Here is a 57,671-nt window from a genome sequence, read left to right on the forward strand (position 1 = left end):
CGGCCACACCCCCCCCGCCCCCCCCCCCGCCGGCGGCCCGGGGGGGGGCCCCCCCCGCGGGGGGCCGCCCCCCCCCCCGCGGCCCGGTCCCTGGCCGTGTTGTTCACACGCCCAGTCGAGAGCGCCACGGATCAGCTCCAGTCCTTGAAGATGCCTCGGTACTGGTCGTCGACCTTCTTGAGCATGTCCTCGGGGGTCGCCGTGCCGCCGACCAGCGACTGGTAGCCCTCGAGGAGCGGCTGGAAGAGCTGGCCGCCCTCGGGGATCCACGGCCGCGCGGTCGCGGTCTCCATGATGGGCTTGAAGACGGAGACGTCCTTGTTGGCCTGCACGTCGGGGTTGTCGTACGCCGAGACGCGGGTCGGCAGGAGGCTGATCTCCTTGGCGACCTTGGCCTGCGCCTCGGGGGTGCTCATGAAGCGGACGAACTCGTAGGAGGCGTCCAGGTTCTTGGAGCCGGCGTAGATGGCCAGGTTCCAGCCGCCGGTGGGTGCCCCGGCCTTGACCGAGCCCGCGGGGACGGGCGCGATGCCCAGGTTCTCCTTGTCCTTGAACTCCTTGCCCTGGTAGATCTCCGACAGCGCCCACGGGCCGTTGTAGATCATCGCGGCCTTGCCGTCCTTGAGGGCGGTCATCGCGTTGGCGTAGCTGTCCTGGATCGCGGGCTTGGGCGCGGCACCGGAGGTGATCAGGTCGGAGACGGTCGCCATCGCCTTCGCGTTCTCCGGGGAGTTGACGGTGATCTTCTTGTTCTGCACGTCGAGGAGGTCACCGCCCTCGCCGTACATGAAGGGCAGCAGGAAGTAGGAGTCGACGTTGAGCGCGAGGCCGTTGGCGCCGGTCTTCTTCTTGACGTCGAGCGCGGTCTGCTTGAGCTCCTCGACCGTGGTGGGGGCCTCCTCGTGCCCCGCCTCCTTCAGCAGCCGCTTGTTGTAGATGAGCGCGAGGGTGTCGGTGACCTGCGGGACGGCGTACGTCTTGCCGTCGTACTTGGTGCTGCTCAGCGGTCCCGGCAGGAAGTCCGCCTCGTTCTCCACCGCGCGGGTGCCCTCCAGCGGCTGCAGGTAGCCGAGTGAGGCGAACTGGGAGGTCCAGGCGACCTCGGAGCGGATCACGTCCGGTGCCCCCGCGCCCGCCTGCGCCGCGGTCTGGAACTGGTTCTGCGCCTGGTCCGAGGGGACGTTGACATACTTGACCTTGATGCCAGGGTATTTCGCCTGGAAGTCCTGGATGAGCGCCTGGAACGTCGGGCCCTCGCTGTCGGGCCTGACGGTGTCCCACCAGGTGATCTCACCGGTGATCTTCGACGGGTCCGCCGCCGCGGACTGGGCGGGGGCCGCCGTGCCGGCGTCACCGCCACCGCAGGCGGAGACCGCCAGGGCGAGGGCCGCGACGATCGTCGCGGCCGAGAAGGCTCGCCGCATGTTCTTCTCCTCGTGTTCAAGGGGCGGCCGGGACCGAAGAGCCGTCCGGCCGGGGTCTGGAGTACGCCGGACGTTACGCCTACGTGAACCCCATTGGAAGAAGTTTCTGCAAGAGTCTGCAAAGTCGTTACAAAGCCACCCCAAACCCAAGGAGCCGGACCACCTTCCGACGGGATCCTAGATGGCGATATCAACCATTTAAGGGCTATAAATCCCTTTTTGTGTGTTTTGGTCGCTCGACCGGATCTCTTCGGGACGCTCACGAATTGCCGGGATTCAGAAATTTGCCGCAAGGGATTGCATAGACCATCACTAGTGAGTAACTTCCGGGCAATACCCCCGAAACAACATCCCGTGGAGGCCCCCGTGGTCTGGCCGCTCCCCCCACGGCGCGCGAGAACGACCCTCCTGACGGGCGCCGCGCTCGCGGCAGCCCTGATCGCCACCCCTCTCGCCGCCACCCCGCCCCCCGCCGCCGCGTCCACCTCCCCCGCGTCCGCGCCCCTCACCGCACCGGTCTCCGCAGCGCCGTCCACGGTGCCGTCCGGTGCGCCCGCGACGGCCGGCGATCCCGTGGTCTCCGCGCTCAGCCGCACCGCCGAGCCCTCCGACAGGGACCTCGCCCGCGACGCGCTCCGCACCGACCTGAGCCGCGAGCGCTTCTACTTCGCGATGACCGACCGGTTCGCCAACGGCGACACCCGCAACGACCGGGGCGGCCTGTCCGGCGACCGGCTCACCACCGGCTTCGACCCCACGCACAAGGGCTTCTACCAGGGCGGCGACCTCAAGGGCCTGCTCGGCAGGCTCGACTACGTCAAGAACCTGGGCAGCACCGCGATCTGGATCACCCCGGCGTTCGTGAACCGTCCCGTGCAGGGCACCGGCGCCAACGTCTCGGCCGGCTACCACGGCTACTGGATCACCGACTTCACCAGGATCGACCCGCACCTGGGGACCAACGCCCAGATGAAGGAGCTGGTGCGCGAGGCGCACCGGCGCGGGATGAAGGTCTTCTTCGACATCATCACCAACCACACGGCCGACGTGGTCGACTACGCGGAGAAGACCTACTCGTATCGCGGCAAGGGCGCCTACCCCTACGTCGACACCCGCGGCACGCCGTTCGACGACCGCGATCACGCGGGCAAGGACACCTTCCCCAAGGTGGACACCGGATCGTTCCCGTACACCCCGGTCGCGCCGAAGAACGTCAAGACGCCGGCCTGGCTGAACGACCCGACGATGTACCACAACCGGGGCGACTCCACCTTCAGCGGCGGCGAGAACGACGAATACGGCGACTTCTTCGGCCTCGACGACCTGTGGACCGAGCGCCCGGAGGTCGTCAAAGGCATGATCGACATCTACAAGACGTGGGTGCGCGACACCGGCCTCGACGGCTTCCGCATCGACACCGCCAAGCACGTGAACATGGAGTTCTGGGAGAGGTTCTCCCCCGCCCTGCGCGGCTACGCGGCCCAGCAGGGCAACAAGCGGTTCTTCATGTTCGGCGAGGTCTACTCGGGCGAACCCTCCTTCACCAGCCGATACTCCACCCGGGGCGGCATGAACGCCACCCTGGACTTCCCGTTCCAGGAGGCCGCCCGCTCCTTCAGCGGCGGCACGGCGGACGCGTCCAGGCTGGCACGGCTGTACGCCGAAGACGACTACCACACCGACGCCGACGGCAACGCCGCGTCGCTGCCGACCTTCCTCGGCAACCACGACATGGGCCGCATCGGCCGCTTCGTCTCCCAGGACAACCCCGGCGCCCCCGACTCCGAGCTGCTGCGCAGGTCGCTGCTCGCCCACGAGCTGATGTATCTCACCCGCGGCCAGCCGGTCGTGTACTACGGCGACGAACAGGGTTTCACCGGAAAGGGCGGCGACCAGGACGCCCGCGCGTCCATGTTCGCCTCCAGGACCGAGAGCTACCTGAGCGACGACCTGATCGGCACCGACTCCACCCACGCCAGGGACAACTTCGTCCCCTCCCACCCGCTCTACCGGGGGATCTCCGCCCTGGCCGCGCTGCGCGACGCCCACCCGGCCCTCGCCGACGGCGCCCAGATCGAGCGGCTCGCCTCCGGCGGCGTCTACGCCTTCTCCAGGATCGACGCCGCCCGGCAGGTCGAGTATCTGGTGGCGGTCAACAACGCCGAACAGCCCGCGACCGTGAGTCCGCCCACCTTCTCGGCGGGCGCGACCTTCACCAGGGTGTACGGCGAGGGCGCCGCCACGCTCACCACCGGCGCGGACACGAAGCCGGCGCTCACCGTTCCCGCCCTGTCGGCGGTGGTCTACAAGGCGCCCGCCAAGCTCGCGGCTCCGGCCTCGGCCCCCGCCGTCTCGGTCGCCCTGCCGGGAGCCGAGATCAGGGGCACCGCGCAGGACGGCCGGATCCCGGTCGTCGCGATCGTGCCCGGCACCGGCTTCGACCAGGTCACCTTCGCCGCCAAGGTGGGCGAGGGCCCCTGGCGGGCGATCGGCACCGACGACGCGCCGAACGCCACCCCCTCGGGCCGCGCGTTCCGGGTCTTCCACGACCTGCGCGGCATCGCGGCGGGCACACCGATCTCGTACAAGGCCGTGGTGAAGGACTCCGCGGGCCGGTTCGCCTCGGCGGTCGCGGCGGCGACCGTCGGCGCCGAGCCCGCCCCCGAGGAGCCGGGCGCGGTGAGACGCGACTGGCTCGTCGTGCACTACCAGCGGGAGAACGCCGGCGACTACGACGGCTGGGGCCTGCACGTCTGGGGTGACGTGGAGAACCCGACCGAGTGGGCGACCCCGCTCCCGCTGACCGGTGAGGACTCCTACGGCCGCTTCGCCTGGATCAGGCTCAAGCCGGGTGCCACCAGCGTCGGGATCATCGCCCACCGGGGTGACGAGAAGGACGGCGGCGACCGGATCGTGAACCCCGCCAGGAACGGCGAGGTGTGGCTGGCGAAGGGAAAGGCGGAGACGTACCCGTCCCGCGCGGCGGCCCAGGGGTACGCGACCGTCCACTACAACCGCCCCGACGGGAACTACGAGGGCTGGGGGCTGCACCTGTGGGGCGACGGGCTCGCCGACGGGGTGCCCACCGACTGGGCCGCGCCGCGCCCGCCCGACGGCACGGACTCCTACGGCGCGTTCTGGAAGGTGCCGCTGAAGGACGCCTCCGTCCCGGCGAACTTCATCGTGCACAGGGGCGACACCAAGGACCCCGGGCCCGACCAGTCGTTCACCCCCGCCCTGCGGCCCGACGCCTACGTCGCCTCGGGAGTGGCGAAGGTCCATTCGAGCCGGGCCGCGGCCGAGAACGTCGCGATCCTGCATTACCACCGGCCCGACGGGAACTACGACGGCTGGGGACTTCACCTGTGGGGTGACGTGGCGACTCCCACCGAGTGGGGCGCGCCGCTGCGGCCCGCGGGCGAGGACGGGTTCGGCGTTCACTTCCGCGTCCCCCTGACCGAGGGGGCCAAGACCGTGAACTACATCATCCACAAGGGCGACACCAAGGACCTGCCGGACAACCAGTCGCTGGACCTGACGGCGACCGGCCACGAGGTGTGGCGGGTCGCGGCCACCGAGGGCCACCTGCTGCCCCAGTCCTCGGCGCGCGGCGCCGACGCCGACCTGTCGAAGTCGTCGGCGCACTGGATCGACCGCGCCACCGTCGCCTGGAAGATCGACCCCTCCACCGCCGGCCGCTACTCCCTCGCCTTCTCCGCCAAGGGCGACATCGCCTATTCGGGTGGCGACCTCACCGGCGAGGTCAGGCTGATTCGCCTCGCGCCCGGCGCGCTGACCGACGCGCAGAAGGCGAAGTGGCCGCACCTGGCCGGGCACGCCGCGTTCACCGTCGACCCGCGCGACGCCGACCTGGTGAGGGAGGCCACCCGTGGCCAGGTCGTCGCCGTCGAGCGCGACGCCTCGGGCGCCCTGCTCGCCGCCACCGGCGTGCAACTGCCCGGTGTGCTCGACGACCTGTACGCCAAGGCGGCGACCGCCGGCCTCGGCCCCTCGTGGAGCGGCGGCAGGCCCGGCCTGTCGGTCTGGGCCCCCACCGCGGTCAAGGTCGAGCTCGCGCTCTACCGCGACTCCTCGGGCGGCAGACGCACCGTCCACCCCATGCGCCGCGACGACGGCACCGGCGTCTGGTCGGTGCGCGGGGAGCGGGACTGGAAGGACCGCTACTACACCTTCCTGGTGACGGTCTACGCGCCCGGCGAGGGCACGGCGGGCAAGGTCGTCGTGAACGAGGTGACCGACCCCTACAGCCTGTCGCTGTCGGCGGGCTCGGGCCGCAGCCAGCTCGCCGACCTGTCCGACGGTGCCCTGCGGCCCGACGGCTGGACCTCCCTGGCCAAGCCCAGGGCCGTCCCCCAGGAGAAGGCGTCGGTCTACGAGCTGCACGTGCGCGACTTCTCCGCCTCCGACACCACCGTCCCCGCGGCGAGGCGCGGCACGTACGCCGCGTTCACCGGCGACTCGGCGGGGATGAGGGAGCTGCGCGGGCTGGCCGAGGACGGGCTCACCCACGTGCACCTGCTGCCCGTCTTCGACATGGCGACCGTCCCCGAGCGGAGGGCCGACCGGACGGAACCGGCCTGCGACCTCGCCTCGATGCCCCCGGACTCCGAGGAGCAGCAGGCCTGCGTCGCCAGGACCGCGGCGAAGGACTCCTTCAACTGGGGGTACGACCCGCTGCACTACACCGTGCCCGAGGGCTCCTACGCCTCCGAGCCGGACGGGTCGTCGCGGATCAGGGAGTTCCGCGGCATGGTCGGCGGGCTGAACAGGGCCGGGCTGCGGGTGGTGATGGACGTGGTCTACAACCACACCCACGCCTCGGGCCAGGACGCCTCCTCGGTGCTCGACCGCATCGTGCCGGGCTACTACCACCGGCTGCTCGACGACGGCACGGTGGCCACCTCCACCTGCTGCGCCAACACCGCGCCCGAGCACGCCATGATGGGCAGGCTCGTCGTCGACTCCGTCGTCACCTGGGCCCGCGAGTACAAGGTGGACGGCTTCAGGTTCGACCTGATGGGCCACCACCCCAAGGCGAACCTGGTCGCGGTCCGCGCGGCCCTGGACAGGCTCACCGTCGCCCGCGACGGCGTCGACGGAAAGTCGATCATCCTGTACGGGGAGGGCTGGAACTTCGGCGAGGTCGCCGACGGCGCCCGCTTCGAACAGGCCACCCAGGCGAACATGGCCGGCACCGGCATCGGCACCTTCAACGACCGGTTGCGCGACGCGGTGCGCGGCGGCGGCCCGTTCGACGCCGACCCCCGCGTGCAGGGCTTCGGCTCGGGGCTGGCCGGGGCGCCCAACGACTCACCGGCCAACGGCGACGAGGCGCAGCGGCGGGCCCGGCTGCTGAACTACCACGACCTGATCAAGGTCGGGCTCGCCGGCAACCTCCGCGACTACACCTTCACCGCCACCGACGGCAGGCGGGTCAAGGGCTCGGAGGTGAACTACAACGGCTCTCCCGCCGGGTACACGGCCGCACCGGGCGAGGTCGTCACCTATGTCGACGCCCACGACAACGAGACGTTGTTCGACGCGCTGGCGTACAAGCTGCCACCGGCGACCGCGATGGCCGACCGGGTGCGCATGCAGTCGCTCTCCCTGGCCACGGCCGTCCTCGGGCAGGGCACCTCGTTCGTGCACGCGGGCAGCGAGCGGCTCCGTTCCAAGTCGCTCGACCGCAACTCCTACGACTCCGGTGACTGGTTCAACCGGCTGCTGTGGGACTGCTCGGCGGGCAACGGGTTCGGCGCCGGGCTTCCCCCGAAGCCCGACAACGAGGACAAGTGGCAGTACGCCAGGCCGCTGCTGGGCGATCCGGCGCTGAAGCCGGACTGCGCGGCGATCGACGCCGCCCGCGCCCGCTACGGCGAGCTGCTGAGGATCCGCTCATCGTCCCCGGTCTTCGGTCTCGCCACCCTGGCCGAGGTGCAGAAGCGCCTCACCTTCCCGACCGGCGGCACCTCGGAGACCCCGGGTGTCGTGACCATGCACCTGGACGCCACGGGGATCGACCCGCGCTGGAAGTCGGTCACCGTCGTCTTCAACGCGACCCCCGAGGCCCGGCCGCAGGCCGTCGCCGCGCTGAAGGGCGCCCGGGTGACGCTCCACCCCGTCCAGACGGCCGGCGACGACGCCGTCGTGAAGCAGTCGACGTTCGACCCGGCCACCGGCACGCTCACGGTCCCCGCTCGCACGGTCGCCGTCTTCGTCCAATCCTGACAAACAGCGCAGAACTCCCCGCGGGGAGTTCGCGCACAGCCCCGCAGAGCCCATGAAAGCCGCCGGGCCGGGTGTTGCAGCACCCGGCCCGGCCAGGGAACCCGTCCATCGATCCTGGAGGCCCCACCCGTGAAACCCTACAGAGTCGTCCTCGCCACGGCGTTGAGCGCCCTGGTGAGCGCCGCCGTGCTGGTGCCCGGCGCGCTCCCCGCCCAGGCCGCGCCACCCACCCCCGGCCCGATCGTCAAGCTGTGGAACTGGAACTGGAACTCCGTCGCCAGGGAGTGCACCGACGTCCTCGGCCCCGCCGGGTACGCCGCCGTGCAGGTCTCCCCGCCGAACGACTCGATGTCCAAGGGCGGGTCGGTCTGGTGGGACATCTACCAGCCCGCCCGCTACACCCTCACCAGCAAGTTCGGCGACGAGAACGCGTTCAAGAACATGATCAACGCCTGCCACGCGGCGGGCGTCAAGGTCCACACCGACGCCGTCATCAACCACATGACAGGCCAGGGCAGCACCAGCTACGGCGGCTACACCTTCGGCAAGTACAACTACCCCGGCCTCTACTCCGCCGCCGACTTCCACTCCCCCACCTGCACGATCAACGGCTCCGACTACGTCAGCGACGGCTGGCGGGTGCAGAACTGCGAACTGGTCGGCCTGGCCGACCTCAACACCGGCTCCGAGTACGTCCGCGACCAGATCGCCGGCTACCTCAACAGGCTCACCTCCCTGGGCGTGGACGGCTTCCGCGTCGACGCCGCCAAGCACATCAACCCCGGTGACCTGGCCGCGATCAAGGGCAGGCTGACCGGCTCGCCGTACATCCACCAGGAGGTCATCCAGGGCAACGGCGAGGCGATCAGCCCGAGCCAGTACACCGGGATCGGCGACGTGCACGAGTTCGTGTACGGGCGCAAGCTCAAGGAGCAGTTCGGCGGCGGCCAGATCAAGAACCTGCAGTCCTTCGGGCAGAGCTGGGGCCTGTCGGTGCCGAGCGACAAGGCCGTGGTCTTCATCGACAACCACGACACCGAACGCAACGGCTCGACCATGAACTACAAGTACGGCGACGCCTACAGGCTGGCCAACGTCTTCATGCTCGCCTGGCCGTACGGCACGCCGAGGGTCTACTCCGGGTTCACCTGGAGCGACGGCGAGGCCGGCCCGCCCTCGTCGGGCGGCGGCTTCGCCGCCGACGCCGACTGCGGCAACGGCCGGTGGACCTGCTTCCACCGCCAGATGAACGGCATGGTCGGCTTCAACCGTTCCGTCCAGGGCACCACGGTCGGCAACTGGTACGACAACGGCAACAACGTGATCGCCTTCAGCCGGGGCGCGAAGGGCTGGGTCGCGATCAACAACGAGGGCGGCAGCGTCACCCGCACCTTCTCCACCGGCCTGCCAGCCGGGACCTACGCCAACGTCGCCGGAGGCGGCTCGGTCACCGTCGGATCCAACGGCACGGCCTCGGTCACCGTGCCCGCGAGGGGCGCGGTCGCGATCCACACCGGCGCCTCGGGCCCCGGCCCCAGCCCGACGCCGACGGTCAACCCCGGCCAGGTCGCCACCTCGTTCAACGCGACCGTGACCACGAACTGGGGCCAGAACGTCTTCGTCGTCGGCAACGTCGCCGCGCTGGGCTCCTGGAACCCGGCGAACGCCGTCGCCCTGTCGTCGGCCGCGTACCCGGTCTGGAGGGCCACGGTGAACCTGCCGCCGGGCACGACGGTCCAGTACAAGTACATCAAGAAGAACCCCGACGGCTCGGTGACCTGGGAGAGCGACCCCGACCGCTCCTTCACCACCCCCTCCGGCGGCACCGCCACCCGCACCGACTCCTGGCGCTGACCTCCCCGGCCCCATCCCCTGATCGGCCCCGGACGGTACGGCCTCCCGGTCGCGCCGGTCAGGAGCCGGTCAGGGGATGAGCCGTTCGGGGCCGGTCAGCCCAGGCGCCAGACGCGGACGGTGTCGTCGCCGCCGCCGGTGACCGCGACGGGGCGCCCGTCGAGTTCGGTCACCGCGGCGGCGAACACGTTGTGGTCGTGGGCCTTGAACGGCCGTCCCGCCCGTTTCCCGGTGTCGAGGTCGTGGACCTGCGCGGTGGCGTCGTTGCTGCCGGAGACGACGACGGTGAGCGACCCCACCCGGCCGACCGCGAGGGAGTAGATCCAGCCGCTGTGGCTCCGGATGGGCGGGCGGGCCTCACCGGCACCGGCGGCGTCGTCGATGTGGATGTCCTGCGCGCCGCCGGCGGAGAGCACCACGAGCCTGCCGTCCAGTTCGGCCGTGGTGACGGCGGTGACCTGGGCGCGCTGGGTGAGGAGCGTCTCGCCGGCCCCCGAGCGGAGCGGCCAGCGACGTACCGTACCGTCGCCGCCGCCGGTGAACACGACGGGCTCACCGTCGAGGGTGGCCGTGGCGAGGCCGAACACGGCGCCCTCGGAGGCGCGACGGGCCTTGCCGATCGCGGCGCCCGTCCTCAGGTCCCACACGCGCAGGCTCCCGTCGCGGCCTCCGGTCACCACGACGGGCTCGCCGTCGAGGGTGGCGAGGGCGAGGGAGAAGACGGGCGCAGCGACGTCGAAGGGCTTGCCGACCGGCTTGCGGGTGGCGAGGTCCCAGCGGCGTACGGTGCCGTCGTCGCCGCCCGACACCGCGATCTTCCTGCCGTCCAGCTCGGTGACCGCGACGGAGCGCACCCAGTCGGTGTGCCCGGTGAGGGTGGCCAGCGGCTTGCGGGTGGCGAGGTCCCACAGGCGGACGGTGCGGTCGTTGGCACCGGAGACGATCACGGACCTGCCGCCGACCTGGGCGATCGCCACCGACTGCAGGTCGTCGCGATGGCCGCGCAGCGGGCCGCCGACCGGTGCGCTCTTCCAGTTCCCGGTGACCGAGGTGGGGGTGGCGGCGGGGGACGGCGCTCCACCGGTAGAGGGTGAGGTGCTGGGAGACGGTGAGGCGCTGGGCTGCGTGGACTCGCCGGGTGAGGGGGAGCCGCCGGAGATCGAAGGGGAGCCGGTCATCGCGACGGGAGTGGGGTCCGCGCCCTCCTCCCCGGTCCCCGCCAGCAGTGGCGGGAGCACGAAGACGCCCGCGGAGACCGCGGCGGCGCAGACGGCGACGACGGCCCCGATCCGCCACGGGCGCGATCGTCCTGACCCGCCCGGCGCGGTCGCGCCACCGGCCCCCTCCCATGGGTCACCAGGAGAGGTGGAGACCCCGTGGCCCTGCCGGTGCCACTGTCCGGGCTCGGTGCTCGGACCCGTCGGTGACCACCCGGCGTACGGCGGCAGCGAAGGTGCCGCGCCCGGCTCGAACGGCGGCGACGGCCGGGACGGCGGCCGCTGAGGGTCGGCCTCCCACCCGGGGGACGGCTGTCGTTGCGACGAGGGCGGCCGGTCGTGGAGCGGTGATTGCGAAGACTGTGGCTGAGAAGACTCGGGCTGCGAAGGCTGCGGGGACGGGGACGGCGGCTCGGTCCGCGACGGCCACTGGGACGACGAGGACCGGCCCCGGGCCGACTGACCGGTCTGCGGCGATTCCGCGGGCGGCATGGCGGTGCCGGCCGACGGCTGGCGGATCAGCCGGAACAGCAGGTCGGAGGCGACCGGCCGATCGGCGGGATCCTTGGCCAGGCAGGCGCGCAGCAACGGGCGCAACCCCTCGGGAACCCCCGACAGGTCGGGCTCGACGGTGAGGATGCGGTGCAGCACGGCCGGGATGGTGTCCCGGCCGAACGCGGGGCTGCCGGTGGCCGCGAACACCATCGTCACGGCCCAGCTGAACACGTCCGAGGGGGCGGCGGCGGGCTGGCCGTGGATCTGCTCGGGCGACATGTACGTCGGGGTCCCGACGGCGCCGCTGGTCTGGGCGAACCCGGCGTCGAGTGCCTTGGAGACGCCGAAGTCGATGACGCGCGGGCCGTCGAAGCCGAGGAGCACGTTGGCCGGTTTGAAGTCGCGGTGCGCGATGCCCGCCTGGTGGATGGCGACGAGCGCGGTGGCCGTGCTGATCGCGATGCGCTGCAGGGCGGCGCCGTCGCGCGGCCCCTCCCTCTCGACGGCCTGCTGCAGCGAAGGCCCGTCGATGAACTCGCTCACCACGTAGAGGTGGTCGCCGCTCTCCCCCGCGTCGAGCACCCGGGCGGTGCAGAACTCGGCGATCTGCCGGGCGACGGCGATCTCCCGCTCGAAGCGCGCCCTCGCGACCTGGTCGGCGGCGAACCTGGGATGCAGCACCTTGACCGCGACACGCTCACCGGCCGGATCACGACCGAGGTAGACCGTCCCCTGCCCGCCCTCGCCGAGCCTCGCCTCGATCACGTACGGCCCGAAGGCGGTGGGGTCGCCGGATCTGAGCTCCGTACCGGCCATCGTGCTCCTCCCCCGCCGCGAGCCCGCCCGAGTGGTCCGGCGGCCACGCCCTGCCGCACGCGCCGGGTTCCGGGCAGTCTGGTCCCGGAAAAGAGCATGCCAGTATCGGCAAATTTGACCAAATGCCCGCAGCTATCAGTCGAGAAGGTTGGCGTGCAGGGCGCGCAACACCGCGTTGGTCCGGTCCCGCGCCCCGAGTTTGAGCAGCATGGTCGAGACGTGGTTCTTCACCGTGCCCTCGGCCAGGAAGAGAGCCTGGGCGATCTCGCGGTTGCTGTAGCCCTCCGCGACGAGCCGCAGCACCTCCACCTCTCGTTCGGTGAGCCGCTGGATCGCGGGCAGGTCGTCGTCCGCCGGGCGGCGGCGCCGCACCGCGCGCAGCAGCCGGTCGGTGATCGACGGCGAGATCAGTGTCCCCCCGTCGGCCAGGACGCGGATGGCCCGGGTCAGCCGTTCGAGCGTCACGTCCTTCAGCAGGTAGCCGCACGCCCCCGCCCGCATCGCGTCCAGCACCAGGGTGTCGTTGTCGAACGTGGTCAGCACGAGCACCGGCGGCGAGTCGTCCGCGCGCTCCCGCAACGCCCTGAGCACCCAGATGCCGTCGTGGCGGGGCATGCGCAGGTCGAGCAGGACGACGTCGGGGGCGTGCTCCCCGATCGCCGCCAGCGCGGCCATGCCGTCGTCGGCCTCCCCCACCACCTCGATGTCGTCGGTCAGGTCGAGCAGGCTGCGGATGCCCTGCCGGACCAGGGTCTGGTCGTCGACCACGATCACCCGGATCATCGCGCGGGCACCGTGGCGGTGACCCGGAAACCGTCGCTGCCGTCGAGCCGTACGTCGCCGCCGATCGCCTCGATCCGCTCGCTCAGGCCGCGCAGCCCGTTGCCCGGCCGCAGTTCGGGGCTGCCGCGCCCGTCGTCGACGGAGGTGAACCTCACCTCCCGCTCCGGTGTGCTCTCGATCCGGATGCGCAACGAGGTCGCGTCCGCGTGCCGGATGGTGTTGGTGACGATCTCCTGGACGACACGGATGAGCGCCAGGGTCACCTCCTCGGTGGGGCACACGTCGTCGTCGATCCACACGCCGATGTCGAGTCCGGGAATGTCGCGTACCACGGCGGCGAGGGCCTCGCGCAGGTCGGGCGCGTCGGTGCGCAGCTGTCCGACGGTCGCGCGCACGTCGCGAAGCAGGTCCCGCGCCACCCGGTCGGCACGCTCGATGTGCACGCGCGCGCCCGCCCCTTCGCGGTGCCGGGCGACCTCCAGTTCCAGGGTGAGCGCGGTGAGCTGGTGCCCCATCAGGTCGTGCAGTTCCCTGGCGATGCGCAGGCGTTCGTGAGCGCGTGCGGTGTCGGCCAGGATCACACTCGCCGCCCGCAGTTCCAGATGAGCCTCGCTCAGCTCGCGGCGCATCCGCTGCTCCCTGATGGTCACCAGCACGCTCAGCAGCGTCGCGATCTGGATCAGCAGGTACAGCAGCGCACTGAGGCCGATCTCGGCGACGGTGGAACCGGTGAGACCCACGGTCACGGCGATCACGACGACGTTGAGCACGATCACCACCGGGCCCGCCCACGGCGGCGCGACGTACGCGCTCAGGGCGGCGGTGAAGACCAGCAGGATCGGCAGCCATCCGGCGCCGGGGGCCGTCAGGATCGTGAGCCATCCCAGCACGACGGCCGCGCCGTAGCAGACCCACGCCTGCCTCGGCCGGCATTCCTCCCAGAGCGCGGCGATCAGCGCGGTGACCAGCAGCGCCACGAAGAGCGCGCCCCACACCGGCCGGGGGACCTGTGTCTCGGCCACGCCGAGCAATATCGGGGTGCCCACCGCGAGGCACACCAGCAGTGCCGCCAGCCCCGCCCACACGTCCGGCTCGATTCGCCGCATGCCGTTCACCCTAACGTGCGCTCGTGCCCCCGCTGAGGTGCCGAAAGTCATGGGTGCCGATACTGACCATCGGCACAGGCGCCGGCGGCTCGCCCTTCCTAACGTCGACGGCATGCATGCGACAACGTCATCTCCCGCCGTCGAAGCGGACGGCCTGCACAAGCGCTACCGCTCCAAGGTCGCCGTCGAGGAGGTCGGCCTTTCCGTCGCCGCCGGTGAGATCTTCGGCATCCTGGGACGCAACGGAGCCGGTAAGACGACCACCGTCGAGCTGATCGCCGGGCTCAGGCGGCCCGACCGCGGCACCGTCCGCGTGCTCGGCCTGGACCCCCGGCGGGACCGGGCCCGGCTGCGCCAGGTCCTCGGGGTCCAGCTGCAGGAGGCCGTCCTGCACTCCGCGCTCACGGTCACCGAACTGGTCCACCTGTACGGGACCTTCTACCGCGACCCGCTGCCGTCCGACGACCTGATCGAGTCGGTCGGCCTGACCGCCTCCCGGCGCACCCGCTTCGAGAAGCTCTCCGGCGGCCAGCAGCAGCGACTGTCGATCGCGCTCGCGCTCGTCGGACGGCCCCGGGTGGTGATCCTCGACGAGCTCACCACCGGCCTAGACCCCGAGGCGCGCCGTCGGATGTGGTCGACCCTTGAGCGGTTGCGCGAGTCAGGCGTGACCATCCTGCTCGTCAGCCACACCATGGAGGAGGTCGAACGACTGTGCGACCGGGTCGCGCTGCTCGACGAGGGCCGGGTCGTCGCCCTCGACTCTCCCTCGGGGCTCGTGCGAAGGGCCGGGTTCGCCCAGCGGGTCACCTTCCGCGCGATCACCCCTGTGCCGGGCGGGCTGCTCGAAGGACTCGACGGGGTCGACCGGGTGCACGCCGACGGCGACCGCGTCGTCGTCGAGGGCCGCGGTGAGCTGCTCCAGGCCGTCAGCGTCGCGCTCGTGCGCGCGGGCGTCGCGGCGGCCGAGACGCGCAGCGAACAGGCCGGCCTCGACGACGCCTTCCTCGCGCTGACCGGGCATCGGCTCGACAACACCAAGCTCGACGCAGAGTTCGACACCGCGCCCGACACGAAGGGGGAGACGATCCGATGACGGACATCACCGTCCACCGCCCAGGCCCGCGGGCCTGGGCCGCACTGCTGATCTGCGAGCTCAAGATGGTCACCCGCGACACCGCCGGGCTGATCGTGCCGATCGGCCTGCCCATGCTCATCCTGGTGATGAACGCCTCGTCCGCCGGCCGGGAGACGATCGCGCACGGTCGCACGGCGTTCGACGTCTACGTGCTGCCGCTGGTGTTCACGATGGTCGTGGCCACGACCGGCATCGTCAACATGCCGAGCTTTCTGGCCTACTACCGTCGCAGCGGCATCCTGCGACGCCTGGGGGTGACCCCCGCCTCGCCCGCGCTGGTCCTCGTCGCCCAGGCGGCCGCCGGCGTGCTGCAGATGGCCCTCGGTATCGCGGCCGCCTGGATCCTCGCCCTGCTGGCGTTCGGCGCCCACCCCCCGGTGCGCGTCGGCGCGGCGCTCGGTGTGCTGGCGTTGACGGTGGCCGCCATGTACGCCCTGGGGCTGACCGTCGCCGCGCTCTCGCCCACCCCGAACTCCTCCGTCGCGATCGGCCTGGTCGTCTTCTTCGTGCTGGGCGCCACCGGCGGCATGTTCGGCGGGCGCGGCAACCTCCCGGAGGTGATCGCGACGATCGGGCAGTGGCTGCCGTTCGGTGCCGGGAGCCAGGCCCTGTCGGCCGCCTGGATCGGCGCGCCCATCGAGGCCTCCAACCTGATCGGTCTCGCCGCGGCCATCGTGCTCGGCGGCGTCGTCGCGGCCGTGTTCTTCCGCTGGGAGTAGCCCGCCGTACGTCCCCCGGGGCGGCCGGCGCTCGGGCGCGGCCCGATGGGACGGTCCGCGAGCCGGCCCCCGCCAGGCTCGCGGCTTTCCCGGCACCCGGTACGACACCCACGAGGAGCGGCGCCGACGCCATCGAAAACGACGGGTAACGACGGGTACGGATCCAGCCCTTGCACGCCCGCCCCGTGGATCGGCCGGGACGGGTCTTTCCGAACGCTAGGCGGGGGCACGGCGGAAAGCATGAGTATCCCCTACTCATGCCCTGCGGTTCTCGGCTAACAAATCACGCAGATGCTCATATATCCATGTCAGAGGTCATCGCTGGGGGCGCAGGATGCGCAGGAACGTTGCCCGCTGAGCGGGGGACCCGGGCAGGCCGGACGTCCACGAAGACCGCTCCGGCGCCTAGCCGAGCGGCAGCGTCTCACCCGATTCCAGCAGGGTCTTCAGGTTCGACAGGATCTCGGGCCAGCCCTCGCTGACGCCCTTGATCATCTCACTGCCCGCGACGAGGCCCTCATGGGTGACGATCAGCTTGACCGTGGCCCCACCGGCGGGTTCGATCTCGAAGGTGATCTTCGAGATCGGCTCCCTCCTGAGCTCGGCGAGCTTCTCGTCGCTCCAGCCGAACATGTCGGCCACCTCCTGCTCGTAGTTGTGCCAGGTGTACGACAGGCGCTTGCCGGGGTCGGCCTCGAGCACCCGCTGGCCCCAGTCGTGGTACTCGCCGTCCGCGGTGACCTTCCACTCGACCGGGGCACCCGGCGTCCAGTCGGATCGCGGGCCCCCGCCACCGAAGTAACGGGTGATGAAGGCCGTGCCGGTCAGGGCCTCCCACAGCCGCTCCGGCGTGGTTTTGATGTAGCTGACGTAGACGAAGCTGGTCTCGGACACGTCCGTACCCTCCAGGGCTCGTTTCAGGTCGGCGAGCGCGCGCGCCCGCTCGCGGTCGTAGCGGCCGATCCACCGGTCGGCGATCTCGTTGATGGGCGCGGCGTTGAGGTGGTGGAGCTTCTCCCTGCCGCGCCTCACCGTCTCCACCAGGCCGGCCGCCTCCAGGACGGACAGGTGCTTGGTCACGGCCTGCCGGGTCATGTCCAGCCCCGCGCACAGCTCGCGCAGGGTCTGGCCGTTGTGCCGGTTGAGACTGTCCAGCAGCCTCCGGCGACTGGCGTCGGCGAGTGCTTTGAATACCGCGTCCATGCTGTCTCACAGAGTTAGGCAACCGTTTGGATGCATGTCTGAATATAGGCAACCTTTTAGTTGCCCGTCAATACGGACCTTCGCGCCTTCACGATCTCCCGTCGGGCGACCAGCGCGGCGGGCGCGACCACAGCGGGACCCCCGAGGGCTTGCGACCGCGGTTCAGGAAGCCGCGCCGGGGTCCCGGCTCAACACGGCGAGCACTCCGTCGATCTCGGAGAGCGCCGTGGTCAGCTCCGTTATCGACCCGACGCCGTGCACGGTGAGCCAGAGCGACACGACGGCCGGGCTCTGGCCATCGCTGCGCCGGTCGACCGACAACTCGTCCACACCGAACCCTCGCTCCGTGCATTCGGCCAGTGCCGACCGCAGCACGCCCCGGCCGCCGAGGTAGGTCAACCGGAACCGCGAGGGTGCGTACTTGGACCCGGGAAGCCGCTCGGCCAGCGGCGTGAGGACGAACACCGTCACGAGGTACCCGGCGGTCACGATGACCGCCAGCAACCACAGCCCGGCCCCGGCCGCCATCCCCACCCCGGCGGTGAGCCAGACCGCCGCGGCGGTGGTGAGACCCCGGACCACGTCACCTCGGACGAATATCAGGCCCGCGCCGATGAAACCGATGCCGGACACGATCTGGGCGGCCACCCGGGACGGATCGACCGTGACGTGATCCCGCAGAACATCGGAGAAGCCGTACTTCGACACCAGCATGATCAACGCCGCGGCGAAGCCGACCAGGGTGTGGGTGCGCAGGCCCGCGCTCTTCTGGCGGGCCTCCCGCTCAAGGCCGATCAGGGCCGAGAGCACGAAGGCGAGGAGCAGCATCCCCACCTGCGCCCAGCCCTGTCCGGCGAGTTCACCGAGAGGCGCCATCGCCGTCACCCCCGTCCCGTGTCCCGGTGGGGGCATTCTCGTTTCCGGCTACGCCGCCTCCGCGGCCTCCCCCGCCTGCCGCAGCATCGGGAACCGCCGCTGTTCCGACAGGTAGTGGCCGAACCCGACGACGAGCGCGACGGGCCAATCGATGACTCCCAACGCTCCCAGCGCCCCCAGCACCCCGTAGAAGACCAGCCGGTCAGGCGTCGGCAGGGTCAACGTCCCGATCACCGGCACGGTGATGTGCGGCGGCGACTGTCCCCCCTCCGCCCTGCCACGCGCCCTGCCGTTCGAAGCGGTGGTGGTTGTCCTCGCCATGGCGGCCTCCACAAATCACGACATATCCCGCCAATCCCCTGCCTCACTCAAGCCGTAACGCCGTTTGACCAGGACTTTACCCCTCCGACCGGCTCTCGGACCGTCGGCTCGCGAAGCCCTGCGCGTCGCCGGAATCGATACGAACGGACGATCCGGATCAGCCGAACCGCATCGACCATGAGCTCCAGTGCCTCCGCGAAAAGACACCGCTTCGTGGCCGGTACGGCAAGTAGGCTTCACGCGATCAGCGGGAGGCGGCAGGATTGGCGGCGTGAACCGCACCGCTGTACGTCTGGGAGTGCTCCTGCTGGCCGCCGTCGCGGTCGGGGCGGTGCTGCTCGCACTGCTGCCGCCGTCCTCGACAGGCACGTACGGCAAGGAGGGCATCCACGTCTCCACCGTCGCGGTGAAGAAGCTGGGCGAGCGCGACCACGAACTCACCGTCACCTCCGCCGCGCTCGGCCGCGAGGGCAGGGTGAGGGTCCTGCTGCCCGAGGGATGGGCGCCGGGCTCGGGTCCGTGGCCGGTGCTGTACCTGCTGAACGGCTGCTGCCAGTCCGGCTACGACACCTGGATCACCAAGGGCGGCGCCGCGGAGCTCACCTCCGGCTACCGCGCGCTCGTGGTCGTCCCCGAGGGAGGCACCGTCGGTTTCTACTCCGACTGGCGCGAGGGCCCCGGCTGGGAGACCTTCCACCTCAGCGAGGTACGGACCATCCTGGAGCGCGACTACGGCGCCGGAGACCGGCGGGCGGTGGCGGGGCTGTCCATGGGCGGGTTCGGGGCGATGTCGTACGCGGCCCGCCACCCCGGCATGTTCCAGGCCGCGGCCTCCTTCTCCGGGGTGCTGCACACTCGCGACGGCAACGGCGGCGTCGACTGGCTGCTCGGGCAGTACGGCGAGAAGTCCGTGAAGCTCTGGGGTCCCCCCGAGGATCCGCGGTGGGCCGCCCACAACCCGGCCGACCTCACCGGCGCGCTGCGCGGGATACGGCTCTTCGTCTCCAGCGGCGACGGCGCCCCCGGACCGCTGGACGACTCCGAGGCCCGGGACGAGGGCGAGGCCTCCCTTCTCCTCCAGGCCGTGACCTTCGTCGAGCGGGCCAGGGCGAACGGCGTCGACGTGGCGGTCGACTTCTACGGCCCCGGTACCCACTCCTGGCCCTACTGGCGCCGCGGCCTCGAACGCTCGCTTCCTCTGCTCATGGGCTCCATCGGCGCGGCGGCCTGAGGACCCCCGACTCGTCCTCGTCCGGCGCCACGAGCAGCAGGCCCTCGTCCTTCTTCTCCGCCCGCTCCCGGCTGGGGCTCCCGGCGGCGCGGAAAGTTAAGACTGGCGACTCTGGACGTTCAGCTCAGACACCCCTTTTCGGTCTATCCCCGTAGCTAGGTTCCTATGACACCCCAGCTCAGGGGCGTTCGCCGTATGTCATGAGGAGCCACCTTGCGAGTCCTGGCCGTTGTCCCCGCCCGTGGAGGTTCGGTGGGGGTCCCCCTGAAGAACCTGGCCGCGGTGGGCGGCACTCCCCTGGTCGCCCGTGCGGTACGAGCCTGCGTGCGCGCCGAGTTGGTCGACGAGGTCGTGGTCAGCACCGATCACGAGGGAATCGCCGAAGTCGCCCGCGCCGCGGGCGCGACCGTGATCGACAGGCCGGGAGAGCTGAGCGGCTCGACCGCCTCCAGCGAGTCCGCCGTGCTCCACGCGCTCGACCACGTCCCCGACGTTCCCGACGTGGTCATCCTGGTGCAGTGCACCAGCGCGTTCATCGACCCCGCCGACCTGGACGGCGCGATCGCGAAGGTCCTGGACGGCAGCGCCGACGTGGTGTTCTCCGGGCTGGAGACCCACGAGTTCCTCTGGGACGCCGCCGGCGCGGGCGTGAACCACGACCCGTCCTACCGTCCCCGCCGCCAGGATCGCGAGCCGCACTTCCGCGAGACCGGCGCGTTCTACGTGATGCGCACCGAGGGTCTGCGCGAGCACGGCCACCGCTTCTTCGGCTCCGTCGCCGTGCAGCAGGTGCCCTCGCGCCACGCCATCGAGATCGACACCCCCGAGGACCTGGAGATCGTACGGGCGCTCGCCCCCTTCGTCGACGAGCCCGAGCCGATCGACGTGGACGCGGTGATCACCGACTTCGACGGCGTGCACACCGACGACCGCGCCTACGTCGACCAGGACGGCCGCGAGACGGTCGCGGTGAGCCGTTCCGACGGCATGGGCATCTCGCTGCTGCGCCGCTCGGGCGTCAAGCTGATGATCATGTCCACCGAGCACAACCCGGTGGTCGCGGCCCGTGCCCGCAAGCTGGGCGTGCCCGTGCTGCAGGGCCTCACCGACAAGCGGACCGTGCTGCGCGACTGGCTCGCCATCGAGGGGATCGACCCGGCCCGCGTCGCGTACGTCGGCAACGACGTCAACGATCTGGGCCCGATGAGCGACGTCGGCTGGCCCGTCACGGTCCCCGACGCCCACCCCAGGGTCCGCGCCGCCGCCAGGACCGTACTGACCAGGCCAGGAGGCGCCGGGGCCGTACGGGAACTGTGTGACCGCGTCCTCGCGGCCCGCCCGGTGGACGAGGTCGCCGTCGCCCCCGCGCCGCGCGCCGAGCTGCGGCTCACCTCGACCGCCAGGCCCGTCCAGATCGGCGACGCGCTCGTCGGCGCCGGGCAGCCGGTCTACGTGATCGGCGAGATCGGCATCAACCACAACGGCGACCTGGACATCGCGCGCAGGCTCATCGACGTGGCGGCCGAGGCGGGCTGCCAGGCGGTCAAGTTCCAGAAGCGCACGCCGGAGATCTGCGTGCCGCTTGAGCAGCGCGACCAGATCCGGCAGACGCCCTGGGGCGAGATGACCTATATGGAGTACAAGCTCAGGACCGAGTTCGGCCTGGACGAGTACACCCAGATCGCCAAGTACTGCCAGGAGCGCGGGCTGCACTGGTTCGCCTCGCCGTGGGACGTGCCGTCGGTGGAGTTCCTGGAGTCCATGAACGTCGTCACCCACAAGGTCGCCTCGGCGAGCGTGACCGACCTGGAGCTGCTCCGCGCGCTCGCCGCGACCGGCAAGCCGATCATCCTGTCCACCGGCATGTCCACGCTGGAGGAGATCGACCGGGCGGTGGAGATCATCGGCACCTCCAAGCTGGTCCTGATGCACGCCACCTCCACCTACCCCCTGCCTCCCGAGGAGGCCAACCTCCGCGCGATCATCACCCTCCAGGAGCGGTACGGCGTGCCGGTCGGCTACTCGGGCCACGAGCGCGGCCTGCAGATCTCGCTCGCGGCGGTGACCCTGGGCGCGGTGACCGTGGAACGACACATCACGCTCGACCGCACCATGTGGGGCTCCGACCACGCCGCCTCCCTGGAGCCGGCCGGGCTGGAGCACCTGGTCCGCGACATCCGGATCATCGAGACCGCCCTGGGCGACGGCGTCAAGCGCGTCTTCCCCGGTGAAGAGGCTCCCAAGTCGCGGTTGCGCCGAGTCACTGTGTAAATGGCGACGCTAACGCGTCGCGGTGAGGCGGGTGATTTGCGACGCTAACGCGTCGCGGTGAGGCCGCTCTTGTCCGGCTCCTTCCCTCGTCGAGGGAGGTCGCTCGTTCCTCGCGACCTCCCTCTCCTCAGTCCAGTCGCCGGCGCGGCCTCACGGATAGTCCCGTCAGAGGGGAGGTGAGGGGGTCCCTTGGGAGGGAGGTTAGGGGGCGACGTGAAGGGGTTGTTGGGTGTTTGAGGTGGGGATGGGAGGGTGGAGTTGATCAAGTTGTCGGTGGTGGTTCCGGTGCGGGACGCGGAGGACTACATCGGTGACGCGCTGACCTCGCTGACCAGGAACGCGCGCAGGGACTTCGAGTTCATCGTGGTGGACGACGGCTCCGCGGACGCGACCGGGCAGATCATCGAGGACTTCCGCGACGACCTGCCGGGGCTGGTCGTGCTGCGCAACGAGGCGCCGGTCGGGCTGGCCGACGCGCGCAACCTCGGGGTCTCCCTGGCCTCCGGCCGTTATCTGACCTTCATGGACGGCGACGACTGGCTCGCGCCCGGATACCTGGAGAGCCTGGTCGGGGCGATCGAGCGGCTCGGCTGCGACTTCGTCCGGGTCGACCACGTCCAGGTGGAGGGCAGGAAACGGACGATTCACCGGGCGCCGCTCGCCACCCGGGAGGTGGTGGTGAAGCCGCGCGACCACATCCTGCCCGCCGAGTCGAAGACCATGGTCGACTACCCGTACGCGTGGGCGGGGATCTACCGCCGCGACCTCGGCGAGTTGCTGACCTTCCCTGGGCACCTGCACACCGCCGAGGACAGGCCGTGGATCTGGCGGCTGCACCGTGAGGCGGGTTCCTTCGCGGTGGTGTCGCTGGCCGGGCTGTTCTACCGGCGGATGGTGGCGGGCTCGCTGACACAGATCGGCGACGCGAGGCAGCTGCACTTCTTCGACGCCTTCGACCTGGTCTTCGAGGGCCTGGAGGAGGAGTTCACCCCCAAGGCGGTGCGGATGTTCCTCGCGCTTCTCGCCCACCACCTGGAGACGGGCGAGCGGTTCTCCCCCGAACTGCGCGCCCGCTTCGAGGAGTGCGGCGCCGCGGCCCTGAGGCGCTTACCCCCGGATCTGCTCGCCGAGATCCGTCTGGACCCGGAACGCGACCAGATCCTGCGCAGACTCCTGGAGGGCTGATGACGCAGCTGTTCTACGCCTCGACCCTGTTCGGCGCGATGACGCTGGCGGCGGCGATCGACGACGGCCGCTTCGGTCCCCGCGAAGGGCGCCGGATCCTGCTGGTGTCCAACAACGCGGCCATCCCGGAGATCACCCCGCCCCTGGACGAGGCGCCCGGTTTTGCCGCGCTGCGCCCGCACTTCGACGAACTCCACTCGTGGAACGAGATCATCGCCCCGCTGCATCCCTCGGACTGGAGGGCCCGCGTCATCGAGGTGCCGATGCTGAGCCGCCTGGTCGCCTCGCGTCTGTCCCTGGGTGACGGCCCCGCCGAGCTGATCCTGGAGTCCGTCGCGGTCCCCCCGGCCAGGACCCTGGGAGGGCTGGTCAGGGACTGTCCGATCACGGTCTACTCCGACGGCCTGATGAGCTACGGCCCGACCCGCGACCCGCTGCCGTCGGAGATCTCCGGGCGGATCACGCGCCTGCTCCACCTCGACCTGGTGCCCGGCCTCACGCCGTTGCTGCTGTCGGAGTACGGGGTTCCCGCCGAGTCCCTTCCCGGCCGGGCCTTCCTCGACGTGATCGGGAAGGTCGGCGGGGAGACCGGGCACGCGCGTTCGGGCCGGGCGATGATTCTCGGACAGTACCTGTCCGCCCTCGGCATCCTCACCCCCGAGGAGGAGGCGCGACTGCACGCCGACATGCTGCGCGGCCTCGTCGCCCGGGGATTTCGCGGCGTGCTGTTCAAGCCCCACCCGGCCGCCGGGCGCAGGCACGCGCAGCGGTTACGCGAGACGGCCGCCGAGCTGGGCGCCGAGCTCGACGTGGTGGCGGAGACCGTACCCGCCGAGTCGTGCTTCGCCGCACTGAGGCCCGAACTCGTGGTCGGCTGCTTCTCCACCGCCCTGATCACCGCGAGCCGGTACTTCGGGCTCCCGGTGGCGACGTCGGGCGTCGAATCGGTCCTGGAGCGGCTCACCCCGTACGAGAACAGCAACCGGATCCCGGCCACCATCGCCGACGCCCTGCTGCCGCGCCTGTCGGCGGACGGCTCGCTGGAGGAACCGCCGCCGGTGGATCTTCCCGCCCTGGTGAGCGCGGTCGGCTACTGCATGCGGGCCGAGGTGTATCCGGGGCTGCGCGAGAGTGCCGCCGCCTACCTGGAGGCGCACGGCACCGCCCGCTACTTCAAGCGCCAGCGCCTCGGCGCCCTGGATCTGATCACCGCTCCCCCGGCCGCCGCCCCCAGGGAGCGGAGCCCGCTGGTCAGGCTCCGCGACCGCCTGTCGAAGGCGCTCCCCTAGAGGGCCGGTCGGGTAGTCGCGCAGGAGCGTTGATCGACATGGGACGTGGCCAGGCCGATCCGTTGCGAACCGCGGTTTTACCCGGTGACCGGCCCTTACCCGACCGGTGCTCTAGGGTCGGCCGAACCCCTTGAGGTAGCGGCGCATCCGGCGCTTGGCGCGGTAGCCGACGCGCAGCATGTTCGGCGGCACCTCCACGCGCATGCGGGCGCGGCGGCGGGCGATGGTGTACTCGGGACCTTCGAGCAGGGACATCGCCGGGGCGAGGCGGCCGGAGCGGGCCTTTCCCACCAGGGAGACCATCCGCGACACCCAGTCGCTCTCGCCACCGGGGTGGAAGTAGTTGACCTTGCACCAGGCGTCGTCCGGGTGCAGGAAGCGCCCGGCGGAGAGGTCGTCGAGGGTGCCGAGCAGGCCGCTGTCCTCGAAGACCAGATTGATCATCTCGGCGCCGACCCCGAAGTCCGACAGCACCAGGAGCGGTACCTTCTGGGCGATCGCCTCCAGCGCGGCGGTCGAGCTGACGGTGACGAAGCCCGTCGCGTGGGCCAGGTGCTCGTGCATGGGCCCCACCGCGAAGCGCACGGCCTCGGCGCGCACCCGGCCCTCCTCGGCGAGCGACTGCCACAGGCGCTGGTAGTGGTAGCGCTCGTTGTGGGTCTGACGCTCGGTGTCCAGGGCCCGAAGCTTGACGACGACGTCCAGGTCGGGCCGCCTTCCGGCCAGCTCGGCCAGGGCGAGCAGGACGCGTTCGCGCTCCTCCCTGCGTTTGGGCACCTTGGCCTGGGTGGCGAACACCACCCGGTCGCGCGGCCCGGTGGCGGCGATCTCCGCGTCACCGCGCAGGAACGGCAACCTGGCCAGCCCGATCTGGCCGCCCCCGCCCAGTCTGGCGCCGATCTCGGAGAACTCCTCGACCTCCCGGCCGCTGTGCAGCACGAACAGGTCGCATCCGCTGCGGAACAGCCACGCCTTCTCGGTGGCGGGGACGGAGATGCCCGGCAGCCCCGAGACGAACACCGGCCGGGGCCGCAGCCCGGTCAGCACGTCTGCGGTCAGCACGTCCACCACCGGTCCCGTACAGGCGACGAGCACCACGTCGGGTCTGAATCGTTCGGCGGCCCGGCGCAGCGCGCGGGCCGACAGCACCGGCGGGTCTGCCGCCGAGCCCGCCACGGCGGCGTGGATCTGCGCCGGCGAAGGGGTGATGGGGGTGCGGACGACCGCCAGTTCCGACTCACAGCCTGCGGGCAGGTCCCGCAGCAGGCAGGCCGCCCACTTCAGGTAGGAGTCGGAGTCGGCCACGGCCAGGACCTTCAAAGAAAACCTCCGGCGGGGAATTCCCCGGTTTCGTGTGCGGGCACGGTGTGCGTGGCGCGAGCGGCGAGCCCGCCCGGCCTCGGCCGTCGGGTCATGACCCGGTGACTCCCGTGTCGTGATGGGCGAACCTCGACAGGTGGGAGCGCAGTGACGGCGCCGCCTCGGCCGTCCACCACTCGTCGGGAACGTCCACCGTCTCCACGGCGACCCCCCGGGCCGAGAGCAGGACCCGCAGGGAGGTGACCGCGGTGGACGGCAGGCTCAGCACCCGCTGCTCGGCGGCCAGGCCGCGCAGGGTCATCTCGGCGGGGATCCCGCCGTCGTAGACGGTGATTCCCGGCTGCTCCCCGACCCGGGCCAGGTCGCCGGGGTCCTCGCGGCGGTGCGGGAAGTAGGCCACCGGCTCGGCCGATCCGAGCCCGGCCAGCCAGCCGAAGTAGCGTTCGCGGTGGATCAGGCCGTTGCGGACCAGCGAGGTGCCGAGGACGACGGTGCGCTCGGCGGGGCGGGGCCTTCGCAGCGGCTGGGATCGCAACCAGGCGAAGTCGTGGGTGACCAGCTCGACTCCCCTGGCACGTACGGCCTTCGCCAGGTCGGAGGGCACCGGCAGCGCGGTGAAGATCGACAACCGCCCCGCGCGGGCGGCGGCGCGCAGCCTGAGCCCGGCCGCCGTGGCGAGGACGGTCCTGAGCCTCCCCGCCTTCCCCCTCGCCCTCAGCAGGGGCGTTCCCGTCCTGCCGGTGAGCAGTTCCAGGAGCCTGATGGTGGCGAGCCCGTCGTCGACGATCACGATCCGGCCGGGGGACGCGGTGAGCCAGCGGAACTGGACCTTGCCGGAGAAGGCGTCGCCCACCGCCCAGGTCTCCCCCCGGCGCGGCCTGGGCATGTCCGGGCGCGCCGGGGTGAGCTCAAGCCCTCTCGGCAGGGTGAGGCGGCCGAGTTCGCGGCCTGTCACGGCCAGCGGGCGGAGTTTCGCCCGGGGTACGAGATGGCTGCGGGCGCCGAGCAGCCCGGCGTGGTGGGCCTCCACCGCGCAGAGCATCTGCAGCGGGGATTCCACCCAGGCGATGGCCGAATCCTGCTCCCGCGCGTGGTCTCGACCGTCCTCCACGCCGGGCGATGACCCGTTCACGACTGGCACAACCTAACCCGGTGGCCTTAAGGAGCAGGGAACTGCGGGTGAACAGCCGACCACGCGAGATTGCAGATGATCTCTCTGGTCTTTACCTCTCCGCCGCCACCGTCCGAGATCGGATGCGACCGGATGTCCGTCGGGCGGGCCGGCGTCGGCGGGGCCACGATGATTCATCGTCGCGGGCCGGGCGGGGAGGCGCCGGCCGTGGACCCCGATCACCTGGAGGCCGCGAGAACCTCCTCGGACATGGTCGTGAGCCGCCGGGCCCCGTGCGCGCTCTCAGGCACTTCCATGGGAGAACTCCTACCATCCGCATACTTTTTACCATCGAATACTTGTTCTAAAAAATGGTGACTATACGATCTTCGACGGAGGGTCCCCCCACGCGCGGTAGCACAACCTGGCCGACGCCTCGCGAGCGGGTCGGGAAAACCCGGATCGCCGTGAACGCGGGGGATCCCGGACGCCCCTCCATCCCCGGAGGAAGGTGCGCCCGGCGCCGGAGGGGCGTGATCGACTCCCCTCTTCCCCTCCAGGCGGCACCCCGCCGTACCCCCTCATTTAGGACGTATTACCAAGTCAGAGCAATGTGTCCCACTTGTAATCGTCTGCCGTGTTGTCGTACGTTCGTCCTGTTCATGGCAATTGTCTAGGTCTATACAGATCTGTGCATTGCCGTCACATTGCCCGACCGCGCTCCACCCGGCGGAACCTTCCGCCGTCGGTGAGCACGGCCGCCGAATCCGCGAAGTCTGCGGAACCGGGGAACCACGTTCCTGGGGTGAATCAACGCACTCATGCGTCGTAGGGCACTTCCCAGCCCGAACCCGTCAGCTAACCCGGTAGGCGGTATGGAAGCGAAGCAAGGAGTCGAACCCCCGCATGACCAAGCATCGCCTCACCTCCACCCCCCGCGCCGTCTGCGCCGTCCTGGGCGCCTGCGCCGTCCTCGCGACGGGCACCACCGGCGCGGCTCTGGCCGACGGCCACGGCGTCGTGAACGCACCGCCCGCCGACACCCGCGCGCAGGACGCCGGGGCCGCGAAGACCTCCCTGCAGGTCATCGCCGAAGGCCTTCCCAAGGTCTCCGCCGCACAGATCCTGGACATCGCCTCCAAGCAGATCGGTGTCCGCGAGAACGCCCAGGGTGGTGGAACCAAGTTCCAGTCCTGGTACGTTTCGAGCCCTCGCGCCAAGGAGACCATGGCCCGCGACGGCGGCAAGAGCGTGTACGAGTACGCCAACGCCCCCTGGTGCGCGATGTTCGTCTCCTGGGTCGGCGAGACGGCCGGCATCCGCCCCACGATGGGCTGGGACGCCTACACCGTCGCCCACGCCAAGTGGTTCAAGAACAACGGACACTGGGGCACCGTCCCCACTCCCGGCGCCGTCGTCTACTTCGACTGGGCCGGCGGCAAGAGCATCGAGGGCATCGACCACGTCGGCTTCGTGAAGAAGGACAACGGGAACGGCACGATCACCACGATCGAGGGCAACACCGGCAACGGCGCCGTCGAGGAGCGCGTCAGGCCCGTCTCCCAGGTCGTCGGTTACGGCTACCCGGTCTACTCGGACTGACCTCCGGCCGCCCCGGCCCCCCGCCGGTGAACGCGGACCGGTCATCACACTCCCAGGGGCGCCGCTCGTTCGAGCGGTGCCCCTGACGATATTCCATATTCCACCCCGCCCGCCCCCCTCTCTCCCCTCCGCGAGCCCCGCACGGCCACGAAATGCCCCAACTGGTATGCCCGTGAGGTGGGAGCGCTCCCAATCACCCTTGTGGGAGGTATGTCGACTTTTCACACCAAAAGTCCCACCTAAAGCGGCTGGATGTAACGGTTGAGTTTCGGCATATTGACGTCCTGGTTGCCCATCGTCCACTCTTCGTGGGAGCGCTCCCAAAAGCACATTGAGGAACGATCTCGTCGCGACGACCGCGTTTGTCGGGGACCGGTCCGCGATGTCGCCTCCCAATGAAGTTCGGGCGACCACCTGAGAGGGGTCCGGAATGTTGAACAACAAGCGACACGGCAAGCTCGCCGCCGTCGCGGTCATGGCGGCCACCGCCCTGGCCATCACGTCATGCAGCTCCAGCGAGCCGGCGGCACCCGCCGCGGAGGGCGGTTCCTCCGCCCCGGCCGAGCCGGTAACCATCACCGTGCACACCTTCGGTGGCGGTGAGAACTTCGGCTACGACAAGGCCGTGGAGACGTGGAACGCGGCGAACCCGAACATCCAGGTCAAGTACCAGAACCTGACCGACCGTTTCGAGGACGTCTATCTTCCGCAGCTGCTCCAGCGCCTGCAGGCGGGCAGCGGCGCGGCCGACATCATCGCCCTGGACGAGGGCGCGATGGGTCTCATGAAGGCCCGCCCGCAGTTCTTCACCGACCTCGCCGAGTACGGGCTGGACAGCCGTAAGGCCGACTTCCCCGCAGCGAAGTGGGACAACGGCATCAACGCCGACAACAAGCTCTTCGCCCTGGGCACCGACATCGGTGGCATGACCATGTGCTACCGCAAGGACCTGTTCGAGAAGGCGGGCCTGCCCACCGACCGCGAGGAGGTCGGCAAGCTCTGGCCGGACTGGAACGCCTTCAAGGCGATCGGTGAGAAGTTCAAGGCCGCCAACCCCGGCAAGACCGATCCCAAGTTCCTCGACGGCCCGAACACGCTCTACAACGTGATCCTGTCGCAGGAGGCGCCGAAGAACGGCAACGTCGCCTACTTCGACAAGAACAACCAGCTCATCATCGAGAGCAACCCGGCCATCAAGACCTCCTTCGACACGGTGAAGGACTTCAGCGAGGCCGGTCTGACCGCCAAGCTCGCCTCGTTCACCCCGCCGTGGAACGCCGCGATCAAGAAGGGCGCCTTCGCGACCATGGGCTGCCCTGCCTGGATGCTCGGCGTGGTCTCCGGTGCGGCCGGTGACGACAACAAGGGCAAGTGGGACGTCGCGGCCGTGCCCGGCGGCGCGGGCAACTGGGGTGGCTCCTACCTCGCGGTTCCCAAGCAGAGCAAGCACCCCAAGGAGGCCGCCGAGGTTCTGAACTACCTCACCGGCAAGGAGGGCCACGTCATGGCCTTCCAGGAGGCCGCGGCCTTCCCGAGCTCCATCCCCGCCCAGCAGGACCCGGCGGTCGCCGACCTGAAGAACCCGTTCTTCAACGACGCGCCGACCGGTCAGATCTTCGGTGCCTCGGTCAAGGACCTGCTGCCCGTCTTCCTCGGTGAGAAGCACGCCCAGGTCAAGACCGCGGTGGAGAAGGTCCTCGAGGGCATGGACCAGGGTTCGGTCCCCTACGACCAGGCCTGGACCAAGTTCCTTGAGGCCGGCGTCAAGGCAGCGGGCTGATCCCCGTACCGCCCCGCATCGGCCCGGCTGTGGCGATCCCGCAGCCGGGCCGGTCGCCTGCCCCCGCTGAAAGGCTCTGACCGATGACACTGCACGTCGACTCCCCGGCCGCGCCGCCACGGCCCGGCCCCCGCCGGTCCGGCGGGCGCCGCGGACCGAAGCAGGGCGGTGGGTGGTCCCGCTTCGACCTCCGGGCGACCCCCTACTTCCTCGTATCCCCGTACTTCCTGCTTTTCGCCGTCTTCGGCGTCTTCCCCCTCGGCTACACCCTCTGGGTCTCCCTGCACGACTGGGAGCTCGCCGGAGACAAGACTCTCGTCGGCCTCGACAACTACATCGAGCTGATCACCGACGAGGCCTTCTGGAACGCGGTGATCAACACCCTCGGCATGTTCGTCATGTCGACGATCCCGCAGCTCGTCCTGGCCCTCCTGCTGGCCAACGCGCTCAACAAGCGCATCCGGGGACGGCTCTTCTTCCGCCTCGGCGTACTGCTGCCGCTGATCACCTCCGTCGTCGCCGTCGCCGTCGTCTTCACCCAGCTCTACGGGCGCGACTACGGCATGATCAACTGGTTCCTGAGCTTCTTCGGGGTCGACGCGATCAACTGGCAGAACGAGAAGTGGTCCGCGTGGATCGCGATCTCCACGATGATCGACTGGCGCTGGACCGGCTACAACTCGATCATCCTGCTCGCCGCCATGCAGACCATCCCCAAGGACCTCTACGAGGCCGCCGCCATCGACGGCGCCACGCCCAGGCGGCAGTTCTGGCAGATCACCATCCCGATGCTCCGCCCGACGATCATCTTCGTCGTCTTCATCTCCACCATCGGCGGCCTGACGCTGTTCACCGAGCCGGTCATGTTCGACGGCAACCCGACGATGAGCGGTGGCGCCACCGGCCAGTACCAGACCGTGGCGATGTTCATCGTCAAGGAGGCGTTCCGCGACTTCGACTTCGGCTACGCCGCCGCGGCCTCGTGGCTGCTGTTCGCACTGATCCTCATCGGGACGCTCATCAACTACTCCTTCACCCGCCGTATCGGGGGTTCCAAGTGACGGCCACCCAGCTCCGGCGGCCCCCCGCGCAGCACTCCCGACGCCCCTCGGGCCAGTCGGCCGCGCGAAACCGCATCTGGGACGCGGGCCCGCTGACGAAGGTCGTCCTGGCCTTCGCCCTCGTGCTGTCGGCGTTCCCCATCTACTACATGTTCATCATGGCCACCCGGACCAACGAGGAGGCCATCGACGTACCCCCGCCGCTGTTCCCCGGCGGCCACCTCGGTGAGAACATCGCGCGACTGCTGTCCACCGAGGACGCCTACTTCATGACCGGCCTGATCAACTCGGCCATCGTCTCGGTCACCGTGACGGTCTCGGTCGTGCTGATCTCCACCCTCGCCGGCTTCGCCTTCGCGAAGCTGCGCTTCAGGGGCAGCAAGATCCTGCTGGGCCTGATCCTGGTGACGATGATGGTCCCGCTCCAGCAGATGGGCGTCGTGCCACTGTACGAGCTCATGGTCACGCTCGGCTGGACCGGTCAGCTGAAGGCGGTGATCCTGCCCTTCCTCGTCAACGGCTTCGGGGTCTTCATGATGACCCAGTACGCCACCCAGGCGGTGCCGGACGAACTGGTCGAGGCGGCCCGTGTCGACGGCGCCTCCACCATGCGCATCTATCTCAACGTCATCCTCCCGGCGCTCCGGCCGGGAATGGCGGTGCTCACGCTCCTGGTCTTCATGCAGACCTGGAACGAGTTCATGTGGCCGTTGATCGTGCTGAACCCGGACAACCCGGTGGTCCAGACCTCGATCGCGGCGCTCAACCAGGCCCACGGAACCGACTACGTGATGCTGTTCACCGGCACCGCGGCATCGGTCCTGCCGCTGTTCATCGTTTTCATCGCGTTCGGCCGCCAGATCGTCGGCGGACTCATGGAAGGTGCGGTCAAGGCGTGACCACGCAAGAGACGCGGATCAAGAGCCCGGATCTAATGTTTCCGACGAACTTCGTCTGGGGTGCGGCCACCTCCGCCTACCAGATCGAGGGCGCTGTCTCGGAGGGCGGCCGAGGCCGCTCCATCTGGGACACCTTCGTCAAGCAGCCGGGAAAGGTGGTGAACGGCGAGCACGCCGACATCGCCATCGACCATTACAACCGCTACCGGGACGACGTGCGGATGATGGCCGAACTCGGCCTCAACGCGTATCGGTTCTCCGTCTCCTGGCCCCGGATCCAGCCCGAGGGGCGCGGGGCCGTCAACCCCGCGGGCATCGACTTCTACAGCCGCCTGGTCGACGAGCTCCTCTCCCGGGGCGTCGACCCGTGGGTGACGCTCTACCACTGGGACCTGCCCCAGCCCCTGGAAGACGCGGGCGGCTGGCCGGCACGGGACACGTCGAAGCGCTTCGCCGACTACGCGCTGGCCGTGCACGACGCGCTGAGCGACCGGGTCCGCAACTGGAGCACGGTCAACGAGCCCTGGTGCTCGGCGTACCTCGGGTACGCCTCGGGAGAGCACGCCCCCGGGCGGCGTGAGCCGGAAAAGGCGGTGTACGCCGCCCACCACCTCCTGCTCGCGCACGGCCTGGCCGCACAGGCGATCCGTGCCCAGCGGCCGGAAAGCATGATCGGCGGCTGCGTCAACCTGTACGCGATCTCGCCCCAGACCTCCTCGGAGGCCGACCAGGACGCCGCCCGCCGCATCGACGGGCTGCAGAACCGTTTCTTCCTGGACGCCCTGCTCAAGGGCGAGTACCCCGACGACGTCCTGGTGGACCTCGGCCGGCCCGAAGGGCTCGTCCACGACGGCGACATGGAGATCATCTCGACGCCGCTGGACAAGCTGCTGATCAACTACTACAGCCGCTTCACCGTCTCGGGAACCCCCGGCGGCGCCGCGTCGGCCGCGGCGGCACCCACCGACAGCGGGTCGCCCTGGGTGGGCAGCGAGCACGTGTCGTTCGTCGAGGGCGGGCGCCCCGTGACGGCCATGGGCTGGGAGATCGACCAGGCGGGACTGCTGGAGATCCTGCACCGGCTGGCCACCGAGTACCCGCGCGTCCCGCTGGTCATCTCCGAGAACGGCGCGGCCTTCGACGACGTCGTGGGCCCCGACGGGGTCGTCCACGACCGCGACCGAGTCGACTACTTCGACGCCCACCTGCGCACCTGCCACGCCGCCATCGAGGCCGGGATCCCGCTGGAGGGCTACTTCGCCTGGTCGCTGATGGACAACTTCGAGTGGGCGTGGGGGTACGGCAAGCGGTTCGGGCTGGTACACGTCGATTATGAAACCCAGATTAGAGTTCCCAAAGAGAGCGCTCTCTGGTATGCCGGGACCATCAGGCGTGGAGGCCTGAGCGGTCCGGCAGAATAGGGGCCGGGAAATTCATCACTGGGGGCACAATCACATGAACGGCGACCGTCGTCCGACGCTTGAGGCGGTCGCGGCCCTGGCAGGTGTAGGCCGGGGCACGGTGTCGCGGGTCATCAACGGCTCGCCGAAGGTGAGCGAGAGGGCTCGCGACGCCGTGCTGCGGGCGATCCAGGAGCTGGGTTACGTGCCCAACCGGGCGGCCCGCGCGCTGGTCACCCGGCGCACCGACACCGTGGCACTGGTCGTCTCGGAGTCGGAGCTGAGGGTCTTCGACGAGCCGTACTTCGCCGGGACCATCCGCGGCATCGGCTCGGCCCTGTCGGAGACCGGCCTGCAACTGATCCTCGCGATGGCGCAGTCGGCGCAGGAGCACGAGCGGCTGGAGCACTATCTGACCGGGCAGCACGTCGACGGGGTGCTGCTGATCTCCCTGCACGGCGCCGACCCGCTGCCGGGGCGGCTGGAGGCGATGGGCGTGCCGACCGTCATCGGCGGTCGGCCGGTCGGCCTCACCCCCTACAGCTACGTCGACGTCGACAACCGGGCCGGGGCCAGGCAGGCGGTCAAATACCTGCTGAGCAAGGGTCGCCGCCGGATCGCCACCATCGCGGGCACCCAGGACATGGGCGTGGGCGTCGACCGGCTCGCGGGCTACCGCGACGCGCTGATCGCGACCGGCGTGAGCGAGATGGTGACGTACGGCGACTTCAGCGAGGAGAGCGGCATGGCGGCGATGCACAGGCTGCTCGCCGAACACCAGGACCTCGACGCCGTCTTCACCGCCTCCGACCCGATGGCGCTGGGTGCGATGCGTGTGCTGCGCGAGGCGGGGAAGTCGATTCCCGGTGACGTGGCGGTGATCGGCTTCGACGACTCCCCCGCGGGGGCGCACTCCTCACCCGCCTTGACCACCGTGCACCAGCCCACCGAGTCGATGGGCCGGCAGATGGCCCATCTGCTCGTCGCCCGCATCAACGGCGAGCAGCTGGAGCAGCCGGTGGTCATACTGGACACCCACCTGATCGAGCGCGACTCAGCCTGAGCCGCCCTCGACGGCCGGCGCCCCCCTTCTTCCCTGCCCCGGCGCGCCGTGTTCCGGCCGCACCGCTCCCCCAGCAGCGCCGAGGCAGGACGAGGTAGGAGATGGACAGCAGGACGAAACGCCCGCTCACGCTCGCCCAGCTCGACGCGCTGACGCGGCGTGCCCTGGGGGTCGGCCTCTCCTCCGCCACCGAGCTCACCGGCGGCTTCGCCAACGCCGTGTGGCGGCTCGCCCTGCTGGACGGGCGGGAGGTGGTCATGAAACTGGCACCGCCGCCCGAGCTGGAGCAGCTGCGCTACGAACGCAACCTGTTGCGTACCGAGGCCACGGTCTACGGCCTGGCCGCTCAAGCGGGGATTCCGGTCCCCGAGCTGCTGCGCGCCGGGTTCGACGATCCGGTGCTGGGCGGCGACTACCTGGTCCTGTCCGCCCTCGACGGGGTGCCCTGGAGCCGGGCGAAACCGGCGGAGGCCGACCGGCGGGCCCTGCGCAGAGAGCTCGGCGGCCACCTGGCCAGGCTGCACGCGATCACCGGCGACGTCTACGGCTACCCGTACGCGGGCCTGACCGGGAGCACGTGGCGGGAGGCGTTCCTGGTGATGACCGATGCGATCCTGGCCGACGCGGGCCGCTACGCCACCCCGCTGCCGAGGCCGGTGTCCGAGATCGCGGCGGCGATCGAGGCGGGTGCGAGCGCGTTGGAGGAGGTCGTGACCCCCTGCCTCGTCCATTTCGACCTGGGGTCGGGCAACGTCTTCCTGACCCGCGACGAGACACCGCGCATCCAGGCGATCATCGACCACGAGCGGGCCTTCTGGGGTGACCCGCTCGCAGACTTCGTCGTCCCGACGATCTTCGGCGAGCTGGAGGAGTCCGATCCGATCGTCGCCGGATACCGCGACGCGGGCGGCGTCGTGGAGTTCACCGGCCCCGCCCGTACCCGGATGGTCCTCTACCGTCTCTACCTGGCGCTGATGATCCTGATCGAGAACGGCCCCCGCCGGTATCCGGAGAAGGAGTACGCCCCCCTGCGCGACCGCTGCGCCGCCGACGTGCTCGAAGCCCTCGGCAAGCTCTCGGCGACGCCGTGACCCGCGTCACTCGGGTGACCTGAGCCGCTCGTCGCCGCCGACACGAGAGGGCACGGGAAGGCCGGGAAGGCACGGACGGGCGGCGACTCGCGATCATCCGGGCCCTCCGACAAGGCGTCGTACGACGGCGAGCCCTTCGGGCGTACCGGGCCAGTGTCCTGCCAGCGCGTCCGGGCCCGCACGCCTGACGACCGACCGCAGGACGAAGGCGACGACGATCGCGTCGTCGGCGTAGCCGAGCACCGGGATGAAGTCGGGGATCAGGTCGATGGGCAGTGCCAGGTAGCCCAGCAGCAGCCACAGCCGGACCCGTACCCCGCGAGGCAGGCCGTCGTCGCGCGCGAGCCTGGCGACCAGGCGGAGCAGGTCGGGCAGCAGGCGCAGCGCCTCGCCCAGGGCGCCGCCCCTGGGGCGCGCCATCACCAGGAAGACGGCGAGCACGAGCCAGAGCAGCAGCATGCCCCCCGCGATCGCCGCGGCCACCTTCCAGACCTCGGCCACCTTCCCTCGCCTTCCTCGTTCTCACCGGTTCTCACCGGCTCTCACCGCCCGCGAACGCCCTTCACACCGACGGTTCCGTGGCAGCGGAACGGGCATGGCCAGACCGTAGGTCAGGATACGTGCCCTCGGGAAGACGGTCCGCGGCGAAGAGCTTTGATCACCACTATCGCCCCCCAACCTGCTTTCCTTCCCCCGGATCCTGTGTCAGAATTTCACTAGGTGATGAATTATGCGGAGAAACACATGCGTGATCGCCGGGGGCGGCCCGGCGGGGGCGATGCTGGCGCTGCTGCTCGCGAGGGCAGGCGTCGAGGTGACGCTCCTGGAGAAACATGAGGACTTCCTGCGGGACTTCAGGGGTGACACCATCCACCCCTCGACCCTCCAAATCCTCGACGAGCTGGGGCTGGCCGAGGAGTTCCACCGGCTCCCGCACCACAAGGCGTACACGATGGAGATCCACACCGACGACACCACGGTGCCGGTCGCCGACCTGAGGCGGCTCAAAGGCAGGTATCAGTACATCGCCTTTGTCCCGCAGTGGGACTTCCTCGACCTGCTGACCAACGCCGCCGGGCGCTATCCGAACTTCCGCCTCATCATGAAGGCCGAGGTGTACGGGGTGATCCGCGAGGGCGACGCGGTGCGCGGGGTCCGCTACCGAGACCCCTCGGGCGAGCACGAACTGCGCGCGACCCTCACCGTCGCCGCCGACGGCCGCCACTCCGACGTACGCCGGGCCGCCGGGCTCGTCCCCGTCGAGCACAGCGCCCCCATGGACGTGCTCTGGTTCCGGCTGCCGCGCGAACCCTCCGACCCCGACGAGACGTTCCTTCGGCTGTCCAACGGACACATGATGGTGTCGATCAGCCGCGAGACCTACTGGCAGCTCGCCTATCTGATCGACAAGGGCGACTTCGAAACCCTGCGCTCGGAGGGGATCGAGGCGCTGCGCGGGCCGGTCGCCAGGCTCCTGCCCTTCCTCGCCGACCGGGTCGGGCGGCTGCGGGACTTCGGGGAGGTCAGCATGCTCTCGGTCGCCCTCAACCGACTGCGCCGCTGGCACCGGCCCGGCCTGCTGGTCATCGGCGACGCCGCGCACGCCATGTCCCCGATCTTCGGCGTCGGCATCAACCTCGCCGTACAGGACGCGGTCGCCGCCGCGAACCTGCTGGCCGGGCCGCTCGCCTCCGGGGCCGAGATTCCCGAATCCCTGCTCGCCAAGGTCCAGCGGCGGCGCACCCCGCCCACCGTGATCACTCAGTTCGCCCAGCGCGTCGTCCAGAGCCGGCTCATCCGTCCGACGCTGAGCGACCGCGGCCGGCCGGTGCGGCTACCGCGCGACATCTCCCGCCTTCCGCTCATCGGCTGGCTGGCCAGGCGTTTTGTCGGATTTGGCGTCCTCCAGGAGCATGTTTCCAGCCCCGAGGAATCTCACCAGGTATAAAGTCCTTCTCACTACGTGGACGATCGGGTCTGTTCCGACACCCGGTTGCAATAGCCTGGTATGTCGTGAGCATCAACCTCGAATCCTGGCGGCGGCTGCCCGCGGCACAGCAGCCCGAGTGGCCCGACCGTGGCGAGCTGGAGAAGGTCGTCACCGAGCTGAAGAGCCTTCCGCCCCTCGTCTTCGCGGGCGAGTGCGACAACCTCAAGGCCGACCTCGCGGCGGTGGCGCGGGGAGAGGCCTTCGTCCTCCAGGGCGGAGACTGCGCCGAGACCTTCGCCGGCGCCACCGCCGACGACGTGCGCAACAAGCTCAAGACGCTGCTCCAGATGGCCATCGTGCTGACCTACGCGGCGAAGGTCCCCGTGGTGAAGATCGGCCGGATGGCCGGGCAGTTCGCCAAGCCGCGCTCGAAGAACACCGAGATCCGCGACGGTGTCGAGCTGCCCGCATACCGGGGCGACATGGTCAACGGCTTCGAGTTCACCGCCGAGTCCCGCGTTCCCGACCCGTGGCGGCTGCTGCGGGCCTACCATTCCTCGGCGGTGACGCTCAACCTGGTCCGCGCCTTCACCAAGGGCGGTTACGCCGACCTGCGCCAGGTGCACGCCTGGAACCAGGACTTCGTGATCGAGTCCCCGGCCGGCAAGCGCTACGAGCAGCTCGCCCGCGAGATCGACCAGGCGCTCGCCTTCATGCGCGCCTGCGGGGCGGAGCCCGAGGAGTTCCACACCGTCGAGTTCTACTCCTCGCACGAGGCGCTGATCCTCGACTACGATCAGGCGCTCACCCGGATCGACTCGCGGACCGGCCGGCCGTACGACGTCTCGGCGCACATGGTCTGGATCGGCGAGCGCACCCGCCAGCTCGACGGCGCCCACCTGGAGTTCTTCGCCAGCATCCGCAACCCGATCGGCGTCAAGCTCGGCCCGACGACCAGCTCCGAGGACGCCCTCGCGCTGATCGAGAAGCTCAACCCCGACAACGAGGCCGGACGGCTCACCTTCATCACCCGGATGGGCGCGTCGAAGATCCGCGAGCACCTCCCCGAGCTGGTGGAGAAGGTGACCGCGAGCGGCGCCCAGGTGGCGTGGATCTGTGACCCCATGCACGGCAACACCTTCGAGGCGCCCAGCGGTCACAAGACCCGCCGCCTGGAAGACGTCCTGAACGAGGTGGCGGGCTTCTTCGAGGTGCACCGCGCGCTCGGCACCCACCCGGGCGGCGTCCACATCGAGTTCACCGGCGACGACGTCACCGAGTGCGTGGGCGGCGGCGCCGAGATCGTCGAGAACGACCTGGCCAGGCGCTACGAGACGGCCTGTGACCCGCGTCTCAACCGCGGCCAGTCACTCGACCTCGCCTTCCGGGTGGCCGAGCTCTACCGTTCGGTCTGATCTCACCGGCAGGTTCTGCCATCACGCGAAAGCCCCGCGCCATCGGTCTTCCTCCGGTGGCGCGGGGCTTTTCACGTGATCGGGAGCCGGGCATCAGCCCTTCTGCGCGCCCAGCTCGTTGGCGAGCTCGGCGCGGATCGCGTCCATGTCGAGCGCGCGAACCTGGCCGATGAGGTCCTCAAGGGCGGGCTCGGGCAGCGCGCCCGGCTGGGCGAAGACGACGATGCCATCGCGAATGGCCATGATCGTCGGAATCGAGGTGATCTCGAACCCCTGTGCGAGCGCCTGCTCGGCCTCAGTGTCGATCTTGCCGAACTTGATGTCGGTGTGCTTCGCCGACGACTTCTCGAAAATCGGCCCGAAGGTGCGGCACGGTCCGCACCAGGCCGCCCAGAAGTCCAGCAGGACGATCCCCTCGTCGGCGATGTCGTTGAAGTTCTTCTCGGTTACCTCGATGGTGGCCACCGGTGGCTCCTTCTGTCGTTCACGTCTGTATGGCTGGCATAACCACTTCCCCTCCCCGCGCATTCCATCCCGCCATCCCGCCGGGCATGCTCCTCGCACGGCCCGCACGCCTCCCGCCCGGCGTCGCGCGTCGCACCGGATCTCTCCTTTTCCCCGGAATCGGAACCGGAGGCCGAGGGCGGGGGGCGGTCCCACGCCCCTCGCCGGCCGGGCCTGGCCTGGCCTGGTCTGGTCTGGTCATACGGCGAGACCTCCGCGGGGCGGCCCCGCGGAGGTCTCGCGTCAATGTGCCGTGGTCGCGATCAGTGCTTTCCACCGGTCAGCGTCAGTCCGATGATCACGGGGTCGTGGTCGGAGGAGCGGAACGCGTCGGGCTGGTAGAGGCTCGGCGGGTTGAACTCGGTGTTGTAGTCGAGGATCCGGCTCTCGTCGGCGTTGATGTGCCAGATCGTCGCGCTGGTCACGCGCTTGAGCAGGTCCTTGCCGACCAGGGCGTGGTCCAGCTCGCCGACCAGTCCGTCGAAGAGGTAGCTGTAGCGCAGCGGCGCCGGGACGAACCTCTTGGTCACGCTGGTCAGGCCCGCCGCCTCCAGGGTGTCGATCGGGTCCTCCTCGCCGTAGGCGTTGAGGTCGCCGAGGACGAGCGGGTTGGTCAGCTTCAGGCTGTCGATCAGGCCCAGCGTCGCCTGTGCCTGGCGGACGCGCTCGCCGTTGTAGCAGCTCTGCCCGTCACCCTGGTCGGCGTCGGGGCCCACCGCCTGCGCGTCGCAGCCCTTGGACTTGAAGTGGTTGACCAGCACGGTGAAGGACTGACCGCCCTGGACCCTGCGGAAGGTCTGGATCAGCGGAGGCCTGCGGAAGACCGGGTCGGTGGAGGAGCGCGCGGCACCCACCGGCTCGACCCTGCCCGGCTTGTAGATGGCGGTCACGTGGATCAGGTCGGTGCCGGGATAGGGGTGGGTGATCGCCGCGTAGGTGCCCGCGCCGACCTCGGCGTTGAGCGCGTCGACCAGGGCCTGCACCGCGGTCTGGCCGTTGTTCTGGACCTCCATGAGGCCGACGACGTCGGCGTTCATGCCCTTCAGCGCGGCGACGAGCTTGGCCAGCTGGCGCTGCTGCTCGGGGGCGTTGCTCGCGCCGCGCGAGCCGAGGGTGGTGAACCAGTTGAGCGTGTTGAGGCTGGCCACCTTCACGTTGCCGATGACCGGGAACGGCGCGGGCAGGCGCGGGTTGGTCCGCAGGAAGTTGACCTGCTTGGTCGGCTGGAGGCGGTACTTGCCGAAGCCGTACCCCATCACGCCGGTGACGCCGAGCGCGGTGTCACCAAGACGAACGGTGCGCGGGTCGGTGTAGGGGATCGTCGCCGGGTTCTCCACCGTGGAGCCGTCGTCCAGCAGCAGGGTGCGCCGCGCGTTCTTGGCGGCGTCCACTCCCGCCCGGTCGGTCGGCTGGAACACCCGCCCCCCGGAGGCGACGGTGACCTCGCCGTAGCGGCCCAGGTTGTAGTGGTCGTTGACGGTGAGCAGCTCGGGGAAGGTGACGAGCATGCTCTCGACGGGCTCGAAGGTCGCGCCCTCGGCGAGCGGCAGCTTCTGCTTGAGCGGGGTGATGGTGCCCTTTCCACAGACGTCCACCGCGGTGACCGGCGACAGCTCGGTCCAGCCGTTGAACTCGATGACCCTGCCGGTGACCAGGACGCGGTCGCCGACCTTGACGTCCTTGAAGGTGTCGCGGGCGAAGGCGAACAGCCCCTCGGAGGTGGCCGGGTCGGAGTCGGGGGTCGGATCCTGCAGGAAGAAGCCGCTGAGCTGCGTGCTCTTCTGGAGGTCGGCGGTCACGACACCCTCGACGCGGACGGTCTGGCCCGCCAGCGGGCTGACGTCACCGCTCCCCTGCACCTGGGCGATCTGGTGGGTGACCGGAATCTCGCACGGCTCCCCCGTCGGCGTGGGCGTCGGGGTGGGGGTCGGCGTGGGCTCCACCGTCGGGGTCGGCGTGGGGGTGGGGGTGGGGGTCGGCTCGACGTCGCCGCAGGGCACGGGGGTGGTCGCCCGGTTGCGCGGCGCCGGGTCCCCTGTCTCCACGTCGTCACCGTTGACGTCGGTGTCGGCGCAGCCGTGGTCCTTGCGCAGGCCCGCCAGGGCGACCGCGAGGGCGGGGGCGGCGGTGCCCTCGAAGTAGTTGGCGCCGCCGTACCCGATCAGGTCGGCGATGAGTGCCGTCTGCTCCGGTGCGCAGGGAGCGGAGCCGCCGTTGCACGCCAGGCCCGTGGCCGAGCGGACCAGGGCCACCTTGCCCGCGGTGCCGCTCAGGTTGATCGTTCCTGTGGTGTCCGCGGCGGGCAGCGGGGAGCCGTTGGCGCCTCCGGCCAGCTGGACCAGGTGGTACTGGCCGGGCGCGAGGGTGCCCGCCAGAGGGACGACCGGGTTGGCGCCGAAGTTGCCCGTACCGGTGGCGCTCGCGTACTGGACGGACCAGCCGTCCAGGGCGACGGGCGCGGCGCTGCGGTTGAACAGCTCGACGTAGTCGTTGGCGAGCGGCGCTCCGGCGTTGCCGCCACCGCCGTAGACCTGGCTGATGACGACGGTGCCCGGTTCCGCCAGGGCCGGGGATGAGGCGAGGGCCGCGACGCCGGTGGTGGCGAGGCAGGCGGCCACGAGGGCGGCGAACGCCCGGGTTGAAGCACGCATGAACCGGAGCGTAAGGCTCCATGCATTGCTTATCACTCACATATAAGTGGATAGATAGTGAAATCCCGAATATTGACACTTCATGTCTATCCGGCCCGGTCAGATATGGCTTTCCTTGACCTAGAAGTCGCTTGTCCCGGCGTTCGCGGGTATCACTGGAATCATGAGAACTCTGGACGTGGGTTGGGTCACCTGCGCCGCCTCCCCCGAGTGCGCCGGATCCGCGCGGCAACCATACGGACGGTGCCTGGCACATCTGGACACCGCCGAGCTCGACGAGGTCACCCACGGCCTCTCCCCCGGTTCCGCCGTCGACCTGCGGGCCACCGTCGTCGGCAGGGATCTGCTGGAGCGGATCCTCACCGCCACCCGAGGTCGCCTGGGCCGGGCCCGGTTCGACTGGGCGACCTTTCCCGAGAGCGTACGGTTCGGCGACATCACGTTCGGCGGGGACGTCTCCTTCGACCACGCCCACTTCCGGCGTCTCGCCTCGTTCTTCAACGCCCGTTTCGCACGCAACGCCTCCTTCAGGGAGGCGAGGTTCGACCGGGGGTTGTCCCTGCACGGTGTCGCCGTCACCGGGCACGCGGCCTTCGACCGGGTCTCCATCGACGGTGACGCCCTGTTCGGGGCCGCCCTCTTCGACCGGACCGCGTCCTTCGAGTGCGCCGACTTCCATGGCTTCGTCACCTTCGACGGCACCGGCTTCGCGGGCGACGCGACCCTGCGAGGATGCAGGTTCCGCCGTACGGTGTCCTTCCGCAAGACGAGCTTCGGCGGGCTGGCCGGGTTCGACGGCGCGCGTTTCTCCGCGGGCGGCTACCTGGCCCCGATCTCGGTCGGCCGCCACCTCACCCTCGCCGGGGCGTGGGCGGGCAAGGGGCTCGACGTGACCACGGGCGGGTGCTCGGTGGACCTGCGGCGCCTGGAGGTGGGCGGGCGGTTGAACGTCCGGCTCGACGACGCCGAGGCCGACCTGGAGGGGGCGACCCTGCGCGGCCCCGCCACGGTGCGGGGCCGGGACGGCGCCAGGGTGACCTCGCTGCACGAGGTGGACGCCGAGGAGCTGGAACTCGCCGACCTGGATCTCAGCACCTGCCTCTTCACCGGCATCCGCCATCCGGAAGGACTCAGGATGAGCGGCTGCGCGCTCGCCGTCGTCCCGCGCGGGACGCGCTGGTGGTCCCTGTGGCGCTCCCCCGACCACGGGTGAGAGCTTTTCGCGCGGCCGGACGGCCCACCGGGGTCCGGCCGCGCGAGCCTGCGACCGGACCGGAAGAGGGCAGACCGTGGCAGGCCCGGGAGAGAGCCGGCCCAGTCAAAAGGTCAGGCAGGTGGCCTCTCCCCGGCCTCCCCCGCCAGGTCGGGGCGCGACGCGGAGGAGAGTCGCGGCGGTCAGGAGGTCGTGAGGGTGATCTCTCCCGGCCCGGTTCCCGTCAGGAAGGCCGTGACGTCCTCCGCGAACCGCCCGCTGCGGAAGGCTCCCAGGTGGCCGAGGCCCGGATAGGTGATCAGGCGGCCGTCACGGACCCCCTCGGCGGTCCGCCTGAAGAGTTCGACCGGGTAGTCCAGGTCTCTCTCGCCGCCGATGACCAGGGTGGGGGCGGCGACGTCGGCGAGACGGCCGGTCAGATCGAACCTCTCCTCGGCGCGGGCGAAGGCGAGCATGTCGCGAGGGTCGTCGGGGCGCGCCAGCGGGTCCAGCAGCCACAGCAGCGCCCCGGCGAGGGCCTGTCCCGCGGGCGAGGCGGCGGCCGTGACCGCCTGGTGCTGCAGGCCGCGCCGCCCGGCGGCGACCGCCTCGGTGTAACGGCGCTGGAGCCGCCGGACGCGTGGCGTGAGCCTGCAGGCCGCCCCGGCCACGACCAGCGTGCGGACCGCGTCCGGACGGTCGGCCGCCATTTGCAGCGCCACCGAACCTCCCGACGACAGGCCCATCACGTCGACGGGTCCGCCGAACCGCGCGTGCAGGGCATCGGCGTGCCGGGCGGCGATGTCGGCCATGGTGGTTCCCTCGGCCATGCCGGGGGCGCGGCCGACGGCGTACAGCCGGAAGTGGCGGGCCAGCGGGGCCAGCACCCGCAGTTCCAGGCCGCGCGCCAGTCCGGTCGGGTTGGCGTGTGCGGGGGTGAACCAGCGCAGCACGACGAGCGGCGCGCCATCGCCGAGGGCGTAGTACGGCAGGCCGCCCGCCATCGTGCCCTCACGCACCTCAAGATCCTTGATCCTCACGACGAGCCCCTCCCTCCCACCGGTGCCGCTGGGTTCGAGCGTATTCGCAGGTGGGCGTGGGCCGCCTCGGGGTCTTCTCAGGGGCCTCCCCGATGCGCGGGTTCCGGACGGGAGACCAGGATGGGAGACGCGTACCCTGGATGGAAATCGGGCGACTGGAGAGCACATGGCAGGCACCGGGGTCATCGAGGATTACGTGACCGGGCTCAGCCGCACTCTCAGGGGTCCTCGGAGACCGAAGCTCGACATGATCGCCGAGGCGCGCGACAGCCTGCTCGACACCGCCGAGGCGCTGGAGGGCGAGGGCCTGAGGCGTGAGGAGGCCGAGCGGGCCGCGGTCGAGGAGTTCGGGACGATCCGCGAGATCGCGCCCGGCTACCAGGAGGAGCTGTCCAACTCGGCGGGCCGGAGGCTCGCGGCCCTGCTGTTCGTCACCGTGCCGCTCACCACGGTCATGTGGAGCGTGATCTGGAAGATCTTTCCCGCCGCCCCGGCGTACGAGACCATGCCTGACTGGTTCGTCCCGGTCGCCCGTGGCGTGGACCTGCTCCAGATGCTCACCGGCGTGATCGGCGGGGTCGCGCTGTTCGCGCTGGGCAGAGGGCTGCGCAGGATCAGGCGGCCCCGGCTCGTCACCCGGGCCCTGGCCGTGTTCGTCTGGGCCATGCTGCCGGTCATGCTCGTGCTGTGCGGGGCGCTGATGTTCGGCTCACGCGGCTCGGCCGGGTTCGGCGACTATCCGCCGGGGATCGTCGCGTCGCTGATGAGCTACGTGTTCTGGCTCGCACAGCTGTACTGCGCCTCCCGTTGCCTGAGTGTCACCCGGCGCGGCCCCGTCCCCGTGACCGCCTGAGGGCGGCTCGGGAGGGCGTCAGCGGGTGGTGCGCGGTTCCAGGACGCTGCCGATCACCCCGGCGAACTCCCGCCAGGCGGAGCGCTCGCCGGCGAGGGCCGTACGCCCCGAGGAGGTGAGCCGGTAGGTGCGCCGCTTGCGCCCGCCCACCGTGGCCCACTCACTGGCCAGGTATCCGGCCTGCTCCAGCCGCCGCAGCGCCGGGTAGACCGTGCCCGTCGGCACGTTCAGCGCGCCACCGCTGCGCGCCTGGAGCGCCTCGATGATCGCGTAACCGTGCAGCGGCTCGTGCTCCAGCACGGAGAGCAGCAGGGCGTCCATGTGACCGCGGAGCGCGTCGGTGTTCATCCGGTCGCCTCCGCCCACCGGGCGGATCCCGTCTCACCGCACCCGGCGGTTCGTTCACTTCGCTGGCTCACGTCGTCAGCCTACCTCTCGTATAGGCATGCTACATGTAGGCGTTCTACATGTAGCATGCCTATAGGTAGACAGACATAACAAAGGAGGTGAGACCGTGGACGTGCTCGACCTGGCCCGGACGCAGTTCGCCGTGACAGGAAGCCTCCACTTCCTGTTCGTCGTGCTGACCCTGGGCCTGGCCCCCCTGATCGCGATCATGCACACCCGCTACGCCGTCACCGGAAAGCCGGTCCACGAAAGGGCGACCCGCTTCTGGGGCCAGATCTACGTGATCAACTACGCGCTCGGCATCCTCACCGGACTGGTGATGGAGTTCCAGTTCGGCATGAACTGGAGCGGCCTCTCGCACTACGCGGGAGACGTCTTCGGCGCGCCGCTCGCGATCGAGACGCTCGTCGCGTTCTTCCTGGAGTCCACCTTCCTCGGGCTGTGGATCTTCGGCTGGCACCGGCTACCGAAATGGCTCCACGTGGCGTGCATCTGGGTGGTGACGCTGACCGCCTACGCCTCCGCCTTCTGGATCATGGTGGCCAACTCGTTCCTGCAGAACCCGGCGGGAGCCGTGGAAGGGGACGGCCACCTCGTCCTGACCGACTTCGGCGCCCTGCTCACCAACCCGACGCTCACCATGGCGCTGCCGCACGTACTCGGCGCGGGCCTGTGGACCGGCGGTTTCGTGCTGATGGGTGCGAGCGCGTACCAGCTGTTCCGGCGCACCGCCGAGCGGGAGTTCTTCACGAGTTCGCTCCGCACCGGAGTGATCACCTCGCTCGTCGGCTCGCTGATCACGGTCGGCTTCGGCTACGCCCAGTTCGGCCCGCTCTCCCTGTTCCAGCCGGACAAGTTCGACAACGGGGGGCCGGCCGCGTGGGCGCTCGGCCTCATGATCGCGATCGGCCAGCTGCTCCAGTTCTTCGTCATGCTGGTGCTGGCGCCGACCGTGTACTGGCTGCCGCGCTGGCGCTGGGCACACCCCCTGCTGATCGCGATCACCCCGCTGCCGTTCGTGGCGGCGATCCTGGGCTGGCTGGCGCGGGAGTCCGGCAGGCAGCCCTGGATGATCAACGGCAGGCTGACCGTCGCCGACGCCATGTCCCCCGGCCTCACCTCCCAGATGGTCAGCGTCTCGCTCATCGCCTTCGGCGGTGTGCTCGCCCTGCTCGCGGTGATCGACTACGTGCTGATCGTCCGCACCGTACGGCGCGGACCCGCCGCCACCACCCTCGGCGCGGACGCACCGGCCGACCCCACCGAGCGCGCGCACGCGCTCAGCCACTAGGGAGACAGACCGTGGACATCCTCTGGCTCGGCGTGTTCGCCCTCCTGCTGATCGGCTACTTCGCCCTGGAGGGCTTCGACATCGGCCTGGGCATGCTGTTGCCCGTACTCGGCAGGACGAGGAGGGACCGGGACGAGATCGTCGCCGCCATGGCGCCGTTCGTCCTGGCCAACGAGGTGTGGCTGGTGGCCGTGGCGGGCGTGCTGTTCGGCGTCTTCCCCTCGATCGAGGGAGACGTGCTGTTCGGCCTCTACCCGCTGGTGGTCTCCCTGCTGGTGTCGTGGATCGTGCGCGACGCCGGGCTCTGGTTCCGCCGCCGCGCCGACGGGGGCGCGTGGCGGACGACCTGGGACTGGGCGATCGTCGCCGGCTCGTACGGTCTCGCGCTGAGCTGGGGCATGGCCCTGGTCGCGGTGGCCGGCGGCCTGACGGGGTCCCCGATCAGCCTGCCGGGACTGGTCGGCGCTCTGGTGGTCGCCGCGCTGCTCGCCTTCCACGGCTGGACGTTCGCCTCGTGGCGGCTGCCCGGACAGGTGACCGGCGCGCGCCGCACCGGACGGGCGCTCCTGCTCTCCGCGGGCGCCGCCGCGGCGCCCGTCGCGGTGCTGCTCGCCGTACTCGCCCCCTGGCTGCTCGACCGTACGGCGCCCGCCGGGACGCTGAGTGTGTTGAGTGTCATGATTCTGCCCTTCGCGCCGGTCATGGTGGCTGCGCAAGTATGGGTATGGCGGACGTTCGGTCCCGGGCGCGCCGCCTCCGATCGGGTTCCTTCGTTCTTCTGAGCTCTCTAGGGTTGGCATGCACAAGGATCTTGTACGGCTGGCACTGGGCGAGCGGGCCGTCCGCCGCCACCTGGCCCTGTGCCTGGCCGCCGCCGTCCTGACCGGGCTGCTCGTCCTCGTCCAGGCGGAACTGCTCGCCGGGGTGCTGTCCGGACGGTTCGCGGCCCAGGCCCTGATCCTGCTGGCGCTCGTCGTCGGCGTCCGGGCGCTGCTCACCCTGGGGCAGGGAGTCGCCGCCGGGCGCATGACCACCGGGGTGAAGTCCGCCCTGCGGCACCGCCTGCTGGCGCGGCTGCGGGATCTGGGTCCCGTCAGGCCCGCCTCGCAGCGCTCGGGCGAGTTGGTGACCCTGACCGGCCGGGGCCTGGACGCCCTCGACCCCTACCTGTCGGGCTACCTGCCGGCGGTGGCGGTCGCGGGTGTCGTGCCGATCGCGGTGCTCGTCCGGCTGTTCACCGCCGACCTGGCCAGTGCGGTGATCGTACTGGTCACACTGCCGCTCATCCCGATCTTCGGGGCACTGGTCGGCATGCACACCAAGGCCGTGACGGAGCGCCAGTGGAAGGCCCTGTCCCGCCTCGGCGGGCACTTCCTGGACGTGGTCAGGGGCCTTCCCACGCTGCGGGCCTTCGGCAGGGCCCGCTACCAGGCCGAGGTGATCCGGCGGGTGGCCGACGCCCACCGCGCCGCGACGATGCGCACGCTGCGGGTGGCGTTCCTGTCCTCGCTCGTCCTTGAGCTGGCCGCGTCCCTGTCGCTCGCCCTGGTCGCCGTCCCGGTGGGCCTGCGGCTGCTTTCCGGCTCCCTGGACCTGTCGACCGCGCTGCTGGTCCTGCTCCTGGCGCCGGAGGCGTACCTGCCGCTGCGCACCATGGGCGGCAGGTTCCACGCGGCGATGGAGGGCGTCGCCGCCGCCGACGAGGCGTTCGCCGTCCTCGACGGCGAGGCGGGAGCCCCGAGGGCGACGGGGGCCGCGGGAGCCTCAGCGATCCCGGCGGCCCCGGCGGCCCCGGCGATCCCGGCGGCCCCGGCGGCCCCGGCGATCCCGGCGATCCCGGCGGTGGGGCCCGCGCGCGGCGGGCGGGCGGGAACGCGTCCGGCGGAGGAATCCCCGCCGGAGGCGCGGTCCGGAGCGGGGAGGGCGCCGGAGATCCGGCTGGAGCATGTCACGGTGCGCTACCCCGACCGCGAGGAGGCCGCGCTGCGGGACGTGTCGCTGGTGATCGCCCCCGGCGAGCGGGTGGCCCTGGTCGGCGAGAGCGGTGCGGGCAAGAGCACCCTGCTCCACCTGCTGCTCGGCTTCGTCACCCCCACCGAGGGCCGGGTGCTCGTCGACGGCGCCGAGATCGGCGACCACGACCCCTGGCGGGCGCGCCTGGCGTTCGTCCCCCAGCGCCCGCACCTCTTCGCCACCTCGGTGGCCGACAACATCAGGCTCGGTGCCCCCGGTGCGACGATCGAGGAGGTCGGGGTCGCGGCGCGGGCCGCGCAGGCGGAGGAGTTCATCCTGGCGCTGCCCGAGGGCTACCACACGGTGCTCGGCGAGCGCGGGACGAACCTGTCGGCCGGGCAGCGGCAGCGGGTCGCGCTCGCCCGCGCGTTCTGCCGCCCGGAGGCCGACCTGCTCCTGCTGGACGAGCCGACCGCGCGGCTCGACGGCCGCAGCGAGGCCGCGGTCGTGAACGCGACCCGCGAGCTCGCCGAGGGCCGCACCGCCGTGATCGTCGCCCACCGGCCCGCGATGATCGACCTGGCCGACCGGGTGATCCGGATCGCCGACGGCCGGGTGGTGGCCGGGGAGAGACCTCCGGCGGGGACACGAGAGGAGGTCTCCCCGTGACCGATGTCAGCCAGATCCCGACGGGCCGGACGGACGGGGAGCGGACGGAGGCGCGACCGGTGGACCGGGCGGGCGGACGACCGGTGGGCCGGTCCGGCGGGCGGCTCGCCCTCGCCGCGGCCGCGGGGGCGGCGGCCGAGCTGGCCGGGCTCGGGCTGATCGGGTCCGCCGCGTGGCTCATCACCAGGGCCGCCGAGCAGCCGCCGCTCGCGGCGCTGAGCGTGGCGATCGTCGGGGTCAGGGCGTTCGCGACGACCAAGGGCGTCTTCCGCTACGGGGAGCGGCTGGCCGGTCACGACGTGGCGCTGCGGGCCCAGGCGACGACCAGGGAGCGGCTCTACCGGGCGCTCATCCCCACAGGATCGCCGAAGCAGCGGGGGGCCGACCTGCTCAGCCGCATGGTCGACGACACCGACGCGGTACAGGACCTGCTCGTACGCTGCCTGCTGCCGGCGCTGGCGGCGCTGGTCACCGGCGTGGCCGCGGTGGTGATCGGCCTGTTCCTGCTCCCGGTGGCGGCATTGGCGCTCCTCGCCGGGCTGCTGGTGGCCGGGGTGCTGATCCCGGCGGGCACGGCCGCCGCCGCGCGGCGCTGGTCGGCGCGGATCGCCCCGGCACGGGCCGACCTGGCCGCCCGGGTCGCCGATCTGGTGCACGGGGCCGCCGACCTCGCCGCCTACGGGGCGGACGAGCGGGCACTCGCCGCCGCCGCCGAGACCGACGCCCGGCTGGCGGCGCTGGAGCGCAGGCAGGCGCGGGCGAACGCGGTGGCCTCGGCCCTGGGCATGCTCACCCAGGGACTGACCGTGACGGCCGTCGTGCTGCTGGCGGGAAGCTCGGGGGCGGGTTCGGTGACCACCGCGGTGCTCGCGCTGGTCTCGCTGGTGTCCTTCGAGCCGGTACTGCCGATGGCCGCGGCCGGGGAGCGGCTGACCGGGGTGCTCGCCGCCCTGCGCCGCCTGCGGGAGGTGGGCGCGACCCCGCCGGCGGTGACCGAGCCGTCCGTCCCGCTCCCTGTCCCCGGCGGGCCGCCGACCGTCGAGATCGAGAACCTGGTGGTCCGGCACGACACCGGCCTCGCCCCCGCCCTGGACGGCGTCAGCCTCACCCTCACCCCCGGCAGGCGCGTCGCCCTGGTCGGCCCCAGCGGTGCCGGCAAGAGCAGCCTGCTGTCGGCCCTGATGCGCCTGGTCGAACCCGAGTCGGGGACGATCAGGGTCGGCGGGGTGGACGTCCGGGAGCTCGCCTCCGACGACGTGCGGCGGGTGATGACCGGGCTGACGCAGGATCCGTACGTGTTCCAGACCTCGCTGAGGGACAACCTGCGGCTCGCGGGCCCGGAGGCCGGTGAGGAGGAGCTGGCCGAGGCGGTGCGGCGGGCACGCCTGGACCGGTGGGTGGAGCGCACCGGCTGGGACGCGACGCTCGGGGAGGACGGGCGTACGGTGTCCGGTGGCCAGTTGCAGCGGCTGGCGCTGGCGCGGGCGCTGCTGCACGACCCGCCGGTGCTGCTGCTCGACGAGCCCGCCGAGGCCCTGGACGAGACGACGGCGGACGCGCTCATGGCCGACCTCCTGGACGCCACCCACGGCCACACGACGCTGCTCGTCACGCACCGGCTGCGCGGGCTGGAGCGGGTGGACGAGATCGTCGTACTGGAGAACGGGTCGGTGACGCAGCGGGGCACCCACCGGGAGCTGGTCTCCTCTCCCGGCTACTACCGTGACCTGTGGCGCTCGGAGGCGCTCACCGCCGGCCGGTGACGCCTGCTCACCCGCCGCCCGTCCCTCCTCTCCGGCCGGAGCGAAACAAGTGATCTTGGCCGATTGGACGAACAATTCACCATTCTTAGGAAAACCAGCCGAATTACATCTCCCTCAACCTGTCGTACCGTCGCGGTAACCACGCAGGAGGGCTGGCCCGTGTCCGTTGAGCTCCACCACCGCGCCGTCGTCGCGGACACCCACAACGATCTGCTGATGGCGGTCACCGCGCGTCCGCCGGACCGCTGGGCGTCGTTCTTCGTGCGCGAGGTGCTGCGGGAGGTGACTCCCCCGTGCTGCGAGCAGGACTACGGCGCCGATCCCTTCGCGGCCCTGCCGGGACTGTCGGGACTGTCGGGCACCAGCGGGCTGCCCCTGGTCACCGACGCCCTGCTCAAGCACGGCTTCGCCGACGAGGAGATCACGAAGATCATCGGCGGCAACGTACACCGCCTGTTCCGCGCCGAGTTGGGACGAGCACGATGAACCTGGACGTCATGCTCGAGGACCTGGAGGAGCTCGTCGCGTGCGAGTCGTTCTCCGCCGACCACGAGGCGGTGGCCCGTAGCGCCCGGGTGGTCGCCGACCAGGGGTTCAGGAGGCTCGGCGCACGCGCCGAGACGATCGTGATCGACGGGGTCACCCACCTGCGGTGGACCTTCGGCACACCTCGGGTCCTGCTGGTCGGCCACCACGATACGGTCTGGCCGCTCGGGACGCTCGCCGAACGCCCCTGGTCGGTGAGCGGCGGGATCGCCCGGGGCCCCGGGGTGTTCGACATGAAGGCCGGGCTGGTGCAGGCGTTTCACGCACTCGCCGCGCTGCCCTCGCCGGACGGGGTGTGCGTTCTGGTCACCGGCGACGAGGAGGTCGGTTCACCGTCCTCACGCGCGCTGATCGAGGAGTCGGCACGCGGCCTCGCGGCCGCGTTCGTGCTGGAGGCGAGCGCCGACGGCGGAGCGCTCAAGACGGCACGCAAGGGAACGTCGCTCTACGAGCTCGTGGTGCGCGGAACGGCCTCGCACGCAGGCCTGGAACCGGAGAAGGGGGTGAACGCGGGGATCGAGCTGGCCCACCAGATCCTCGCCGTCACCGGGATCGCCGACCGGGTGAACGGTGCTCCCCATGCCGTGACGACGGCGGAGACGCCGCCCGCCGCGACGCGCGGGCTGCCCCTGCTCCACGATCCGCGGCCGGGCTCCACGACACCGGGGACGCCATCCGGCGGGCCCGGCGGCCTGGGCCGGACCACCGTCACGCCCACGGTGCTGTCGGCGGGGACCACGGTCAACACCGTGCCCGCGCTGGCCCGCCTGTCGGTGGACGTGCGGGTGCCCACACTCGCCGCGCAGGAACGGGTGGACGAGCTGATGAGGGCACTGTCCCCCCGGCTCGCCGGAACCCGGCTGGAGGTGACGGGCGGCCCGAACCGCCCTCCCCTGGAGGAGGCCTCGTCGGCCGGACTGTTCGCCGTCGCCCAGCGGATCGCCGACGGCCTCGGGCTCGCCCCGCTCATCGGTGTCGGAGTGGGCGGAGCCTCCGACGGCAACTACACCGCCGGAGCCGGCTGTCCCACCCTCGACGGGCTGGGCGCGGTGGGCGGCGGCGCCCACGCCGACGGTGAGCACGTGGTCGTGGCCGAGATGCCCGGCCGTACGGCGCTGCTGGCCGGCCTGCTCCGGGCGACACTCGGATGAACGGCGTGATACTGCGCGAGCTGCGCTCCATCGAGGAGATGGAGGAGGTCTTCCGGCTGTTCGACGGCATCTGGCACCCCGATCCCGGCGGGGAGCCCATCACCGTCGAGCTGATGCGGGCGCTGTCACACGCGGGCAACTACGTCACCGGCGCCTACCAGGGCGATCGGCTGGTGGGCGCCTCGGTCGGCTTCCTCGCCGCCCCGGCCGGGCAGGTGCTGCACTCGCACGTCACCGGCGCCGCCGTCGGGCGCGGCATCGGATTCGCGCTCAAGTCGCACCAGCGCCGCTGGGCACTCGACCGGGGCCTGGAGCGCATCACCTGGACCTACGATCCGCTGGTGCGCCGCAACGCCCACTTCAACCTGGTCAAGCTCGGTGCCCGTCCCGAGGAGTACCTGCCGTCCTTCTACGGCGTGATGGAGGACGCGATCAACGCGGGCGACGAGTCCGACCGGATGCTCACCGTCTGGCGGCTGACCGAGCCGCAGGTGCTCGCCGCCGTACGAGGCGAGCCGCACCGGCCGAAGATCCCGTCGGACGCGGTGACCGCACTGGCCGAACGCGACGGCCGACCGGTCCCGGGAAGGACCGACGCCCGGACGCTGCTGGTCGCGATACCGGCCGACATCGAGGCGCTGCGCCGCACCGATCCCGGCGCGGCCACGTCATGGCGCCACGCCGTACGCGACGTGCTCGGCTCACTGATGGGAGAAGGCGCCCGGGTGACCGGGTTCACCACCAAGGGCGACTACCTCGTGGAAAGGGCGCCCGGGTGACCGGGTTCACCACCAAGGGCGATTGCCTCGTGGAGCTGACCGGGTTCATCGCGAGGGCCGCCACCCGGTGGAGGTGCGCCGCTGAGTGTCCCGATCTGCGAGGCTCGTGGCGGAGGCTCCGGAGACGTCCGGCGAGGCGCGCGGAGAAGGACGCGGCGCGAGCCGCGCGACAATCGTGGAACGGGTCGCCTGACCGGCGGCGCTAGAGGAGGGAGACGCGGCGGAGGCCGCACATCGTCATGAAGATCACTGGAATCGAACTGCGGCGGATCAGAATGCCGCTGGTCGCCCCCTTCCGCACCTCGTTCGGCACCGAGACCGAACGCGACGTCCTGCTGCTGCGCGTCGTCACCCCCGACGCCGAGGGCTGGGGCGAGTGCGTGGCCATGTCCGACCCGCTCTACTCCTCCGAATACGTCGACGGCGCCGCCGACGTCCTGCGCCGTTTCCTCATCCCCGCCCTGCCCGCCCACGTCGACGCCCACGGCGTGAACCGCGCCCTGCGCCCTTTCAAGGGCCATCGCATGGCCAAGGCGGCCCTGGAGACCGCCGTCCTGGACGCCGGGCTCCGCACCTCCGGCGAGTCCTTCGCCTCCTTCCTCGGCGCGGAGGCCGACCGTGTGCCCTGCGGAGTGTCGGTCGGCATCATGGACTCCGTCCCCCGGCTCCTCGACGCCGTCGCCGGCTACCTCGACGAGGGCTACGCGCGGATCAAACTGAAGATCGAACCGGGCTGGGACCTCGCCCCCGTCCGCGCCGTCCGCGAACGCTTCGGCGACGACCTTCTCCTGCAGGTCGACGCCAACGCCGCCTACACCCTCGCCGACGCCCCCCACCTGGCCAGGCTCGACGACTTCGGCCTGCTGCTCATCGAGCAGCCCCTCGCGAACGACGACATGGTCCAGCACGCCCGGCTCGCCACGAAGATCACCACTCCCATCTGCCTGGACGAGTCCATCGAGTCGGCCGAGCACGCGGCCGCCGCCATCACCCTGGGCGCCTGCTCGATCATCAACGTCAAGCCCGGCCGCGTCGGCGGCTACCTCGAGGCGCGGCGCATCCACGACCTCGCCCGCGCCCACGGCGTCGCCCTGTGGTGCGGCGGCATGCTGGAGACCGGGATCGGCCGCGCGGCCAACCTCGCCCTCGCCGCGATGCCCGGCTTCACGCTGCCCGGCGACACCTCCGCCTCGCGCCGCTACTACGCCACCGACATCACCGCCCCCTTCGAGCTGGACGAAGGGCACCTGGAGGTCCCCACCGGGCCCGGCATCGGTGTCGCCCCCGTCCCCGCGATCCTGGACGAGGTCACCGTCTCCACCGAATGGATCACCGTCTGAAGCGTTCCCCACCTCGGCGAGAACCCAGATGGAGCCGGTCGCGGCCGGCTCCCCTCCGCCCCTTCCGCGGCGCGGCCGGTTTCCGCTTCGTGCTATCGCCCGAAGAGCCGCATCTGGAGCATCACGGTGAGCCGTGCGTCGGGATCGGCCAGGTCCAGGCCACTGATCTCGACGAGTCGCTTCAAGCGGTAGCGGAAGGTGTTGGCGTGCACGTGCACCCTCGCCGAGGCGGCGTTGACGTCGCCGAACGCGTCCAGGTAGGCCCGCAGGGTGGCGACCAGCTCGCTGCCGTGCTCGGCGTCGTGCCTCACGAGCCGCTGGTAGGGCCCGGTGGGAACCTGCTCCTCGGCCTCGACGAGGTCCGACAGCCGCAGCAGCAGCGCCTCGAAGTGCACCCCCGTGTAGCCCGCGACCGCGCCGGACGCCTCGCGGGCACGCAGCACCCGCAGCGCCCGGTCGGCGTCGACCCGGGACCTGGCCACCTCGGCCAGGTTGCCCGCGAGGCGTCCCACGCCGATGTTGGCCGCGTGCCGGGGGCCGACCCGGGCGAGGAAGCTCTCGGCGACCCGCACGGCCCGTGACTCCTCGTCGCCTCCGGCGTGCAGCGGCAGTATGGCGTAGGCCACCGAGCCGACCAGCGCGGCGGCGGCCTTGGGATGGATCGCCCCGACATGCAGGGCGAGCGCGTCGCAGAATCGCTGCCTGTCGCTCTCCCTGTGCGCGGCGTCGGTGTGGGATCCGCCGCTGAGCTGGGCCGCGAGCACGCACAGCCGTCCGCTCGCGACACCGAGCCGCCCGGCGGCCTCCGCCGCGTCCCGGCCGCCGGCCAGCACGGTGGAGAGCAGGTCGGCGCGGAGCCGCCGCCTGGTGTCGGCTCCGGCCCGCTGCCGGAGCAGTTGCAGCGCGACGATCTTGGCGGCGTCGGCGAGGGCGCGCTGCCGCTGCTCGCTCAGCGGTTCCCGCACCGCGGCCCAGATGGAGCCGAGGATCTCGTCCCCGGACCTGACGGCCATCGCCGCCCGGTTGATGCTGTCGCCGCTCAGCTCCATGTAGATCGGCTCGCGGCTCTGGTAGAGCCGGCGGAAGAATCCGCGATCCTCCAGCATCCGCTGGTAGCGTTCCGGCACCTGGCGGCCGAGCACGGTCGCCACCCTGCCCGGATCGGCCTCGTCCTGCCGCCCGGAGTACGCCAGCACCCGCGACGACCGGTCCTCGATGGTGACCGGCGCGTCCAGAAGCGCGCACACCGCGTTGGCCAGCGCGAACAGGTCGTCCGGCGGATCCTCCCCCGGTTCCGCGAAGTCGCCCTCGGCCAGCAGGGAACGCAGCAGCGCGGCCACCTGCGCCCACGAGGCGGCACGGGTGAGGCCCAGCACCGCCACCCCGGTTTCCAGGACCTTCGCCCGGACGAGCTCGTCGACGTCCACCGGTTGCTTGACGACCACACCCGCCGCCGGGCCCGCCTCGTCGAGCAGGGCGCAGATCCGCTCGGCGCGGTCGACCCCGACGGCGAGCAGGAGACCTCCCTCGGGGAGCAGGAGCTCGTCGAGAGGGTCGTAGATGTGCACGCCGGTGACCTCGGCGTCGAGCTCCCCGGGGGAGACCGCCACCTCCAGCACCGTGCTGCCCAGATCCTCCAGGATCCGCTGCAGGCTCGCCCGCGGCTGGCTGGTCATCCACTCACGGTAACGGACATACAGCGATATTGTTCTCTGTCCGCACCATCGGATGCCTCACGCAGTGATGACCTTCTCCGCGCCGTCGGCGACGGCGAACTCCGGCAGGTATTCGCGGACCGGCCGGTCCAGCTCGATCAGCCCTTCGTCGACGAGCTGCATCACCAGGGCCGCGGTCCAGACCTTGGTGGTGGAACCGACCTGGAAGACGCTGTCGGCCGTGGTCCGTACGCCGGTGTTCCTGTTCACCACCCCGGTGGCGGCCTCCACGAGTTCGCCGCCCGCCCAGATCGCGAGCGCCGCACCGGGCACGCCGTGCCGCCGCGCCGCCTCGTCGAGGCGCTCTCGCAGGTTCTCGGACATCCCGGCTCCTCAGGCGATCTTGGGCGTGGCACGCACACCCAGGTGGATGTACGGCGAGCCGTCGGGGAGTTCGTAGAACACCGCCGACAGCCACTGCGGCTCTCCTTCGGGACGGCCGACGAAGGTGACGTCGTCCACCGCGACGAGACCGAACTCCATGGGCTGCTTCAGCCCGGCGAGGGCTCCGGTGGCCTCGATGTGCAGCGAGAGCCTGCCGTCGCGGACCGTGAGCGTCATCCGGCTGCCCGCCCGCTCGTACACGCCGGCGTACCGCTCGACGTCGGCCTCGAACGGCACGGCCGGCGGTCCCAGCACGGGCGGCACGGCCAGGCCGAGCAGTTCGTCGAAGAGTTCGGTGGCGAGGGCGTGGTGGAACGCGGCGGTGTGGCCGCCGTTCGCCAGCACGCACACCACGGTCTCGCTGTCGGGTACGGCCCAGAGCATGGCCGCCTGGCCGATGGTGTTGCCGCCGTGGGAGATGATCCGCTGCCCCTGCCACTCGTCCAGGATCCAGCCCAGCCCCCACTGCCTCCCCAGGGTGTACGGGTTGGGGATGTCGACCTGCGGCTCCCACATCGCCCGCGGGTCGGCGAGCAGGCCGGTGCCCAGGTGCGCGCGGGCGAAGGCCACGACGTCGGCGGGA

At 70.9% G+C, this 57,671-nt stretch carries 44 protein-coding genes and 1 riboswitch (1 of these 45 running past the window's edge); of the genes, 27 read left to right on the plus strand and 17 right to left on the minus strand.

Annotation, left to right across the window (positions count from 1 at the left end; all coding sequences use genetic code 11):
- Nucleotides 1-131: 131 nt before the first annotated feature.
- A complete protein-coding gene (locus ABT352_RS08455; RefSeq protein ID WP_350943586.1) occupies nt 132-1,424 on the minus strand; it encodes an extracellular solute-binding protein in 1,293 nt (430 codons plus the stop codon).
- Nucleotides 1,425-1,790: 366 nt separating this feature from the next.
- On the opposite strand from ABT352_RS08455, the gene pulA reads away from it, so the two are divergent.
- Entirely contained in the window at nt 1,791-7,673 is a 5,883-nt protein-coding gene (gene pulA, locus ABT352_RS08460) for a pullulanase-type alpha-1,6-glucosidase (protein WP_350943588.1), read from the plus strand.
- Between the two features lie 129 nt (nt 7,674-7,802).
- Nucleotides 7,803-9,527, plus strand: a complete 1,725-nt coding sequence (locus ABT352_RS08465; RefSeq protein ID WP_350943590.1) for a carbohydrate-binding module family 20 domain-containing protein — start codon at nt 7,803-7,805, stop codon at nt 9,525-9,527.
- Nucleotides 9,528-9,622: 95 nt separating this feature from the next.
- On the opposite strand, the gene ABT352_RS08470 is transcribed toward ABT352_RS08465, so the two are convergent.
- The 3 genes from ABT352_RS08470 to ABT352_RS08480 all read right to left on the minus strand — a co-directional run bounded on the left by ABT352_RS08470 (nt 9,623) and on the right by ABT352_RS08480 (nt 13,944).
- Entirely contained in the window at nt 9,623-12,055 is a 2,433-nt protein-coding gene (locus tag ABT352_RS08470; RefSeq protein WP_350943592.1) for a WD40 repeat domain-containing serine/threonine protein kinase, read from the minus strand.
- A gap of 135 nt (nt 12,056-12,190) precedes the next feature.
- On the minus strand, nt 12,191-12,838 hold the full coding sequence (locus tag ABT352_RS08475) for a response regulator (protein WP_350943594.1): 648 nt from the start codon (nt 12,836-12,838) through the stop codon (nt 12,191-12,193).
- A complete protein-coding gene (locus tag ABT352_RS08480; protein WP_350943596.1) occupies nt 12,835-13,944 on the minus strand; it encodes a sensor histidine kinase in 1,110 nt (369 codons plus the stop codon). Before ABT352_RS08480 ends, ABT352_RS08475 begins: the two co-directional genes overlap by 4 nt.
- Nucleotides 13,945-14,056: 112 nt before the next feature.
- On the opposite strand from ABT352_RS08480, the gene ABT352_RS08485 reads away from it, so the two are divergent.
- Nucleotides 14,057-15,040 carry an ABC transporter ATP-binding protein gene (locus tag ABT352_RS08485; RefSeq protein WP_350943598.1) on the plus strand — a complete coding sequence of 328 codons (984 nt, stop codon included), beginning with the start codon at nt 14,057-14,059 and terminating at the stop codon, nt 15,038-15,040.
- On the plus strand, nt 15,037-15,801 hold the full coding sequence (locus ABT352_RS08490; RefSeq protein ID WP_350943600.1) for an ABC transporter permease: 765 nt from the start codon (nt 15,037-15,039) through the stop codon (nt 15,799-15,801). The genes ABT352_RS08485 and ABT352_RS08490 overlap by 4 nt, the downstream gene beginning before the upstream one ends.
- Nucleotides 15,802-16,206: 405 nt before the next feature.
- On the opposite strand, the gene ABT352_RS08495 is transcribed toward ABT352_RS08490, so the two are convergent.
- From ABT352_RS08495 to ABT352_RS08505, 3 genes are all read right to left on the minus strand, one after another.
- Nucleotides 16,207-17,004, minus strand: a complete 798-nt coding sequence (locus ABT352_RS08495) for an ArsR/SmtB family transcription factor (RefSeq protein WP_350943602.1) — start codon at nt 17,002-17,004, stop codon at nt 16,207-16,209.
- 162 nt (nt 17,005-17,166) lie between these two features.
- The gene (locus ABT352_RS08500; RefSeq protein WP_350943604.1) at nt 17,167-17,880 is read right to left on the minus strand and encodes an MgtC/SapB family protein; all 714 of its coding nucleotides are present in this window, start codon (nt 17,878-17,880) and stop codon (nt 17,167-17,169) included.
- A 48-nt stretch (nt 17,881-17,928) separates the two neighbouring features.
- Nucleotides 17,929-18,201 (minus strand): hypothetical protein, encoded by a 273-nt coding sequence (locus ABT352_RS08505; RefSeq protein ID WP_350943606.1) that lies wholly within the window; start codon nt 18,199-18,201, stop codon nt 17,929-17,931.
- Nucleotides 18,202-18,472: 271 nt separating this feature from the next.
- On the opposite strand from ABT352_RS08505, the gene ABT352_RS08510 reads away from it, so the two are divergent.
- From ABT352_RS08510 to ABT352_RS08525, 4 genes are all read left to right on the plus strand, one after another.
- Complete coding sequence (locus ABT352_RS08510) at nt 18,473-19,432, plus strand: alpha/beta hydrolase (protein WP_350943608.1); 960 nt, start codon at nt 18,473-18,475, stop codon at nt 19,430-19,432.
- 213 nt (nt 19,433-19,645) lie between these two features.
- A complete protein-coding gene (locus tag ABT352_RS08515) occupies nt 19,646-21,703 on the plus strand; it encodes an N-acetylneuraminate synthase family protein (protein ID WP_350943609.1) in 2,058 nt (685 codons plus the stop codon).
- A gap of 252 nt (nt 21,704-21,955) precedes the next feature.
- Nucleotides 21,956-22,888 (plus strand): glycosyltransferase family 2 protein, encoded by a 933-nt coding sequence (locus ABT352_RS08520; RefSeq protein WP_350943611.1) that lies wholly within the window; start codon nt 21,956-21,958, stop codon nt 22,886-22,888.
- Nucleotides 22,888-24,177: an alpha-2,8-polysialyltransferase family protein gene (locus tag ABT352_RS08525; RefSeq protein ID WP_350943612.1), complete on the plus strand. Its 1,290-nt coding sequence runs from the start codon at nt 22,888-22,890 to the stop codon at nt 24,175-24,177. The genes ABT352_RS08520 and ABT352_RS08525 overlap by 1 nt, the downstream gene beginning before the upstream one ends.
- Before the next feature lie 111 nt (nt 24,178-24,288).
- On the opposite strand, the gene ABT352_RS08530 is transcribed toward ABT352_RS08525, so the two are convergent.
- Together ABT352_RS08530 and ABT352_RS08535 are read right to left on the minus strand one after the other, a co-directional pair.
- Complete coding sequence (locus ABT352_RS08530) at nt 24,289-25,497, minus strand: DUF6716 putative glycosyltransferase (protein ID WP_350943614.1); 1,209 nt, start codon at nt 25,495-25,497, stop codon at nt 24,289-24,291.
- Between the two features lie 91 nt (nt 25,498-25,588).
- A complete protein-coding gene (locus tag ABT352_RS08535) occupies nt 25,589-26,629 on the minus strand; it encodes a hypothetical protein (protein ID WP_350943616.1) in 1,041 nt (346 codons plus the stop codon).
- A gap of 728 nt (nt 26,630-27,357) precedes the next feature.
- A riboswitch (cyclic di-AMP (ydaO/yuaA leader) is annotated at nt 27,358-27,496 on the plus strand.
- 18 nt (nt 27,497-27,514) lie between these two features.
- Between ABT352_RS08535 and ABT352_RS08540 the strand changes: the two genes are divergently transcribed.
- From ABT352_RS08540 to ABT352_RS08570, 7 genes are all read left to right on the plus strand, one after another.
- Nucleotides 27,515-28,210, plus strand: a complete 696-nt coding sequence (locus ABT352_RS08540) for a CHAP domain-containing protein (protein ID WP_350943617.1) — start codon at nt 27,515-27,517, stop codon at nt 28,208-28,210.
- 430 nt (nt 28,211-28,640) lie between these two features.
- Nucleotides 28,641-29,990, plus strand: a complete 1,350-nt coding sequence (locus ABT352_RS08545; protein ID WP_350943619.1) for an ABC transporter substrate-binding protein — start codon at nt 28,641-28,643, stop codon at nt 29,988-29,990.
- 83 nt (nt 29,991-30,073) lie between these two features.
- Nucleotides 30,074-31,051 carry a carbohydrate ABC transporter permease gene (locus tag ABT352_RS08550; RefSeq protein ID WP_350943621.1) on the plus strand — a complete coding sequence of 326 codons (978 nt, stop codon included), beginning with the start codon at nt 30,074-30,076 and terminating at the stop codon, nt 31,049-31,051.
- The gene (locus ABT352_RS08555) at nt 31,048-31,950 is read left to right on the plus strand and encodes a carbohydrate ABC transporter permease (RefSeq protein ID WP_389772256.1); all 903 of its coding nucleotides are present in this window, start codon (nt 31,048-31,050) and stop codon (nt 31,948-31,950) included. The genes ABT352_RS08550 and ABT352_RS08555 overlap by 4 nt, the downstream gene beginning before the upstream one ends.
- 35 nt (nt 31,951-31,985) lie before the next feature.
- The gene (locus tag ABT352_RS08560; protein ID WP_350943622.1) at nt 31,986-33,371 is read left to right on the plus strand and encodes a GH1 family beta-glucosidase; all 1,386 of its coding nucleotides are present in this window, start codon (nt 31,986-31,988) and stop codon (nt 33,369-33,371) included.
- Nucleotides 33,372-33,405: 34 nt separating this feature from the next.
- On the plus strand, nt 33,406-34,413 hold the full coding sequence (locus ABT352_RS08565) for a LacI family DNA-binding transcriptional regulator (RefSeq protein WP_350943623.1): 1,008 nt from the start codon (nt 33,406-33,408) through the stop codon (nt 34,411-34,413).
- 101 nt (nt 34,414-34,514) lie between these two features.
- Nucleotides 34,515-35,504: a phosphotransferase family protein gene (locus ABT352_RS08570; RefSeq protein ID WP_350943625.1), complete on the plus strand. Its 990-nt coding sequence runs from the start codon at nt 34,515-34,517 to the stop codon at nt 35,502-35,504.
- A 93-nt stretch (nt 35,505-35,597) separates the two neighbouring features.
- Here the strand turns inward: ABT352_RS08570 and ABT352_RS08575 are convergent, their stop codons facing one another.
- Nucleotides 35,598-36,005: a YkvA family protein gene (locus ABT352_RS08575; RefSeq protein WP_350943627.1), complete on the minus strand. Its 408-nt coding sequence runs from the start codon at nt 36,003-36,005 to the stop codon at nt 35,598-35,600.
- 229 nt (nt 36,006-36,234) lie between these two features.
- Here ABT352_RS08575 and ABT352_RS08580 point away from each other — a divergent pair, with 229 nt between their 5' ends.
- Complete coding sequence (locus tag ABT352_RS08580; RefSeq protein WP_350943629.1) at nt 36,235-37,452, plus strand: FAD-dependent oxidoreductase; 1,218 nt, start codon at nt 36,235-36,237, stop codon at nt 37,450-37,452.
- 65 nt (nt 37,453-37,517) lie between these two features.
- A complete protein-coding gene (locus tag ABT352_RS08585; protein WP_350943631.1) occupies nt 37,518-38,849 on the plus strand; it encodes a class II 3-deoxy-7-phosphoheptulonate synthase in 1,332 nt (443 codons plus the stop codon).
- A gap of 93 nt (nt 38,850-38,942) precedes the next feature.
- Here ABT352_RS08585 and trxA read toward each other — a convergent pair whose 3' ends face one another.
- Nucleotides 38,943-39,314 carry a thioredoxin gene (trxA, locus tag ABT352_RS08590; protein ID WP_344748620.1) on the minus strand — a complete coding sequence of 124 codons (372 nt, stop codon included), beginning with the start codon at nt 39,312-39,314 and terminating at the stop codon, nt 38,943-38,945.
- Between the two features lie 302 nt (nt 39,315-39,616).
- Nucleotides 39,617-42,004 carry an ExeM/NucH family extracellular endonuclease gene (locus tag ABT352_RS08595; protein WP_350943632.1) on the minus strand — a complete coding sequence of 796 codons (2,388 nt, stop codon included), beginning with the start codon at nt 42,002-42,004 and terminating at the stop codon, nt 39,617-39,619.
- Nucleotides 42,005-42,167: 163 nt separating this feature from the next.
- On the opposite strand from ABT352_RS08595, the gene ABT352_RS08600 reads away from it, so the two are divergent.
- Nucleotides 42,168-43,217, plus strand: coding sequence for a pentapeptide repeat-containing protein (locus ABT352_RS08600; RefSeq protein ID WP_350943634.1), 1,050 nt, complete (start codon nt 42,168-42,170; stop codon nt 43,215-43,217).
- Between the two features lie 182 nt (nt 43,218-43,399).
- Here the strand turns inward: ABT352_RS08600 and ABT352_RS08605 are convergent, their stop codons facing one another.
- A complete protein-coding gene (locus ABT352_RS08605) occupies nt 43,400-44,236 on the minus strand; it encodes an alpha/beta fold hydrolase (protein ID WP_350943635.1) in 837 nt (278 codons plus the stop codon).
- Nucleotides 44,237-44,402: 166 nt separating this feature from the next.
- On the opposite strand from ABT352_RS08605, the gene ABT352_RS08610 reads away from it, so the two are divergent.
- A complete protein-coding gene (locus ABT352_RS08610) occupies nt 44,403-45,089 on the plus strand; it encodes a permease prefix domain 1-containing protein (protein WP_350943636.1) in 687 nt (228 codons plus the stop codon).
- 18 nt (nt 45,090-45,107) lie between these two features.
- Here ABT352_RS08610 and ABT352_RS08615 read toward each other — a convergent pair whose 3' ends face one another.
- The gene (locus ABT352_RS08615) at nt 45,108-45,437 is read right to left on the minus strand and encodes a PadR family transcriptional regulator (protein WP_329083327.1); all 330 of its coding nucleotides are present in this window, start codon (nt 45,435-45,437) and stop codon (nt 45,108-45,110) included.
- Between the two features lie 166 nt (nt 45,438-45,603).
- Between ABT352_RS08615 and ABT352_RS08620 the strand changes: the two genes are divergently transcribed.
- The 8 genes from ABT352_RS08620 to menC all read left to right on the plus strand — a co-directional run bounded on the left by ABT352_RS08620 (nt 45,604) and on the right by menC (nt 54,989).
- Nucleotides 45,604-46,788, plus strand: coding sequence for a cytochrome ubiquinol oxidase subunit I (locus ABT352_RS08620; RefSeq protein ID WP_350943638.1), 1,185 nt, complete (start codon nt 45,604-45,606; stop codon nt 46,786-46,788).
- 11 nt (nt 46,789-46,799) lie between these two features.
- Nucleotides 46,800-47,570 carry a cytochrome d ubiquinol oxidase subunit II gene (locus ABT352_RS08625; protein ID WP_350943640.1) on the plus strand — a complete coding sequence of 257 codons (771 nt, stop codon included), beginning with the start codon at nt 46,800-46,802 and terminating at the stop codon, nt 47,568-47,570.
- A gap of 16 nt (nt 47,571-47,586) precedes the next feature.
- Nucleotides 47,587-49,410, plus strand: a complete 1,824-nt coding sequence (gene cydD / locus ABT352_RS08630) for a thiol reductant ABC exporter subunit CydD (protein ID WP_350943641.1) — start codon at nt 47,587-47,589, stop codon at nt 49,408-49,410.
- Nucleotides 49,407-51,173 (plus strand): thiol reductant ABC exporter subunit CydC, encoded by a 1,767-nt coding sequence (gene cydC / locus ABT352_RS08635; RefSeq protein ID WP_350943643.1) that lies wholly within the window; start codon nt 49,407-49,409, stop codon nt 51,171-51,173. The genes cydD and cydC overlap by 4 nt, the downstream gene beginning before the upstream one ends.
- 159 nt (nt 51,174-51,332) lie before the next feature.
- Complete coding sequence (locus ABT352_RS08640) at nt 51,333-51,659, plus strand: membrane dipeptidase (RefSeq protein WP_350943644.1); 327 nt, start codon at nt 51,333-51,335, stop codon at nt 51,657-51,659.
- Nucleotides 51,656-52,870, plus strand: coding sequence for a M20 family metallopeptidase (locus tag ABT352_RS08645; RefSeq protein WP_350943646.1), 1,215 nt, complete (start codon nt 51,656-51,658; stop codon nt 52,868-52,870). Before ABT352_RS08640 ends, ABT352_RS08645 begins: the two co-directional genes overlap by 4 nt.
- Nucleotides 52,867-53,649: a GNAT family N-acetyltransferase gene (locus ABT352_RS08650; RefSeq protein ID WP_350943647.1), complete on the plus strand. Its 783-nt coding sequence runs from the start codon at nt 52,867-52,869 to the stop codon at nt 53,647-53,649. The genes ABT352_RS08645 and ABT352_RS08650 overlap by 4 nt, the downstream gene beginning before the upstream one ends.
- Nucleotides 53,650-53,888: 239 nt before the next feature.
- Nucleotides 53,889-54,989: an o-succinylbenzoate synthase gene (gene menC, locus ABT352_RS08655; RefSeq protein WP_350943649.1), complete on the plus strand. Its 1,101-nt coding sequence runs from the start codon at nt 53,889-53,891 to the stop codon at nt 54,987-54,989.
- Nucleotides 54,990-55,081: 92 nt separating this feature from the next.
- Here menC and ABT352_RS08660 read toward each other — a convergent pair whose 3' ends face one another.
- The 3 genes in view from ABT352_RS08660 to ABT352_RS08670 are tightly spaced (at most 57 nt apart) and all read right to left on the minus strand, a layout consistent with a single transcriptional unit that may run on beyond the window.
- Complete coding sequence (locus tag ABT352_RS08660) at nt 55,082-56,665, minus strand: PucR family transcriptional regulator (RefSeq protein WP_350943651.1); 1,584 nt, start codon at nt 56,663-56,665, stop codon at nt 55,082-55,084.
- 57 nt (nt 56,666-56,722) lie between these two features.
- Nucleotides 56,723-57,028, minus strand: a complete 306-nt coding sequence (locus ABT352_RS08665) for a serine hydrolase domain-containing protein (protein ID WP_350943652.1) — start codon at nt 57,026-57,028, stop codon at nt 56,723-56,725.
- A 9-nt stretch (nt 57,029-57,037) separates the two neighbouring features.
- A protein-coding gene (locus tag ABT352_RS08670; RefSeq protein ID WP_350943654.1) for a serine hydrolase crosses the window boundary here: on the minus strand, nt 57,038-57,671 show its end. 692 nt of this gene lie beyond the right edge of the window; 634 of the gene's 1,326 nt are visible here — the last part of the coding sequence; its start codon lies off the right edge, out of view — the gene reads right to left on this strand; its stop codon occupies nt 57,038-57,040.

This window comes from Streptosporangium sp. NPDC000563 (genome assembly GCF_040299985.1).
GTDB lineage: Bacteria > Actinomycetota > Actinomycetes > Streptosporangiales > Streptosporangiaceae > Streptosporangium.

Bases quoted from the DNA above. Each gene is read 5' to 3' on its own strand.
- ABT352_RS08455 (WP_350943586.1), bottom strand. From the start codon at position 1,424: ATGCGGCGAGCCTTCTCGGCCGCGACGATCGTCGCGGCCCTCGCCCTG.
- ABT352_RS08470 (WP_350943592.1), bottom strand. From the start codon at position 12,055: ATGGCCGGTACGGAGCTCAGATCCGGCGACCCCACCGCCTTCGGGCCG.
- ABT352_RS08475 (WP_350943594.1), bottom strand. From the start codon at position 12,838: ATGATCCGGGTGATCGTGGTCGACGACCAGACCCTGGTCCGGCAGGGC.
- ABT352_RS08480 (WP_350943596.1), bottom strand. From the start codon at position 13,944: ATGCGGCGAATCGAGCCGGACGTGTGGGCGGGGCTGGCGGCACTGCTG.
- ABT352_RS08485 (WP_350943598.1), top strand. From the start codon at position 14,057: ATGCATGCGACAACGTCATCTCCCGCCGTCGAAGCGGACGGCCTGCAC.
- ABT352_RS08490 (WP_350943600.1), top strand. From the start codon at position 15,037: ATGACGGACATCACCGTCCACCGCCCAGGCCCGCGGGCCTGGGCCGCA.
- ABT352_RS08495 (WP_350943602.1), bottom strand. From the start codon at position 17,004: ATGGACGCGGTATTCAAAGCACTCGCCGACGCCAGTCGCCGGAGGCTG.
- ABT352_RS08500 (WP_350943604.1), bottom strand. From the start codon at position 17,880: ATGGCGCCTCTCGGTGAACTCGCCGGACAGGGCTGGGCGCAGGTGGGG.
- ABT352_RS08505 (WP_350943606.1), bottom strand. From the start codon at position 18,201: ATGGCGAGGACAACCACCACCGCTTCGAACGGCAGGGCGCGTGGCAGG.
- ABT352_RS08525 (WP_350943612.1), top strand. From the start codon at position 22,888: ATGACGCAGCTGTTCTACGCCTCGACCCTGTTCGGCGCGATGACGCTG.
- ABT352_RS08540 (WP_350943617.1), top strand. From the start codon at position 27,515: ATGACCAAGCATCGCCTCACCTCCACCCCCCGCGCCGTCTGCGCCGTC.
- ABT352_RS08545 (WP_350943619.1), top strand. From the start codon at position 28,641: ATGTTGAACAACAAGCGACACGGCAAGCTCGCCGCCGTCGCGGTCATG.
- ABT352_RS08550 (WP_350943621.1), top strand. From the start codon at position 30,074: ATGACACTGCACGTCGACTCCCCGGCCGCGCCGCCACGGCCCGGCCCC.
- ABT352_RS08560 (WP_350943622.1), top strand. From the start codon at position 31,986: ATGTTTCCGACGAACTTCGTCTGGGGTGCGGCCACCTCCGCCTACCAG.
- ABT352_RS08565 (WP_350943623.1), top strand. From the start codon at position 33,406: ATGAACGGCGACCGTCGTCCGACGCTTGAGGCGGTCGCGGCCCTGGCA.
- ABT352_RS08570 (WP_350943625.1), top strand. From the start codon at position 34,515: ATGGACAGCAGGACGAAACGCCCGCTCACGCTCGCCCAGCTCGACGCG.
- ABT352_RS08580 (WP_350943629.1), top strand. From the start codon at position 36,235: ATGCGGAGAAACACATGCGTGATCGCCGGGGGCGGCCCGGCGGGGGCG.
- ABT352_RS08595 (WP_350943632.1), bottom strand. From the start codon at position 42,004: ATGCGTGCTTCAACCCGGGCGTTCGCCGCCCTCGTGGCCGCCTGCCTC.
- ABT352_RS08600 (WP_350943634.1), top strand. From the start codon at position 42,168: ATGAGAACTCTGGACGTGGGTTGGGTCACCTGCGCCGCCTCCCCCGAG.
- ABT352_RS08610 (WP_350943636.1), top strand. From the start codon at position 44,403: ATGGCAGGCACCGGGGTCATCGAGGATTACGTGACCGGGCTCAGCCGC.
- ABT352_RS08615 (WP_329083327.1), bottom strand. From the start codon at position 45,437: ATGAACACCGACGCGCTCCGCGGTCACATGGACGCCCTGCTGCTCTCC.
- cydD (WP_350943641.1), top strand. From the start codon at position 47,587: ATGCACAAGGATCTTGTACGGCTGGCACTGGGCGAGCGGGCCGTCCGC.
- ABT352_RS08645 (WP_350943646.1), top strand. From the start codon at position 51,656: ATGAACCTGGACGTCATGCTCGAGGACCTGGAGGAGCTCGTCGCGTGC.
- ABT352_RS08650 (WP_350943647.1), top strand. From the start codon at position 52,867: ATGAACGGCGTGATACTGCGCGAGCTGCGCTCCATCGAGGAGATGGAG.
- menC (WP_350943649.1), top strand. From the start codon at position 53,889: ATGAAGATCACTGGAATCGAACTGCGGCGGATCAGAATGCCGCTGGTC.
- ABT352_RS08660 (WP_350943651.1), bottom strand. From the start codon at position 56,665: ATGACCAGCCAGCCGCGGGCGAGCCTGCAGCGGATCCTGGAGGATCTG.
- ABT352_RS08665 (WP_350943652.1), bottom strand. From the start codon at position 57,028: ATGTCCGAGAACCTGCGAGAGCGCCTCGACGAGGCGGCGCGGCGGCAC.